The following is a 55910-nucleotide window of genomic DNA, read 5'->3' as shown; positions in this document are numbered from 1 at the left end:
AAGCGGAAACGCTGGCCACGCTTGAGGCCATACGCGGTGGCGGCTTCGACCTGGCCCCTTGGCACCGCGAGGATCGCGCCGCGGAAGGTCTCGGTGAAGTACGCGCCATAGATGAAGCCCAGGGTAATCACCCCGGCGCCGAATGGGTCGATCTCGATGTATTCCCATTCCATGAAGTCGGTAAAAGAGGTCAGCCAGGTCTGCAGGCTGTAGAAAATCAGCAGCATCAGCACCAGGTCCGGCACGCCGCGAATCAGCGTGGTGTAGAGCTGGGCGGGGATTCGCAGCAGTTTGACCGGAGACAGCTTGGCGCTGGCGCCCAGCAGGCCGAGCAAGATGCTCAATAATAGCGACAGGGCCGCCAGTTTGATGGTCATCCAGGTGCCTTGCATCAGCAGCGGGCCAAAGCCCTGCAGGCTGAAGGCGGAGAGCCCCAGATTTTGTAGGAGTTGTTCGAGCATGGAAGAGGCCTTTGGCAGTCAAAAAGCGCCCACCCGTAACCGGATGGGCGCCACGCATTATTTGCCGCTGTACAGATTCAGATCGCCAAAGTGTTTTTTCTGGATTTCGGCGTATTTGCCGTCGTCGTGTAACGCTTTGATACCTTTATCCAAAAGAGCCTTCAGCTCTTTGTTACCTTTGTTGATACCGATGGCCGTCTTGGCCGGCAGCAGTTCGCTGTCCACCGGTTTGCTGACTTCATAGTCGGCGCCCTTTGGCGATTTCATGAAGCCCAGCTCGGCTTGCAGCATGTCCTGGATTGCCGCATCAAGGCGGCCGGAGGTCAGGTCGGCATAGACCTGGTCCTGGTTGGCATAGGCCTGGGTCTTGACGCCGGCCTTGTCCAGCACGGCCTTGGCGTAGGCTTCCTGGATGGTGCCTTGCTCATAGCCGACGGTCTTGCCTTTGAGCGAAGCGACGTCCGCGCTCAGGCCCGAGCCTTTCTTGAACACATAAGCCGTTGGGCCGGAAAACAGTTCGCTGGAGAAGTCGATGACTTTCTCGCGGGCCGGGGTCACGGTCATGGACGAGATCACGCCGTCGAATTTCTTCGCCTTGAGGCCCGGGATCATGCCGTCGAAATCGCTTTCGACCCACTTGCATTTGACCTTCAGTTCCTCGCAGATCGCATTGCCCAGGTCGATATCGAAACCTACCAGGCTGCCATCGGCTGCCTTGGATTCAAATGGGGCATAGGACGGGTCGACACCAAAACGCAGTTCCTTGTATTCCTTGGCCGTGGCGGCGCCGGCGGCCATGCACAATGCCAGTGCAGAAAGGGTCAGCAGTGCTTTTTTCATTATCGAGTCCCTAAAACCATGATGAGCGCTTGTGGCGCATGAAGTTTTGTTACCGGTGCAGATAAGAACGGTAAGACGGCATAAAGGTAGCAATTTCCGAACCACAGTGCCGAACGAGCGTTTTAAAAAGCTTCGGCGACAGGCAGTGGAACGCGTTGGTGCGCGGATGAGATCGTACAACAAAAGGTGCACTGGGATGGTGCTTCGCAGGGTCGGCAAGGAGCATGTTCTGTGGCGAGGGGATTTATCCCCGCTGGGCTGCGCAGCAGCCCCCGAAAGCTGGATAGCAATATCAGGCTGATTGGGTACAACCCTTTAGGGCTGCTGCGCAGTCCAACGGGGATAAATCCCCTCGCCACAATTGATAGTGCAGCTACAGAGAGGTTATTTCAGCAGATCCTGGAGCGTTGCCAGAGTATCGGCTTCGTCAACGGTCTTGTCCTGGCGCCAGCGCAGCATCCGCGGAAACCGCACCGCGATCCCGCTCTTGTGGCGTTTGGACAAGGCAATGCCCTCGAAACCCAACTCGAAGACCAGAGTGGGCGTAACGCTGTTGACCGGGCCGAACTTCTCCACGGTGGTCTTGCGCACAATGCTGTCGACCCGGCGCATTTCTTCATCGGTCAGCCCCGAATAGGCTTTGGCGAACGGCACCAGACTGCGCTCGCGGCTGCCCGGTGGGTTGTCCCAAACGGCGAAGGTGTAGTCGCTGTACAGGCTGGCGCGTCGGCCGTGACCGCGCTGGGCGTAGATCAACACGGCGTCGACGCTGAACGGGTCGATTTTCCATTTCCACCACACGCCCATGTCCTTGGTCCGGCCGACGCCATACAGTGCGTTGCGCGCCTTGAGCATCATGCCCTCAACACCGAGGCTGCGGGACGCTTCGCGCTGGCGGGCGAGGTCGAGCCAGTCCTGGCCGGCGACGACTGGCGACGGCAGCAGCACCGGGCTTTGGGAATCCGCAATCAGGGCCTCCAACTGCTCACGGCGCTCGGCCTGGGGGCGGCTGCGCCAATCCTCTCCTTGCCATTCCAGCAGATCGTAGGCCATCACCACCACGGGCGCGTCTTCGAGGACTTTTTTGCTCAGGGTCTTGCGGCCGATGCGCTGTTGCAGCAGGGCGAACGGTTGTACGGCCGGTTGCAGCGGTGCATCGGCATCGAAGGTCTCCTCGGTCACCGGTTGCGAGGTTTTCCACACCACGATTTCGCCGTCGATCACTGTGCCGTCGGGCAGCACCGATGCCAGGGTGTGCAATTCAGGGAAGCGCTCGGTCACCAGCTCTTCGCCCCGGGACCAGACCCACAGATGGCCATCGCGCTTGATCACCTGGGAGCGGATGCCATCCCACTTCCATTCCACTTGCCAATCACTGGCCGGCCCCAGCAGCGCGTCGAACTGTTCGGCCGGGGCGGACAAGGCGTGGGCCAGGAAAAACGGGTACGGCTGACCGCCGCGTTGGGCATGTTCGTCCTTGGATTCGGCGGCGATCAGCTTGAGATAACCCTCGGCCGTCGGGCGATGGGACAGGTCGGTGTAACCCACCAGACGCTGGGCGACCCGTTTGCTGTCCAGCCCGGCCATCCCGGCGAGAGCCCGGGTCACCAGCAGCTTGGACACCCCGACACGGAAGCTGCCGGTGATGAGCTTGATGCAGAGCATCAGGCTCGAGCGGTCCAGTTGTGCCCACAAGCTCGGCAGTCGCAGCGCCAATACTTCAGGCGTCTCGCCGCGCAACGGCAGTAGCTTCTTTTCTATCCAAAGCGCCAGGCCTTCGGTAGAGGTATGGGGGGATTCCGGTAACACCAGGGAAATGGTTTCGGCCAGGTCACCCACGGCCTGATAACTTTCTTCGAATAGCCAGGGCGACAACCCGGAGACCTGTACGGCCAGGTCCCGGAGGATTTTCACCGGTACCAGTTGTCGTGGGCGGCCACCGGACAGGAAGTACACGGCCCATGCTGCATCCTGGGGCGGAGCCTGGGTGAAGTAGCGTTGCATGGCGGCCAGCTTGGCATTGCTGGAGGTGGTGGCGTCCAGATCGGCGTAGAGCTCGGCGAAGGCTTTCATGCTGCGCCCTCGCCGGTGGCAGGGGAGACGTCTTCTTCATCGTCGCCGTATTCAGTGCTGAAACCCTGTGCATCCAGGCCGAGTTCGCACAAATGCCGCACCAGCACGCTCACCGACCCGTGCGTGACCATCACCCGCTCGGCGCCGGTCTGTTCGATGGCCCAGAGCAGGCCGGGCCAGTCGGCGTGATCGGAAAGCACGAAGCCCCGATCCACGCCGCGCCGCCGTCGGGTGCCCCGCAGGCGCATCCAGCCGCTGGCGAAGGCATCGCTGTAGTCGCCGAAACGGCGCATCCAGCTGCTGCCACCGGCCGACGGCGGGGCGATGACCAGGGCCTGGCCCATGATCGGGTCGTTCTTCTGGATGTCACCGGCGTAAATCGTCGGCGGCAAATGAATCCCGGCCTCGCGGTAGACCCGGTTCAACGGCTCCACCGCCCCATGGGCGAGGATGGGGCCCAGGCTGGCGTCGATGCCATGGAGAATCCGCTGGGCCTTGCCGAAGGAATAGCAGAACAGCACGCTGGCCCGGTGGGCGGCGATGTTCGCGCGCCACCACTGATTGATTTCGTCGAATACCTGCGCCTGGGGCTGCCAGCGATAGATGGGCAGGCCGAACGTGGATTCGGTGATGAACGTATGACACTTCACTGGCTCGAACGGCGTGCAGGTGCCGTCGGGTTCGACTTTGTAGTCTCCGGATGCCACCCAGACCTCGCCTTCATGTTCCAACCGTACCTGGGCCGACCCCAGCACGTGCCCGGCGGGGTGAAAGCTCAAGGTCACGCCGTGATGTCGCAGGCGTTCGCCGTAGGACAGGGTGTGCAGATTGATGTCCTGGCCCAGTCGCGAACGCAGAATGCCTTCACCGGGAGCGGCTGCCAGGTAATGTTGATTGCCGCCGCGGGCATGGTCGCCGTGGGCGTGGGTGATGACCGAGCGCTCAACCGGACGCCAGGGGTCAATGTAGAAATCCCCGGGCGGGCAGTACAGGCCTTCGGGGCGGGCAATGACAAGATCCATGCAATCACCGGGGCGATGGGCTTGTCAGGTAGAGGCGATGGCGGGAAGAGAAGTTCTATCGGGTTTGGGTACGACAAGATCAGGAGACAAGATAGACAAATGTGGCGAGGGGATAAATCCCCTCGCCACAGGGAGGAGTATTGCAGTTACTTACCCGGCACCAGGGTCAGCCGAGCCTTGCCATACGCCCGGTCAAAGTTCTGCGGTTGCAGCGGCAGGTTCTGGTACTGCCCCTTGATCCACGAATCGATGCCGATGAGGTAGTTGGGACTGGCCGCGTTGCCCGACTGGCCAATACCGCCCTGGACCATCAACGGTTCGGGTTGGCCGAAGTCGACGATAAAGCGCATGTCCGGTGCCTGGGTGGCGTTGAAGTCCTGGCCCCAGGCGAATGCCGCGACGTTGAGCGAGGTGGCATCGCCGCCGGCCGAGAGCGGGCCGCGTACGACCTGGCCGCTGCCGTTCTTCCACGCGTAGCTGTGCAATTTGCCCCACTGCCAGGCCTTGTGGTCGCCGCCCAATTGGCTGTCACCGGCACTGATGGTCGCCGCCAGGCTGCGGGCGAGGATAACGGCCTTGTCTTCTTTCTGCGGTGTACGCACGTCGTCCCAGAACGGGCTGTCTTCGCGTCCCAGCAAGTGATCGGCCTGGGCCGAATAGGACCGTTGGCCGTTGGCAACCAGCGCTTTCCACGCCGGGCTGCTTTCCGGGCCCAGTTCGTCGAGGAAGATCTGCTTCATGCTTTCTTGCAGGAACAGTTCATAAATGGCCGCGTCGGCGGAGGTCGGGTTGAGCCGGCCATCGAACGCCATCAGGCGGGTATAGGCTTCGCGGGCCTTGGCCCGGTCAGCCACTGGCAGGGCTTCGATGGCCTGTTTGAGGGGCTGGGCCATGCCAGGGGCTTCAAAGACTTTCTTGAGTTTGGCCGCGAATGTCGTGACCTGGTCGTATTGCATGGCGGTCAGGCTGCGGATGTCGTGCTTGCTGGCGCCGGCCAGTTCGGCCAGGCGCTCGCCACGTTCCGGCGCGGCCCAGGAGTTGGACAACTGCATGCCATAGCCGTGGGGAATGACCCGCTGGTTGGCGTTACCCAGCCAGCCCTGGCTCGGATCCTGATCGTAGGGGTGCGCCATCGGATCGGCGTAGCCCTCCCAGTCGTAGCGACCGTCCCAGCCCGGCGATGGCAACAGGCCTTCGCCTTCGCGGCGGTTCGGATAGCGCCCGGTGACTTGCCAGCCGATGTGGTTGGCGTCGGCAAACACCAGGTTCACCGCCATGGCCCGGATTTCACGGCTGGCGTCGGAGGCTTTTTCGGCGTTCTGTGCCCGGGACAGGTCGAAGAACGCGTCCAGGGTTTTGTCGTCGGTGAAGCCCGGCGTCTGCAAGGCCAGGCCGAAGCCATTGGCCATGGCCGGCCCCTGGACGCTGTTGAGCAGTGGGCCATGACGGGTTTCGTACACGGCTTCGCGAATCGACCGCTGACCTTTGATGAAGTAGGTTTCGTTGCGCACCGTCGCTGGCTGCCATTTGCCGTTGACCTCGTAGGACAAGCCGTTGCCCTGGCGTCGGATTTTCTCCAGGAACAGGTCCTGGTTGTCCCCCTGCACGTTGGTCATGCTCCAGGCCACGTCACCGTTGTAGCCCGCCAGAATCAGGGGAATGCCAGCCACGGAGACCCCGGCGGCCTGATACTTGGGCGCGCGGATCTGCACCACACTCCACAGCGACGGCACGCTCAGCGGTCCATGACTGTCGCTCGCCAGCAGGCTCTTGCCGTTGCGGCTGCGTTGCGGCGCCATGGCCCAACTGTTCGAAGACGTGGCGCCCAGCAGGTTCAGTTCGGTCAACTGGCGGGTGGCGTTATTGATTTCGTTCAGGCCTGGGATCTGGCCGTTGAGCCGGACACCCTGGAACTTGTCGGCTTCGCCTTGGGGCAGGGGTTCGTCCGGGTAGGACGGGTTCAGCCAGGCCAGTTTGTCCTGGCTGACCGTCTGGGCCATGACCAGGGCCGCGATTTCTTCTGGCAGGTTGGCCGACTGGCTGAAGTTCAGCAGGCAGAACATCAGCGCCGAATCTTCCGGTTTCCAGTATTCGGGCTTGTAACCGGTGGCGGCCAGGTCCGACGGCAGTTTGTCGCGGTAGCGGAACAGGTAGGCGTTGACGCCGCGGGCATAGACTTCGAAGAAGCGCTTGAGCCGCGGCGAAGAGGCCTTGTACAACTCGTCGGCACTTTTCTTCAGATTGACCGCACGCATGTAGCGGTCGACGTCCAGCCGTTCGGCCCCGGACATTTCCGCCAGCCGACCCTGGGCCAGCAGGCGCATGGTCACCATCTGGGTGATGCGGTCGCTGGCGTGGACGTAGCCGAGGGCGAACAACGCATCATGGAAGCTGCTGCTTTCGATCAGCGGCATGCCCATGGCATTGCGCCGAACCGAGACGTTCTGCGCCAGCCCCTTGAGTGGTTGCACGCCGGAAGTCGGAGGGACAGTGTCCTGGGTATTCCAGGCCTGGCAACCGCTCAAGCCGAGCACGCTGGCCACGGCGGCGGCAACGCCGAACCGGGGAAAGAAGAAATTAGAGGCTGGCGAGGCCATGACAAAGCTCCTGCGGGAGGGGGGGCGGCAAATAAAGGCGCTACGTTAGTGAGCAGGAGAGGGCCGCGCAAGCGGGGGCGGGGGTTATTTGTTGATTTGGCGATGAAACTCCGTACTCGGCGGTACGCCTGGTTTTCTGTGGCGAGGGGATTTATCCCCGCTGGGGCGCACAGCGGCCCCAACCCCAGCAACTCGGTGTACCAGCCTGAGTCTGGAGGGGGCCGCTTCGCAGCCCAGCGGGGATAAATCCCCTCGCCACAGATAAATCCCCCTTGCCACAGGTTGCTCAGGGCTTCGGTGGATTGATCTTATCCACCAGCGCATAGGCCCTTACCGTGGCCGGGCGCTCCTTGATGCGATTGAACCAACGCTGCAGGTTCGGGAAATCCTCCAGCCGCTGGCTCTGCCATTGATGGGAGACCGTCCAGGGGTAGATCGCCATGTCGGCGATGCTGTACTCGCTACCTGCCACAAAATCGCGGTCCGCCAGGCGTCGATCCAGCACGCCATACAGGCGGGCGGTTTCATCGACGTAGCGCTTGATCGCGTAGGGAATCTTTTCCGGAGCGAACCGGCTGAAGTGATGGTTCTGCCCGGCCATCGGCCCCAGGCCGCCCATCTGCCAGAACAGCCATTGCAGGACTTCCTGCCGTCCGCGCAGGTCCTGTGGAATGAAGCGACCGGTTTTTTCCGCCAGGTACAGCAGGATCGCGCCCGACTCGAACAGCGAGATCGGTTCGCCACCGTCGGCGGGCTCCAGGTCGACAATGGCCGGGATGCGGTTGTTGGGGGCGATCTTCAGGAAGTCCGGCTTGAATTGCTCGCCCTGGCCGATGTTGACCGGATGTACCTTGTAGGGCAGGCCGGCCTCTTCGAGGAACAGCGAGATTTTATGGCCGTTGGGGGTGGTCCAGTAATACAAGTCGATCATGGAAGGCTCCAGATAAGACAGCGTGATGGATGGACAACAAACGACGGCAGGAAGTTGTCCTCTTTTGCCCGAAGGCTTGCCTGTGGAAGGAGGTGATGTTCCAGTGGGGGAAATTCAATGGTCGGGCAAGCGAAAAACGGAATGGAGCAGTAGACATGGCGCTAGCGAACAATGCAGCGTTGATCCTCATCGATCAACAGAAAGGCATCCTGCATCCCAGGCTCGGTCCTCGCAACAACCCCGAGGCAGAGCTGCGCATGCTCGAACTGCTGGCTTTCTGGCGAGATTCGGCGCGGACGGTGATCCATGTCCATCACCTGTCCCGCTCGCCGGATTCGGTGTTCTGGCCAGGGCAGCAGGGAGTGGAAGTCCAGGAGCGGTTCGAACCGCAGGAAGGGGAGTGGCTGATCCACAAGGACGTGCCGGACGCGTTCTGCGCCACTCACCTGGAGGCTGACTTGCGCCAGGCAGGGATCGGGCAACTGGTGATCGTCGGCGTGGCGACGAACAACTCGGTGGAGTCCACGGCGCGTACGGCAGGCAACCTGGGTTTCGAGACCTGGGTGGCCGAGGACGCCTGTTTCACCTTCGACAAGGCCGACTATTTCGGCCGGGCCCGTTCGGCCGATGAGGTGCACGCCATGTCCCTGGGCAACCTGCATGGCGAGTATGCGACGGTGGTCAGTGTGAAACGGATTCTGGAGGCGGGCTGACAAGGCTGTGTCGGTCTCATCGCGAGCAGGCTCGCTCCCACAGGGGATCTGCGGCGTTCACACATCTGACGCCTGTCCTGATTCCTGTAGGAGCGAGCCTGCTCGCGATGACGATTCAACCGGCGAAGACACGCTCCGCCGCAGCCATCAAGCCCCGTGGCACTTCTTGAATTTCTTGCCGTTGCCGCAGGGGCAAGGGTCGTTGCGGCCGACATCCTTCAAGGCGTTGCGCACCGGCTCCTGATGGGCGTGGCCGCAGTTCGGACCGTGGACGTGGCCGTGGTCATGATCGTGGTGATGGTCGTGATCGTGGTTGCAATCAGGGCCGTGAACGTGGGGTTGCTGGGTCATCGGGGTTACTCCGCAATAAAATCGGCGGCGATTATCACGCCATTGCGTTTCAGGTGCACGTAGTGGGCGATGAATAATCCGGTTTCCAGCTCACCTTCCAGACGATAGGGGATCTGCTGGCGGGGTTTCTCCAGCAGTTTCACCACTTCCCGCACCTGCGGCCACAGGTTGGTGCGGATCGGTATCTTGAAATAGCCACTTTGCCCGGGAGGGACGGTGAACCAGTGCTCATGCTCACCTTCGGTCAACAACAGGTCGCCCAGATGGATCCGGTAGGTCAGGCCGCGCACGGTCAGGTCGCTGTCGCCAGGGTTGTCGACTCGCAAATGCAGCATGAACCGCTGTTCCAGCAGCCGGGCTCGCACCACCTCGACCTTGACCAGGTGTACCTGCGGCTCGGATGCTTCGTCGGTTTGCCAGGACGCACAGCCACCGAGCCCCATAAACAGTAACAGGCAGGTGATGCGTAGCGTGTGTAATGAATGGGTCATGTCCGCGCCTCTGATTCCATTCTAGCCCGTTGATAAAGGGGCAAGCGTCGGACGTTTCCGAAATCAGCGAGCGAAGTAGCCTGCACAACATTTCTTGAATTTGTGCCCGCTGCCGCACGGGCAACTGTCGTTGCGTCCGGTCTTGACCGGCACGGTCGGGTCGATGAAGTACCAGCGCCCACCGTTCTGTACGAACGACGACTGTTCGCGGTGGCTGTGTTCTCCCTGGCCATCGTGCCAACGCGCGGTGAAGGTGACAAAGGCATGCTCCGGCTGCCCACCGAACACCTCGCTGCTTTCCACCTCGAGCCCCAGCCAGGTGCTTTTGCTGCTCCACTCAGTGATGGACAGGCGATCGAGACCCGCCTGCTGGGCGGGCAAGGTGGTGTCCACCAGGTAATCCACCAGCCCCAGCACATAGGCGCTGTAGCGCGAGCGCATCAGGGCTTCGGCGCAAGGAGCCGGGTGCCCGTCGTGGTAATGGCCGCAGCAGGCGTTCAACGGGTTGCCACTGCCGCAGGGACAAATGGTTGCGTGCAGGCTTGTGTTCACAGCTACCACCAGTATTTTCCGAAGTTTTCGGGGTTGGCCCAAAAACGTGAATTGAGCCAATCGGGGACTTGTTTGTATTCAAGCAGATCGTAGGTGAACAGGGTCAGCACCTGTTCTTCGCGCTGGAACCGCTCGCTGGCTTGCAGGGCCAGGGAAAAGAAGTCCGTTTCTTGCCAGCCACAGGCGTTGAGATCAGCCAACACGGCGATACGGCTGGCGTTGAGATTACGGATACCGCCCAGCAGGTTCAGACCGTCGCGCTTGGGCACATGTTCCAGGCAATCGAGTGCCAGGGCCAGGTCGAAGCGCTGTCCGGCCACCTCCACCGGCAGCGGGCCGGGAGCGACCTGGACCACTTCGGTGTCGGGATGTGCCTGCTGGAACGCCTCGAGTGCGGGAAAGCTGCTGGCACCGATCAACAGCAGTTTTCGCGGGGCGTAACGGTCAAGCACGGCGGCCAGTGCTTGCTGGGGCGTGCGCGATGAAATGGCAACGGTCATTGAGATTCCTCGATCAGAACCGCCACGATAGCCTGCCTGGACAACGTGGCCTAGAGCGGTTTGCATTAAAACGTGCCGAACGGCCGCAAACACTGGGCAAAATCCGCGATAGCGCGGTGCTGGCGCAGATCCGAACTCGGGTCTTTACTCCCCAGAATCGGTGCAAAGCCGATCCCTCAAGGAGAAACCTGATGAGCATAGTTCGGACAGCGTTACCCCTGGTTCTGCTAACCGGTGTGTTGACTGGTTGCGCAGGTTTGCAAAAAACCGACTGGCCGACCTGTGCGGCCGTCGGCGGCGTGGTTGGTGCGGGATTGGGCGCCACTGAAAGCACCTCCTGGGCCGGCTACGGTGCGCTGTTCGCCGGCAGCATGGCCGCAGCCTATTGCTGGGTGCACGGAGACGGTGATGAAGACGGCGATGGTGTGCCCGACAGCCGTGACAAGTGCCCGGGCACCCCGAAAGGCGTGCAAGTCGACGCAGACGGTTGCCCGCCGCCCGCCCCGGCGCCGATGGCCGAGGAGCCGGTTGTCGTCAAAGAGGAAACCATCGTGGTTCGCGATGTGCATTTCGAATTCAACAAGTCCACGTTGACGGCGGCCGACAAAGAGGTGCTGAGTGGCGTTGCGACCCGTCTGAAACAGGAGTCGTCTACTGCACAGCTTCGGGTGACCGGTCACACCGACAGCGTTGGTAGCAATGCCTACAACCAGCGACTGTCGGAGAAACGGGCCAATTCCGTGGTGCAATACCTGGTCGAAAGCGGCGTGCCTCGCGCCAGTTTCGTCTCGGTGGCCGGTGCCGGTGAGAGTCAGCCGGTAGCCGACAATAAAACTGCCGATGGACGCGCCATGAACCGTCGCACTGAAATCAAGATAAACCGCTGAACCTCCAGTGATGGAGGGCTTGCCGTGGCGGGGAAGTATGCTCGCCACGGCAAGCTTTGCAGCCCATACCTGGGCTCTTGTCACATAGATTAAATTTGCTCCGCCCTCTGGCTTAACCAGCGCGCAAGCCGTTACTGTGCGTGCAAAGAATAATGTTCACCGGGGGGCGTATGAAGGTGTTTTGGGGGCTGGGGCGCTTGTTGACCCTGTTGTTCTGGCTGGTGGTGCTGGTCAACCTGGTCGTGCCGTTCGTCCATCCGCTGCATGTGCTGGTCAACCTCGCCGGGGCGCTGTTACTGGCGGTCCATTTGCTTGAGCTGCTGCTGTTCAGGGCCAGTTTTCGTGGCTTGCCTTCTCCCGGTCGTGAACGCCTCAGAGTGCTGCTGTTCGGCATCTTCCATCTGCAAACCCTTCCGATCGCCGCAGAGGCCTCCCATGCGTAAATTGTGTCTGCTCGCTGCCCTTGTGTGCCCATGGGCTTGTGCTCAAGTACTCCAGGTAGAAACCCACTCGTTGATGCGTCTGCCCAATACCGCCAGTACCCTGACCCTGGAGCGGCTGGACGTGGCCGATTACGCCACGTTGCTGGTGCCGTCGAACGTCACTCAATTGTCCATCGGCCAATTGCACCTGGGGCGCGAGGCGCGGATCGCCATCGTGCCTTCGCAGCAGCCGCTGGCAATGAGCGTTACCCAGGCTGAACTGGCGGATGGCAGCCAGATCACTTCCCGCGGCGCGCCGGGCACCTATACGAAAGCTGCGCGGCCGGGACGCGATCTCAACCTGCGTTTCAATGCGTTGAATGCGCCGGTGCTGTCGGTGGATGCCCGTGGCGGCACGGGTGCGCCAGGTTATGTGGGCCTCGACGGCGCCAACGGGCAGGCCCCGGGTTGCACCTGGGGTTCGGCCGGGCGTGGTGCCGATGGCAGCAATGGCAGCGATGGCCAGCCGGGGGCGGCCGGTGCGCTGGTGCGTCTCGAACTGCCCCGTGATTACCCCGCCGAGCAGATCAAGGTCGTGGTCGATGGCGGAGCCGGTGGCGCGGCGGGTCCCGGTGGCAAGCCCGGCGTCGGCGGCAAGCCCAAGGGCTGTTTCGTCTACACCGCCGACGGCGGTAAAAGTGGCCACCCCGGAGCCGCTGGCCAGCCTGGGCCTGCCGGAGCGGCGGGCACAGTGACCGTGCAACGATTCTAAGTCCAGGAAATAAACCCTGTGGGAGCGAGCCTGCTCGCGATAGCAATCCATCAGTCACATCAGGGCTAACTGACCGGACGCTATCGCGAGCAGGCTCGCTCCCAGAGGGGCTGGACGCAGTCTTCAGAACATCGGCCGGGCCGCGGCAATCGCCACCACCAGCAATCCGATCAGCAGATTGATTCCCACCAGCTTGCGGATTCTCCCCAGGGTCGACGCAGCGGTCGGCCAGTCCTGCGCCGTCACGGCGCTACGCAATGCCGGCAACTGCAAGCTCTGGATACGGATGAACAGCGCCGTCATCACCACATACAGCCCCATCATGACCTGTACGTAACGCGGTGCCGTTTCGAAACCGGCGAAGCGCACATGGATCAGGCCGACGCCGCTGATCGGCAAAAGCACCACCGCCACCCAGACCCAGATGAAAAAACGTTGAAACACTTCTACCCACAGTTTCAGCCGGGCAGGGCCCTCAAGCGCCGCCATTGCGGCGGGGCGCAGGATCATCCAGGCGAAGAACATACCGCCGACCCAGACCAGGGCCGCCAGCAAATGCAGGGTGTAAATGAAAGCAAAGGGTGTCATTGAGTTACTCCGTTCTGCGCAGGATTCATTAGCGGGGTATGATAGCCGCCGATCCGAACCACTGAAAATTTATCCAGCGTTTTTAGCGCCCGACATTCATGATCAGCACCGAACTCAAAACCACGATCCAGGGCGCTTATTCGCGTTTTCTCGAAGCCAAGAGCCTCAAGCCGCGTTATGGCCAGCGCCTGATGATCGCCGAAGTGACGAAAGTCCTGGGGGACATCGCCACCGATGACGAAGGCCGGCGTGGCGGCGATCCCGCCGTCGTGGCGGTGGAGGCCGGTACCGGTACCGGCAAGACCGTTGCCTACAGCCTGGCGGCGATCCCGACGGCCAAGGCCGCCGGCAAGCGCCTGGTCATCGCCACGGCCACCATCGCCCTGCAGGAGCAGATCGTCTTCAAGGACCTGCCCGACCTGATGCGCAACAGCGGGTTGAACTTCAGCTTTGCACTGGCCAAGGGGCGGGGGCGCTACATGTGCCTGTCCAAGCTCGACATGTTGCTGCAGGAAGGCCAGGCACAGACGGCCACGGCCCAGTTGTTCGAGGAAGAAGGCTTCAAGATCGAAGTCGATGAGGCCAGCCAGAAGCTGTTTACCAGCATGATCGAGAAACTGGCCGGCAATAAGTGGGACGGCGACCGCGACAGCTGGCCCACCACCCTGGAAGATGCCGACTGGGCGCGTCTGACCACCGACCATAGCCAGTGCACCAACCGTCATTGCCCGAACTTCGGCCAGTGCGCCTTCTACAAGGCCCGCGAGGGCATGGGCAAGGTCGACGTCATCGTCACCAACCACGACATGGTATTGGCCGACCTGGCCCTGGGCGGTGGCGCGGTGCTGCCGGACCCGCGCGATACGATCTACGTATTCGACGAAGGCCACCACCTGCCGGACAAGGCCATCGGCCACTTCGCCCATTACACGCGGTTGCGTTCCACCGCCGACTGGCTGGAAACCACCGCCAAGAATCTCACCAAGCTGTTGGCCCAGCATCCACTGCCGGGCGACCTGGGCAAGTTCATCGAGCAAGTGCCGGAGCTGGCGCGGGAGATCAAGACGAACCAGCAGTTCATGTTCACCGCCTGCGAGCAGGTGGCCGACTTCAAGCCGGGTGAGGATGTCGAGGGTCGCGAGCGGCCACGCCATCGTTTCGTCGGCGGCATCATCCCCGAACACATGCGTGAAATGGGCATCGAGCTGAAGAAGGGCTTCGCCCGCCTGACCGATCTGTTCACGCGCCTGACCGACCTGCTCAAGGAAGGGATGGATGGCGAGGTCAATATCGGTATCGCCAGCAACCAGGCCGAGGAATGGTACCCGCTGTTCGGCAGCCTGTTGTCCCGCTCCCAGGGCAACTGGGAGCTGTGGACGGCCTTCACCACTGAAGACCCGGAGGACAACCCGCCGATGGCGCGCTGGTTGACCCTGGCCGAAAGCGGTTCGCTGTTCGATATCGAGGTCAATGCCAGCCCGATCCTGGCGGCGGACATGCTGCGTCGCAATCTGTGGAACGTGGCCTACGGGGCTTTGGTGACGTCCGCCACCCTGACCGCGCTGGGCACCTTCGATCGTTTTCGCATGCGTGCCGGCCTGCCGAAAACCGCCGTGACCGCCGTGGTCCCGAGTCCGTTCCATCACGCCGACGCCGGTGTGTTGCGGGTGCCGGATCTGAAGGCCGATCCACGGGACGCCGCCGCGCACACCGCTGCGATCGTCCGTGACCTGCCGGAACTGGTGGAGGGCTCGCGGGGCACCCTGGTGCTGTTTTCCTCGCGCAAACAGATGCAGGACGTGTTCGACGGCCTCGACCGTGACTGGCGCAAGCAGGTGTTCATCCAGGGCAACCTGTCGAAGCAGGAGACCCTGAACAAGCACAAGGCGCGGGTCGATGGCGGGGACTCCAGCGTGCTGTTCGGCCTGGCGAGCTTTGCCGAAGGGGTGGACCTGCCCGGTGCCTATTGCGAGCACGTGGTGATCGCCAAGATCCCGTTCTCGGTCCCGGACGACCCAGTGGAAGCGGCATTGGCCGAATGGATCGAAGCCCGCGGCGGCAATCCATTCATGGAGATCTCCGTGCCGGATGCCTCGCTGAAACTGGTCCAGGCCTGCGGCCGTCTGCTGCGTACCGAAGAAGACCGCGGCACCATCACTTTGCTCGATCGTCGACTGGTGACCCAACGCTACGGCAAGGCGATCCTCAATGCGTTGCCGCCGTTTCGGCGGGAAATTTCCTGATATCGACGGCACGGTCCCTGTGACGCGGGAGCAAGCTTTCTTGCCACAAGTCAGTGTTGGCTTGGCCAGCCGTCCCATGGTGGTTTCCAAAACCACCAATGGCTGAAACAATGCGGCCACTTGAGAAAGTCTTTGTTTCAAAGGAGTTGCGGGTGCAGATTCAAGGCCATTATGAGCTTCAGTTCGAGGCGGTACGCGAAGCGTTCGCCGCGCTGTTCGATGATCCCCAGGAGCGCGGCGCGGCGCTGTGCATCCAGGTCGGCGGCCGGACGGTGATCGATCTGTGGGCCGGTACGGCTGACAAGGACGGTCATGAAGCCTGGCACAGCGATACCATCGCCAATCTGTTTTCCTGCACCAAGACCTTCACTGCCGTCGCTGCCCTGCAACTGGTGGCCGAGGGCAAGTTGCAACTGGACGCCCCGGTCGCCCGGTACTGGCCCGAATTTGCGGCGGCGGGCAAGCAGTCCATAACTCTGCGCCAATTGCTCTGCCATCAGGCCGGATTACCGGCGTTGCGTGAGTTGCTGGCGCCTGAAGCCTTGTATGACTGGAACACGATGGTCAATGCCCTGGCTGCCGAAACCCCTTGGTGGACACCGGGCGATGGCCATGGTTATGCCGCGATCACCTACGGCTGGCTGGTCGGCGAGCTGTTGCGCAGGGCGGACGGTCGAGGCCCAGGAGAATCCATCGTGGCACGGGTGGCCAAACCGTTGGGCCTGGATTTCCACGTCGGTCTCGCGGACCAGGAGTTCCACCGCGTGGCTCATATCGCCCGCGGCAAAGGCAACGTCGGCGATGCGGCAGCACAACGCCTGCTCCAGGTGACGATGCGCGAACCCACCGCCATGACCACCCGAGCCTTCACCAATCCTCCTTCGGTCCTGACCAGCACCAACAAGCCCGAGTGGCGGCGCATGCAGCAACCGGCTGCCAACGGCCACGGTAATGCCCGCAGCATCGCCGGGTTCTACGCCGGTCTGCTGGATGGCAGTCTGCTGGAAGGTGAAATGCTCGATGAGCTGACCCGTCAGCACAGCATTGGCGAGGACAAGACGTTGCTGACCCAGACCCGGTTCGGCCTGGGCTGCATGTTGGACCAGCCGGATGTGCCGAACGCCACCTACGGCCTGGGCCCGCGGGCATTCGGTCATCCGGGGGCCGGTGGCTCCATCGGGTTTGCCGATCCGGAGCATGACGTGGCGTTTGGCTTCGTGACAAACACGCTGGGGCCTTACGTATTGATGGATCCGCGTGCGCAGAATCTGGCGCGGGTGCTTGCCACTTGTCTGTAAAACGTTCTTGGGAGGGGCGCCATCGGAACCTGGTGTTCTTTTCGGTTTCAAAGCGTCTGTTTATTTATGCGTCCCGCGCAGGGGCCTGTATTTTTCATTTACATCATTTTGTGGATATCCAATGTTATCGAATAAATCCCTTGCCCTGGCGCTGTGCTTCGCAATCACCGGTTGCGCGCAAACCCCACAAAATGATGCCAAGGGCGGCAGTGGCTGGTGGCCGTTCGGTTCTTCCGACCAGGCAGCGGTCAAAGAGGCGGTGCCAGCGGCTCCCCTGAAGCCTGCTGCCGTCGCGCCGCAGGCCAAGGCCGAGAGCGCCAGCCACTGGTGGTGGCCGTTCTCCTCCGATGATGCAGCCAACGACGCTGTGGCAAAAGACCAGGTCAAGGCTGAGGCCAAGCCTGTAGCGAAGGCCCCGACGCCTGTTGCCAAGGCCGAAACGCCAAGCGGTGGAAAGTGGTGGTGGCCGTTCGGCGGCAAGGAGCAGGAAGCCGCCAAGGCGGCACCGTTGCCCGATCCGAAAGTCACCCAGGCCTGGCTCGACGATTACGAGCCAAAGCTGCGCACCGCCATCGAGGGCAGCAAGTTCCAGCTGGAGCGTCGCGACAACGTCCTGGTGGTCACGGCCCCCGTGGACAGTTCCTTCAACCCGGATCGTCCGGCCATGCTGCTGCCGGTGACCCTTGGGCCGTTTACTCGCGTGGCGAAGGTCCTGGAAGCCGATCCGAAATCCGCCGTGCTGATTCTTGGTCACGGCGACACCTCGGGCGCTGCGCCAACGAACCTGAAACTCAGCCAGGAGCGTGCCCAGTCCGTGGCGGCGATTTTTCGTCTCAGTGGGCTGCAACGTGATCGCCTGATGATGCGAGGCATGGGCTCTGTAGAGCCGCGTGCGGCCAACGACAGCGTCGAAGGTCGCGCCTTGAACCGTCGCGTGGAGTTGCTGGTGACGCCGCAAAACACCTTGATGGCACTGGTCGGTAAATACAACTTGCCGGCCCCGGCACCGGTTACGCTGGTGGCCGCCCAGGATGTGAAGCCTGCTGTCCCAGCGCCTACGACCCAGAAAGCCGCGGCCACGGCCACTAAAAAGGCACCGGCCAAGAAAGCCGCCGTCAAGGCCCCAGCCAAAAAAGCCCCGGCCAAGAAGGCCATCCCGGCGAAGAAGCCTGAACCGGCCAAGGCCGCCACCGATGCGAAGAAGGTCGCGGCAGCCGATACCCCCAAGCAGTGATGGGCGAACCACAAGGAGTGCGCCATGACCCAAACGCTGGCTGATATGCGCCGCGACTACACCCGCGATGGCCTGACCGAGGCGCAAGCCCCGGCCGAGCCATTCGCGCTGTTCCACCAATGGTTCGCCGAAGCGGTGAAAACCGAGCAGGCCCCGGTGGAGGCAAACGCCATGACCCTGGCCACGGTAGATGCCGATGGCCGTCCTCACTGCCGGATCCTGTTGCTCAAGGGGTTGGATGCCCAGGGCTTTACGTTCTTCACCAATTACGACAGCGCCAAGGGCCAGCAACTGGTCGCGAATCCGTTCGCGGCCATGACGTTTTTCTGGCCGACCCTGGAGCGTCAGGTGCGTATCGAGGGCAAGGTGGTGAAGGTCACGGCGCAAGAATCGGACGCCTATTACCAGGTTCGGCCCCTGGGCAGTCGTCTCGGTGCCTGGGCCTCTCCCCAGAGCCGTGTGATTGCCGGTCGTGGTGAGCTGGAAGACTTGCTCAAGGCCACCGAACAACGCTTCAGCGATAGCCAGCCCCACTGTCCGGAGCATTGGGGTGGTTATCGCTTACTGCCCGAGCGCATCGAGTTCTGGCAAGGTCGCCCGAGTCGTCTTCATGATCGCCTCAATTATCGTCTGCAAGGGGCGGACTGGACTCGCGAGCGTCTGGCGCCTTAGCATCGGCATAACCTGTCGCAGCGGCTTGAAGCCATTGCGGCAGGTCCCGGCGCTTGATCCCTTGTTCTCGGGAGCGGGCCAGTTGTTGCAGCATGTAGGTTTTCTTCCGCTCGTCCTGCCCCGCCAACGACAGTGCCAGATCGCGGTCCATCCAGCGTTTGATCCGCACGTACAACCACCCGTGAAAGTACAGACCGGCGATGGTGGTTGCGACGATGATGAAATAATCCATGCAAAATCCTTGAGCCGATGACGCAGGTTTCGGAAATTGGCGCTACTGTTGGATGAATTTTTCGGGTGCGCCTGTATCCCACCTGAATGAAAACAATTTTATCCCGGCCAGGCCGTGACAGGCGTCAAGCTGCGGAGTTTAATAGTTCCCTGTCTTTTGGAGTTGATGCTATGCGTAAGTCTGTTTTGCTGGTTGCTTCTTTTTCCACGATGGCGATGTTGCTCACTGGCTGTCAGTCGAGCCTGACCGGTGACTCTTACTCCCGTGACGAAGCGCGTCGCGTGCAGACCATTCGCATGGGGACCATCGAATCCCTGCGTCCGGTCAAGATCGAAGGCACCAAGACCCCGATTGGCGGTGCCGCCGGTGCGGTGGTGGGTGGCGTGGGCGGTAGCGCCGTCGGTGGTGGTCGCGGCAGTATCGTCGCTGCCGTTATCGGTGCCGTGGCGGGTGGTCTGATCGGTTCCGCCACCGAAGAAGGCCTGACCCGCACCCAGGGCGTGGAAATCACCGTTCGCGAAGACGACGGCAGCATGCGCGCCTACGTGCAACAGGTTCAGGAAAACGAAGTGTTCCGTGTGGGTGAGCGGGTTCGTATTTCCACTGTGGGTGGGACGAGTCGCGTATCGCACTAAGCTGATTGGGTAAGCGTTTCTCTGGTTTCAATGTGCTCAAGAAAGCGGCGCTTCTTCCACTGGGAGAAGCGCCGTTTTTTTTGAGCGTACGCGTTCCCCTGTGGGAGCGAGCCTGCTCGCGATAGCGGTGGGACAGTTTGAATAGATGCTGGATGTGCCGACGCTATCGCGAGCAGCCTCGCTCCCACAGAGGGATAGCGTTTGCTTCAACAAGAAGGGATCGCGATACAGCGATCCCTTCTTGCGCGGGCGTATCAGGAGGACAGTGCGGAAGGCTTGCGGCTGGCCGCCGCTGCCACTGCGTAGCCCAGCAGTGCCGCGAGGATTGACCCCGTGAGGATGCCCATCCGGTCCATGCCGGCATACTCGCTGACGCCGGGCTCGAAGGCCAGGGAGCCGACGAACAGGCTCATGGTGAAACCGATCCCGCACAGGATCGCCACCCCCAGTATCTGACCCCAATTGGCGCCCAGGGGCATATTGGCGATGCCGATTTTCACGGCCAGCCAGGTCAGGCCGAACACGCCGACGGTCTTGCCCAGCAACAGGCCGATCGCGATGCCCATCGGCACGTGGTGGGTGAAGCTTTCGACGGTGACACCGCTCAGGGACAGGCCGGCATTGGCGAAGGCGAACAGCGGCAGGATGCCGTAGGCCACCCATGGATGCAGGGCATGTTCCAGGGTCAACAGCGGCGAGGTTTCGGCGTTTTTCGTGCGCAACGGAATGCAGAACGCCAGCGTGACCCCGGCCAGGGTGGCATGAACCCCGCTCTTGAGCACGCAGACCCAGAGAATCAGGCCGACGATCATGTAGGGGCCGAGCCTGACCACGCCCATCCGGTTCATCGCCACCAGTGCGGCGATGCAACCGGCCGCCAGCATCAGCGACAAGGTCGACAGGGCACCGGAGTAGAAAATGGCGATGATGATAATGGCGCCCAGGTCGTCGATGATCGCCAGGGTCATCAGGAACAGCTTGAGTGAAACCGGCACCCGTTTGCCCAGCAAGGCCAGCACCCCGAGGGCGAAGGCGATGTCGGTGGCCGTGGGGATGGCCCAGCCCGAAAGGGCCGCCGGATTGTCACGGTTGAGATACCAGTAGATCAGCGCGGGCACCACCATGCCGCCAATCGCCGCTGCTCCCGGCAGGACGATTTGCGAAGGCTTGGACAATTGTCCGTCGAGCACTTCACGTTTGACTTCCAGGCCAATGAGCAGGAAGAACATCGCCATCAGGCCATCGTTGATCCACAACAGTAGCGGCTTGGCGATTTTCAATGCGCCGACCTGGACCGCCACGGGGGTATCCAGCAGGCCGCCGTACAACCAGGAAAGGGGCGAATTGTTGATGATCAGGGCCAGCACCGCAGCGGCAATCAACAGCAGGCCACTGGCAGCCTCCAGCTGGAAAAAACGTGTCAGGGAATTACGTAGAGGCACGATCGCTCTCCATGGGTCAATCAAAAGTGGCTACACCCTAACCCGTACTGTTAGTTGTTAAAACAAAAGTTATATTCTTTTTTGTTATATGTCGTTACAAGACCGGCGAGGTGGTCGGGCAGTTGCAGGGCATATTGGACCTTAGCTGTACCTGTGCGTGATGTCGGTTTTTTCCTAAGCTTGTGACTGGTTTTTCCCATATCCAGTCCTGAGCGCCAGGCTTTCCCCGCCTATTCCTGCGAGAACACACATGAACGACCACCGTCAGTGGGCACGCGAAGCGATTCGCATCATTGAGGCTGATTTCCAGCGCAGTGCCGATACGCATCTGATACCGCTGCCGCTGCCGGGTTTTCCGGGCATCGAGTTGTACTTCAAGGATGAATCCAGCCATCCCACCGGCAGTCTCAAGCATCGCCTGGCTCGTTCGCTGTTTCTCTATGCGCTGTGTAATGGCTGGCTCAAGCCCGGCGCCCCGGTAATCGAGGCTTCCAGTGGCTCGACGGCCATTTCCGAAGCCTATTTCGCCAGATTGCTGGGCCTGCCGTTCATTGCGGTCATGCCGGCGACGACTTCCCGGGAAAAAATCGCGCAGATCGCTTTCTATGGTGGCCAGAGCCATCTGGTGGACGATCCTACGCAGATCTACGCCGAGTCCGAGCGGCTTGCCCGTGAGCATGACGGGCACTTCATCGACCAGTTCACCTACGCCGAGCGCGCCACGGACTGGCGGGCCAATAACAACATTGCCGAGTCGATCTTCCACCAGATGCGTTTCGAGCAGCATCCGGAGCCGAGCTGGCTGATTTCCAGTCCGGGGACCGGGGGGACCACCGCTACCCTGGGTCGCTATGTACGCTATCGGCAGCACTGTACCCGCGTACTGTGCGCCGACGCCGAGCGTTCGGTATTTTTCGACTACTACCGCAGCGGCGATGCCAGCCTGCGCCTGGAGTGTGGCTCGCGGATCGAAGGGATCGGCCGGCCACGGGTCGAGGCGTCGTTCCTGCCAAAAGTCATTGACGCGATGGTCAAGGTCCCGGACGCCTTGTCGCTGGCTGCCATGCATTATCTGGCCCAGCGATTGGGACGACGGGTCGGCGGATCCAGCGGCACCAACCTGATCGGTGCGCTGGTCGCGGCGAAGCGGATGGTGGAGGCCGGTGAGACAGGGTCGATCGTGGCGATCCTGTGTGACGGCGGAGAGCGTTATGCCACGACGTATTACGACCCGGTGTGGCTCAAGGCCCAGGGGTATGAGTTGGATGGGCTGATGAACGCCGTGGCGGCGAGTGCGGAGCGCGGCGAGGCGTTGCCGGAGACGGTGCTGCGGGTCAATATCTGAGACCTTCCGGACACTGGAAATCCCTGCGGGAGTGAGCCCTGTGGGAGCAAGGCTTGCCCGCGATGCATACGCTTCGGTTTATCTTGCTACCGAGGCGCTATTGTCGCGGGCAAGCCTTGCTCCCACAGAGCCTTGCTCCCACAGAGCCTTGCTCCCACAGAGCCTTGCTCCCACAGAGGCTTGCTCCTACAGAGCCTTGCTCCCACAGAGGCTTGCTCTTACAGATGCTCGTTCCCATAGGGGATGGCGGTGCGCACTTGAAAGGAGATCAGCCTTCCAGGCCGAGGATATCCCGCGCCACCGCTTCGGCAATGCGGATCCCGTCCACGCCCGCCGATAGAATCCCGCCCGCGTAACCGGCGCCTTCACCGGCCGGGAACAAGCCCTTCACGTTCAGGCTCTGCAGCGACTCGTTGCGGGTGATGCGCAGCGGTGACGAGGTACGGGTTTCGATCCCGGTCAACACGGCGTCGTGCAGCGAGTAGCCGCGAATCTGTTTCTCGAAGGCCGGCAGGGCTTCGCGGATGGCTTCGATGGCGAAGTCTGGCAGGGCAAGGGCCAGGTCACCCAGCGAAACCCCGGGCTTGTAGGAAGGTTCGACGCTGCCCAGTGCCGTGGACGGTTTGCCGGCGATGAAATCGCCCACCAGTTGGGCCGGGGCTTCGTAGTTGCTGCCGCCGAGCACGAAAGCGTGGGATTCCAGGCGTTCCTGCAGCTCGATCCCCGCCAGTGGGCCGCCCGGGTAATCGACTTCCGGGGTGATCCCTACGACGATGCCGGAGTTGGCGTTGCGTTCGTTGCGCGAATACTGGCTCATGCCGTTGGTCACGACGCGGTTCGGCTCGGACGTCGCCGCCACCACGGTGCCGCCCGGGCACATGCAGAAGCTGTACACCGAACGGCCGTTCTTGGCGTGGTGCACCAGTTTGTAGTCGGCGGCGCCGAGTTTCGGGTGACCGGCATATTTGCCCAGGCGCGCGCTGTCGATCAGCGATTGCGGGTGTTCGATACGGAAACCCACCGAGAATGGCTTGGCTTCCATGTACACACCCCGGCTGTGAAGCATGCGGAAGGTGTCCCGGGCGCTGTGGCCCAGGGCCAGGATCACGTGCCTGGAATGAATGCGTTCACCGCTGGCCAGTTCGACACCGACCAGTTGGCCGTCCTCGATCAATACGTCCGTGACCCGCTGTTGGAAGCGCACTTCGCCACCGAGGGCGCGAATCTGCTCGCGCATGGTTTCCACCACGCCTGTCAGGCGGAACGTTCCGATGTGCGGCTTGCTGACATAGAGGATTTCTTCCGGCGCCCCGGCGTTGACGAACTCATGCAGCACCTTGCGACCGAGGAACTTCGGATCCTTGATCTGGCTGTAGAGCTTGCCATCGGAAAACGTGCCCGCACCGCCTTCGCCGAATTGCACGTTGGATTCGGGGTTAAGCACACTTTTGCGCCACAGGCCCCAGGTGTCCTTGGTGCGCTGGCGCACTTCCGGGCCGCGTTCGAGGATGATCGGCTTGAAACCCATCTGCGCCAACAGCAGGGCGGCAAAGATGCCGCACGGGCCGAAACCGACCACGATCGGCCGCTCGCCCAGGTCTGCCGGTGCCTGGCCAACCATCTTGTAGCTGACATCCGGCGCTTCGTTGACGTTACGGTCGTCGGCGAACTTGCGCAGCAGGCCGGCTTCATCGCGTACCGTCAGGTCGAGGGTGTAGATGAAGCACAGTTCGGAAGACTTTTTCCGCGCGTCGTAGCTGCGCTTGAACAAGGTGAAGTCGAGCAGGTCATCGCTGGCGATGCCCAGGCGCTGCAGGATGGCAGCGCGCAGGTCTTCTTCGGGATGGTCGATCGGCAGCTTGAGTTCGGTGATTCGTAACATGACGGGATCCGGTTCGCGGGACGCACAACTGCGCCAGGGCGTTCTTCAAACCGGCGATTATATGCTGCAATCCCCTGTCACGGTGAATCAGTCGTTACGCGCACCGCCAAAGTAGGCGCAGCCGCGCTGAACCACGCCATTGACCCGCAACTCGGCACTCATGTGCTGGACGCTGCCGCTGGTGCTGTCGACGCAACGCTGTGGCGCGACCCACAGTTCGACTTTCTGGCCATTCGCTTCGGTACTCAGGTCGAAACGGCCGTCCCCCAGTTGCTCTTCAACGTAAGGCACCGCCAGCGCAGGCTGGCCGTCACGTTCGAGCACGAGGCCTTTGCCGCTGGCCTTGAGGCTCCACTCCGGACCGTGGCCGGCGGCGTGCAGGACCAGCCGCTTGAAGTCGACATCGTCGCAGGCCGTGCCCGAACGTTCCAGGCGATACAACTGCTCCAGGTCCAATTGGCTGTCGGCCCCCGCCGCGGCGCTGGAGACGATATGGCCGCGCACGTCAGCGAACAGCTTGCCGCGCTCATCGGCCAGGGCGGCAGCTTGTTGCAGCACGCTGGTGCCGCCGCTGTCGTTGACGATGTAGCGGCGTTGTTCCTGGCACGGCTGGAACACCAGCTTGCCGTCGGCCGCCGTGAGTTCGCCTTGCATGCGTGTCTGGCCGGCGTGGGACGCGCTCTCGCGCGGAGCGTCGAGCAGTTGGCAGCCGGCGAACAGGGGAAGGAGGGCAACACACAACAGGGAACGGGCGGCACGCATCATCGGGTCTCCAGACAGGTGCCGCCACGTTACTCAGACTGCTCCCGCATCACAAGCGGGAGCGTAGGCAAAGTGCTATTCAACCCACGTGAAAGGTCTGGCCAGTTTGTAGTCCTTCGACACTCTTGGCGTAGGCTAACGCCACATCGGCGGCCGGTACCGGTTTGTAGCCGCGGAAGTAAGGGGCGTATTTGTCCATGGACTCCAGCAGCACGTTCGGGCTCACCGAGTTGACTCGCAGCCCCCGTGGCAACTCAATGGCCGCCGCCCGCACGAAGCTGTCCAAGGCGCCGTTGACCAGCGCCGCCGAAGCGCCGCTCTTGATCGGGTCGTGGCTCAACACACCAGTGGTGAAGGTGAAGGATGCGCCGTCGTTGGCGAATTCCCGGCCGATCAGCAGCAGATTGACCTGGCCCATCAGCTTGTCCTTCAAGCCGAGGGCGAAACTTTCCTCGGTCATATCGCCCAGCGGCGCGAACGTGACGCTGCCGGCGGCGCAGATCAGCGCATCGAAGGGGCCGGTCTTCTCGAAGAGGGCGCGGATCGAGGCGCTGTCGCTGATGTCGACGTGCAGTTCACCGCTGTTGCGGCCGATTCGAATGATTTCGTGGCGTGGCGACAGTTCGTTGGCAATGGCCGAACCGATGGTGCCGTTGGCGCCGATCAACAGGATTTTCATGGACTGTTCCTCAGTGGGTTAACCGAGATTGCAGTTTAGAGTGGTTTTTTTCATTGATAAGCGTGCTAATAGGCAACCTTTGGTTTTCTATTGGAAACAATCCAGTGAGCGAGATGGACGACCTGGCGGCGTTCGCCGTGTTGATCGAGGCCGGCAGTTTTACCCTGGCGGCCCAGCAATTGGGGTGCAGCAAGGGCCAGTTGTCCAAGCGCATCAGCCTGCTGGAAAGCCGCTTCTCGGTGGTGTTGCTGCAGCGCACCACACGACGCCTGAGCCTTACCGCGGCCGGAGCGGCCCTGTTGCCCCAGGCCCAAGCACTGCTGGTTCAGGTGGAAAGGGCGCGTCAGGCTCTCGCCCGCTTGAAGGATGATATTTCCGGGCCGGTGCGTATGACGGTTCCGGTATCGTTGGGCGAAACCTTTTTTGAAGGGCTGCTGCTGGAGTTCGCCCACACGTACCCCAACGTGCAGATCGAACTGGAGCTCAGCAACGGTTATCGCGACCTGACCCGGGACGGTTTCGACCTGGCGATCCGCTCCGACGCCGCCATCGATGAGCGATTGATCGCCCGGCCGTTGCTGGCGTGGCACGAGATGACCTGCGCCAGCCCGGCTTATCTCGATCAGTATGGCGAACCACAAACCCCCCAGGACCTGGCTGAACATCGCTGCCTGCTCAACAGCCACTACAGTGGTCGGGAAGAGTGGCTGTACCACCAGCAACACGAGCTGATGCGGGTCCGGGTGTCGGGTCCGTTCGCCAGCAATCACTACAGCTTGCTGAAAAAAGCCGCCTTGGCGGGTGCCGGAATCGCTCGGCTACCGTCCTACCTGTTGAATGAAGAATTGGCGGATGGACGCCTGTGCTGGCTCCTACGGGATTTTCAGACCCGTCGTATGCCGATGTACCTGGTGCACCCCTATCAGGGCGGCCTGCCCAAGCGCACCCAGGTGCTGGCCGATTATCTGATTGACTGGTTCAAGCGCAGTGGTGAGGCGCTTGACCGACTCCAGCAATAGCGAGGCATCACCCCAGCCCTTGTGGGAGCGAGCCTGCTCGCGATAGCAATCTCAGCCTCAGCCTCAGCACAGTTGTTGACGGACCCACCGCTATCGCGAGCGGGCTCGCTCCCACACGGCAATCCGGTGGTCGATGGACAATATGCCGGGGCCGCGGGCCATCAGGTAAAGCAATAGCGCTGCCCAGGTGCCGTGGGTCGGGTAGGCGTCGGGATAGACGAATAGCTGAATGGTCAGGGTCATGCCCAGCAGCGCCAGCGCCGAAAACCGTGTGGCAAACCCCAGCAGGATCAGCACCGGAAAGAAATGCTCGGCGAACGCGGCGAGGTGCGCGGCGATTTCCGGTGACAGCAGCGGGATGGCGTATTCGCTCTTGAATAACGGGATGGTTGAGTCGGCCAGGTGCGGCCATCCGATCTGGAAGGTGCCATCGATCAGGTCGATGGCCAGGCCCTCGACCTTGGTCTGTCCGGATTTCCAGAACACCGCCGCGATGGAAAACCGCGCAATGAACGCGATCAGGCTGTGGGGGATTTTCTCCAGCAGGGTAATGGCGCGAGTGACGGGGCTGTTCATGGCGATACCTTGTCGTGATGCAAGCGGGTAATGGCGCCGTGACTGATCAGCAGTGCCAGGGTTTGTGCAATGTCGAACGTGGGGGCACAGGCCAGCGCCTGCCCGAGCGGCTGGCCGTTGTGCACGTTGCGGATAAAGGTGAAGGCGCCACGGTCGAGGGCAAACACTTCAACCTCGAGGCCGTTGCGCAGGACCAATGCGCATTGCCCCTGGTTCGGGTCGATCTCGGCGAGCGTCATGTCCGTCTGATGGGCGGCCCAGATCGCGACGACTGCGAACGCTGAATCGAGCAGGTGCACGGACGGATGCAAGGCGACGCACAGCCCGTCCAGGGACGGTGGGTCGGCCAGTGCTGCGGCGATCTGCTCATGGCCCAGAGGGTGTTCGTCAGCGGCGTGATAGGCGACGGTGCGCAACCTTTCCAAACGGGCGACATCCGCCAGGTATGGCAGGGAAAATGCCGGTTCGAAGTCCTCGATAAAGTCGGCCAGATCCGCGCCATAACGATTCATCAACGGGCTGCGGGGCGCTGAGGTCTGCACATGAACGGCGGCCATGGCTCGGAAAAACTCATCCCCTACCAACTGACGGACCACCGGATAGGCGTCCGCCAATGCATTGATCAGTGAGCCCTGGACGTTGTTGCGATACACGGCGAAGCGGCTCGCCGGGTCTGCACCATTGGCGCAACACAAGCCTTCCGGGCACGGTTGCCGGATGTCGAGCAGGGCGGTGGTGAACGCGGCTTGGCTGCTCATGCTGACCTCCCCGCGGACAGCAACAGCGCGTCGGCCTGATGGGCTTCGGCCAACAGGACATCGAAAGCCGGCACCTGGTTGTCACGCTCGATCAGGGTAGCCACCGGACCGACGCGCTCCAGGGCCTGTCGGTACAGCGCCCAGACCGCCAGGTCGATGGGGGCACCATGATCATCGATCAGCAAACGGTCGCCCAGGCTGTCGGAGTCTTCGGCAAACCCGGCCAGATGAATCTCGCCCACCGCCTGCAGCGGCAGGGCATCGAGATAGGCCAGTGGATCGCGTTGATGATTGATGCAGGAAACGTAGAGGTTGTTGACGTCCAGCAGCAGCCCGCAGCCCGTACGGCGAATGACTTCGCTGATGAAGTCAGTCTCGTCGAGGGTCGAGCGTTGGAACGCCAGGTAGGTGGCGGGGTTCTCCAGCAGCATCGGGCGTTTGAGAGTGTCCTGCACTTGTCCGATATGGGCGCAGACGCGGTTCAGCGTCGGCGCGTCGTAAGCCAGGGGCAGCAGGTCGTTGAGGAACACCGGGCCATGGCTCGACCAGGCCAGGTGTTCGGAAAAGGCTTGGGGTTGATAGCGCTCGATCAGTTCGGCGAGGCGCTGCAGGTGTGCCGCATCCAGCTTGCCCTCGGTACCGATGGACAGGCCGACGCCATGCAACGACAGCGGATACTGCTCGCGGATCAATCCCAGGAAATGGTGGAACGGACCACCGTCCACCATGTAGTTTTCGGCGTGGACTTCAAAGAAGCCGATGTCTGGCCTCGAACCGAGCACTTGCTGGAAGTGTCCGGTCTTGAGCCCCAGCCCGGCACGGCGCGGGAGCTCGACGCTGGCTGCCTGAGTGCCGATGAAAGCAGGTTCGTAAGACGTGGTCATGGTCGACACTCAGGCAGACGGTGGATCAGGACTTGGCTTTGTAGGCTTCGAGCTGACCGAAACCGGTAGGCGAGGTCTTGCTCATGGTGGTCGTGCAAGTGCCTTTCGGGACGAGCTTCCAGGCGTTGCTCTGATAGTCCATCTTGGCGGTACCGGCACAGGTGGTGCCGGCGCCGGCGGCGCAGTTGTTTTGCCCTTTCATGGCCACGCCAAAGCATTTTTCCATGTTGTCGTCAGCGGCGTGGACGGTCGATACGGCGGCGATGCTCAACGCGGAGCCGAGGGCCAGGACCAGGGCGGAGGCGGACAGGGTACGGGTGGTAGCGGACATGATGGTTCTCCAGTTCTTCTAGGGAAATGAACCGGCTTCAGCGCCGGTCTGCTGAACTAGAGAGGGGAGGTGGGGAAGTGTTACAGCGAGTTTCGAATTATTTTTGATCACCGCGAAATGTGTGTACTGAAAGGGATTAAAAGAAGCATCTCCATCTTTTGTGGCGAGGGGATTTATCCCCGCTGGGCTGCAAAGCAGCCCCAAACCAGGCAACTCGGTGAGTCAGGCAGATTGAGGCTGCTGTGATGGGGGCTGCTTCGCAGCCCAGCGGGGATGAATCCCCTTGCCACAAAGGTGTTCACATCTAGCTGGTGCAAAAAAAAAACGGCCCGAAGGCCGTTCTTGTTTACCGCAACTCCTTAACCGCCCAGGTACGCTTCGCGCACTTTCGGATCGGTCAGCAGTGCTTCACCAGTGCCCTGCATCACCACTCGACCGTTTTCCAACACATACGCCCGGTCGGCGATTTTCAGGGCCTGGTTGGCGTTCTGCTCAACCAGGAACACCGTCACGCCATCCTTGCGCAGCTGTTCGATGATGTCGAAGATCTGCTGGATGATGATCGGTGCCAGGCCCAGGGAAGGCTCGTCGAGCAGCAGCAACTTGGGCTTGCTCATCAGCGCGCGGCCGATGGCGAGCATCTGTTGTTCGCCGCCAGACATGGTGCCGCCGCGCTGGCTGAAGCGTTCTTTCAGGCGTGGGAAAAGGTGCAGGACCTTGTCCATCTGTTCCTGATAATCGCCCTTGTCGGTGAAGAATCCGCCCATGGCGAGGTTCTCTTCCACAGTCAGCCGGGCAAATACCCGACGACCTTCCGGCACGACTGCGATGCTCTTGCGCATGATCCGCGACGAGTCCTGGCCCACCAGTTCCTCACCCATATAGCGGATGCTGCCGCTGTGGGCCTGGGGCGAACCGCAGAGGGTCATCAGCAGGGTGGATTTGCCGGCACCGTTGGCGCCGATCAGCGTCACGATTTCGCCCTGGCGGACCTCCACGTTGACGCTGTGCAGGGCCTGGATCTTGCCGTAGAAGGTGGAAACGTTTTCGAACTGCAGCATTTACGCTTCCCCCAGGTAGGCTTTGATCACTTCAGGATTGTCCCGGATCTGTTCCGGCGTGCCGTTGGCCAGGGGAGTGCCCTGGTTGATCACCACGATGTGGTCGGAAATGCTCATGACCAGTTTCATGTCGTGTTCGATCAGCAGCACCGTGACGTTGTGTTCCTCGCGGAGCACGCCGATCAGGGCTTTCAGGTCTTCGGTTTCCCTCGGGTTCAGGCCGGCGGCCGGTTCGTCGAGCATGAGGATCCGCGGACGGGTCATCATGCAACGGGCGATTTCCAGGCGCCGCTGCTGACCATAGGCCAGGGTGCCAGCGGTACGGTTGGCGAACTCCTTGAGGTTGACCTTTTCCAGCCAGTACTCGGCGTACTCCATCGCTTCGCGTTCGCTCTTGCGGAACGACGGGGTCTTGAACAGGCCGGCGAAGAAGTTGGTGTTCAGGTGGCGATGTTGGGCAATCAAGAGGTTCTCGATGGCCGTCATGTCCTTGAACAACCGCACGTTCTGGAACGTACGCACCACGCCCTTGAGGGCAATCTTGTGCCCCGGCAGGCCTTGGATCGGATCTCCGTCCAGCAGGATGCTGCCGCCGGTTGGCTGGTAGAAACCGGTCAGGCAGTTGAACACCGTGGTCTTGCCCGCGCCGTTTGGCCCGATCAAGGCAACCACCTGTTTCTCTTTCACGGTCAGGGCCACGCCATTGACCGCCAGCAGGCCGCCGAAGCGCATGCTTAGGTTTTCAACCTTGAGGATCTCGCGGCTCATTTGCGCAGCTCCATGTGGGGGCGTTGCATAGGCAGCAGACCTTGAGGACGCCAGATCATCATCAGCACCATCAAGGCGCCGAACATCAACATGCGGTATTCACTGAATTCACGCATCATTTCGGGTAGCAGGATCATCACGATGGCGGCCAGGATCACACCCAACTGCGAGCCCATCCCGCCCAGCACCACGATGGCGAGGATGATCGCCGACTCGATGAAGGTGAAGGATTCCGGCGTCACCAGACCCTGGCGGGCGGCGAAGAAGCTACCGGCGAAACCGGCGAATGCGGCACCGAGGGTGAAGGCCGACAGCTTGATCACGGTCGGGTTGAGACCCAGGGCACGGCAGGCGATTTCGTCTTCGCGCAGCGCTTCCCACGCACGGCCGATGGGCATGCGCAGCAGGCGGTTGATGACGAACAACGCGGCCAGGGCCAGCAACAGCGCGACCAGGTAGAGGAACACCACTTTGCTCACCGGGTTGTAGGTCAGCCCGAAGAACTCGTGGAAGGTCTGCATGCCCTCGGCCGCGGATCGTTCGAAGCTCAGCCCGAAGAAGGTCGGCTTGGGGATGTTGCTGATGCCGTTGGGGCCACCGGTGAGGCCGGTGAGGTTACGCAGGAACAAACGGATGATTTCACCGAAGCCCAGGGTCACGATGGCCAGGTAGTCGCCCCGCAGACGCAGCACCGGGAAACCCAGCAGGAAGCCGAACGTGGCCGCCATCATCCCGGCGATCGGCAGGCAGATCCAGAAGCTCAGGCCGAAGTAGTGGGACAGCAGCGCGTAGCTGTAAGCGCCCACTGCGTAGAATCCCACATAACCCAGATCGAGCAGGCCGGCCAGGCCGACCACGATGTTCAGGCCCAGGCCCAGTAACACGTAGATCAGGATCAGGGTGGCGATATCCACCGCCCCACGGGAGCCGAAGAACGGCCAGACCAACGCCACCACGATCAGGCCGATGATGATCCGGCGCTGGGTGCGTGGCAGGGTCAGGAACTGGCTGACCTTGGGCGAAACCAGCGGGCCACGGTTGGAACGCAGCGCGGCACCGACCTGCTGGCTGAACAGCACCCGCAGGAACATCAGCACCGAGCACAGCGCAATCACGCTCAGGGTCAGCGGACCGGTGCCGTGCACTTCCAGGTTGACGCCGACGATGCTCAGCTTGAGGCCGAGCACCGGAAAGGCCACGGCCCAGACCAGCAGGGCGCTGAACAGCGCCTGTTTAAGATATTTGCTCATACTTTCTCAACCTCCGGGCGGCCCAGGATGCCGGTCGGCCGGAACAACAGAACCAGGACCAGGAGACCGAACGCAACCACGTCCTTGTACTGGTCACCGAAGATATCGGCGCCGAATGCTTCGGCCACCCCCAGCACCAGCCCGCCGAGCATCGCCCCCGGAATACTGCCGATGCCACCCAGCACCGCCGCGGTAAAGGCCTTCAGGCCGACCAGGAAACCGGCGTTGGGGTTGATCACGCCGTACTGCATGCTCAACAGCACGGCAGCGACGGCCGCCAGCGCGGCACCGATGACGAAGGTCAGGGCGATGATGTTGTTGGTGTTGATGCCCAGCAGGTTGGCCATCTTGATGTCCTCGGCACAGGCGCGACAGGCGCGCCCCAGGCGGGAACGGGAGATGAACAGGGTCAGGCCGAGCATGGCGATCAGGGTCACGACAAAGACCAGGATCTGCATGTAGGAAATCAGGACTTCTTCAGCACCGCCCGGGCCGAAGGAGAAACTCCCAGGGATCAGGTTGGGGATGGATTTGTCCTTGGAGTCCTGGGACAGCAGTACAGTGTTCTGCAGGAAAATCGACATGCCGATGGCGGAAATCAGTGGAATCAGACGGTTGCTGCTGCGCAAGGGGCGATAGGCAACGCGTTCGATACTGTAGCCATAGGCACTGGTCACGACGATCGACGCCAGGAAGGCGGCGGTCATCAACAACGGCAGTGAGTGGATACCCAGCATGGCCAGCCCGGCAAGGGCAATGAAAGCCACGTAGGAACCGATCATGTACACCTCGCCATGGGCGAAGTTAATCATTCCAATGATGCCGTAAACCATTGTGTAGCCAATGGCTATCAAGGCATAGGTGCTGCCAATGGTCAGGCCATTAACCAGCTGTTGGAAAAAGTGATAGATCTCAGGCATTACAGCGCTCCTAAAAACCCGATACGCATTTCACTGGTGGAGTCATGTTCCGGCCCTGTGCTGTGTTCTGTTGTCACATTTGCACGGAGCGTTTGCCAGCGAACCGCTGGTGACGGTTTTAAGATTTTCAGGTGAACCAGCGCCCGGATCGCGGGTGTCTGGCCCATAAACCTCGTAAAACAAAGCCCACTGCTTGCACAGTGGGCTCGTTGACCGTGAGTGTCCTGTATCACAAAAAAGAACGTATCTGTGAAACAGGACACTAGGCCGGGCTTACTGAGGGGAAACTTCGGTTTTCGGTTTGCCGAAGTGCCACTGGTAGACCACGAATTTGAAGTCTTTCAGGTCGCCCTTCTCGTTGAACGACAGTTCGCCGGTCGGGGTCTTGAAGCTGCCTTTGTGGAGGGCTTCAGCGACCTTGGTGGTGTCGTCGCTCTTGGCGGCCTTGATACCTTCGGCGATCAGCTCGACGGCGGAGTAGGCCGGGAACACGAACGGACCACTCGGATCCTTGCCGTCGGCCTTGATGGCCGCAACGATTGCCTGGTTCTCAGGATCGGCGTCGAAGGATTTCGGCAGGGTCACCAGCAGGCCTTCGGAAGCGTCCTGGGCAATTTGCGAGATGGAGTCGTTGCCGACACCTTCAGGCCCCATGAACTTGGCGTTCAGGCCTTTTTCCTTGGATTGACGCAGGATCAGGCCCAGCTCAGGGTGGTAGCCACCGTAGTAGACGAAGTCGACGTTGTTCTGCTTGAGCTTCTGGATGATCGAGGAGAAGTCCTTGTCACCGGCGTTCAGGCCTTCGAATACGGCGACTTTCACGCCTTTCTTCTCAAGGGTCTGCTTGACGGCGGTGGCGATACCTTCACCGTACTGCTGTTTGTCGTGCAGGACCGCAACGACTTTCGGCTTGACGTGATCGGCGATGTAGTTGCCGGCGGCAGGGCCCTGGGCGCTGTCCAGGCCGATGGTGCGGAAGACCAGCTTGTAGCCACGGGCGGTGATTTCCGGGCTGGTGGCCGCTGGGGTGATCATGATCACGCCTTCGTCTTCGTAGATGTCCGAAGCCGGTTGGGTGGAGCTGGAGCACAGGTGGCCGACGACGAACTTGACGCCATCGTTGACCACTTTGTTCGCCACGGCTACGGCCTGTTTAGGGTCGCAGGCATCATCGTATTCCTTGGCTTCGAGCATTTTGCCGTCGACGCCGCCCTTGGCGTTGATGTCCTTGATGGCTTGATTGGCGCCGACGAATTGCATGTCGCCGTACTGGGTCACCGGACCGGTCTTGGGACCAGCGATGCCGATCTTGATGGTGTCGGCGGCGAACGAATGGCTGGCAACCCCGGCCAGAACCATAGCGGCAAACAGTTTGGAAATCTGCTTAGTAGCCTTAGTCATAGTGCTCCACTCATGCTGTTGTAGTTTTTATAGTCCTGGCGCCGTAGCAGCAGAACCGGGTCAGATATCTTGGATATCCCCTCGGAAAATGCCCCCGGCAACTGTACCGGTACAGTGTAGAGCGCCGGTTGTTGGCAAGGGAAGCTGGCGCTTGGGGGCAAAATCAGAGGGTGTCGCTTTATTGAAAGAAAAAGACAGAATAGCGGCGGGTAATGTCCGAACAAATCGGCAGTCCCTGGCTTTGCTGTGCTTTTCAATCGTACTCCAATTGCTACCGGGTTTTTCTGCCAGACCACCGACGTTATCATTCGCGCCGATTTCTTTTCCGGACAGTCCCATGAATCAAGAACCTAGCACCCTCTATGCCAAACTGCTTGGAGAAACTGCATCCATTACTTGGAAAGAGCTGGAGCCGTTCTTTGCCAAGGGTGCCCTGTTATGGGTCGAGCCAGCACTGGATTTGATCGCCGCCGCCGAGGCTGTCGCTCAGGACGAAGGCGATAAAGTCGCCGCCTGGCTGGCCGCCGGGCAACTCGCCAAGCTGTCTGAAACGCGGGCGCTGGATTTTCTGGAGCGCGATCCGTTGCTCTGGGCGGTGGTGGTTTCGCCCTGGATAATGATCCAGGAAAGGGCGTCGAATTGATCGATGCACCAAAGTGGTTCGTGTTTTGATCGGATAAAAGTGTGTAGCTGAGTAGCGTGATGGCACCCTGCCGTGGTGAAACGCCACAGGGCAGGGTGACGTATACGTAACGGGAACAGTTCATGGGGCAGCCTTCGGGCTGCCTAATTGTTTCTGGATGTTGTTCCGGGGTGTTGTCCAGGCCGCCATCGCGAGCAGGCTCGCTCCCACGGAGGACCGATTTCTTCCAGGAAGATCGCGATTCAATGTGGGAGCGAGCCTGCTCGCGATAGATGCGCGGCGGTCTCGCGACAGCTTCAGTAAGTCTTGCCAGTATGGTTATTAAGCGAAATGACCTTGGTCTTGCCGATGCGATGACGGTAGATCTCGCGCAGGTACTTGATGGCCTTCTTCACACAATCACGGGACAGGCGGATGTCGTTGATCGAGACGAACTTGTCCTTGTCGTTGATCAGCTCGCGGTACTTCTTCTCGTACATCGGCTTGATCGCGTACCAGTTGGTGTCGAGGATCTTCGCCGGGTTCTCGAATTCGTTGAGCAGATCGTCGATCCGGTCCTCGTCGAAGTCTTCATTGATGATGAAGTCCAGGATCGAGTTGTCCAGGGTGTCGTCGAAGCGATACGGATTGCGAGCGAAGCAGCGCTTGATGAAGGCCACGATCAGGGTCAGGAAGTCATCCGACAGGCACGGACTCTTGGCGATCAGGGTGGTCAGCGAGAGGTTGGCCGACGCGCCGATCACCAGGGCGTAACGCTTGAGGGTGGTGTTGGGGAACAGGCTGTTGAGGTGGGTCTTGAGCCGGTTCAGGTCCATGTAGGACAGTTTGTAGTCCTTGGGCAGCGACACGATGGACACCACCGAGGAGCAGTTCTTGAAGAAGTGCAGGTCGTGCAGGGCGGCGGCGTCGTAGCCGGAATTCTTGTACTGCTCCAGCGAGGCCCGGTAGCGCTTGGATTCGATCGGCAACAGGCTGATGCCTTCGATGGCCTGGGTCACTTTGTTGAAGTGCGGCAGGTCGATAGAGCGGAAGAACAGATCGTCGATGTTCAGGCGTGGCGGTTCTTTGTCGAACACCTTGAACTTGTCGCCGCTCGGCGCCGGGGTTTCCGGGACGACGGACTCGGCGTAGGCAATCGCCACGGGACCGGCCAGGCTCATGAACAGGTCGTTGGCGTCCAGGCGGATGGTTTCGCCGATGTCGATGCCGGCACGACGGAAATAGTTCTGGTCGTAATCGGTGGTGACCGCCTGGGCCGTCAGGATGTTGAAGATCTGCTGGGAGATGTACTGGTTGGCGTGCTTCTCCATGGCATTGACGTCGATGTTCTGGATGTTGCCGTCATCGTTCTCTTCGGCGTAGCGCATGATGTCGTTGGAGATCAGCATCATCGCGTTCCAGGGGCGGATACGGCCCATGACGCTGGCTTCGCTGCTGTCTTCATTGGCAAAGTTGTACGAGAAATCCCATTCTTCCGACAGGTACTTGCACAACAGGCGTCCGGCGTTGATGTGCAGGGCTTCGGACATTTCGCTGCGGTGATCGGAAATGTTCGGCAGCACGCAGATGCCGCTGGTGAAGATCGGTTCGAAGACGAAGGAGTGACCACTTTTGCCGTCGTGCTCGTCCATCGGCTTGGTGTCGAACGTCTTGTTCATGTACGAGTGCTGCTGGGCCAGGCCGAACTCCGAGGCCATGCCCGAACCGGTACCGCCGCCGGCGCTGAAGATCGAGAAGTACAGGCGCGACTGGTTGGCCTTGATGCCGCAGCTGTCGATCAGGTACGAGTGGATCATCTTCCAGTCGGGGCTGGAGAAGCGCTGGGTGTCCTTGTTCAGGATGATCTTGGCCAGGTACTGGCCCAGGATCGGCGCGTTACCGGCGCCACCGGCATGGACTTCCGACAGGTCCATGATCTTCATCTTGCTGTAGTCGCGCAGGAAGCCGGTTTTTTCGCCCTTGCGTGAGAATCGGATACGCCCGGCGATGTCCTTGTCCAGGTCGCCGAGCATCACCAGTGGTTCCACCAGGAACACCGGTTTGGTCGCCTTGCCGGTGCCCAGGCGCAGGTTGTTGCGGATCCATTGCGCAGGACGGTAGGCCTTGTCGCTGTAGGCCTTGTCTTCGTTGTTGAATTCGTTGAGGTAGAACTTGCGGGCGTTGTAGACCAGCTCTGCCACATCCAGGGCGATGTTGGAGCCGCAGCGCCCCAGGCCGATCAGGCACACCGACGGGAATTCCTGCTGGTCACGTTCGCTTTCGTCGTCCACCAGATGGGGAGGGCGCGGGAATACGATGTCGCGCAGACCATCGAGGTTATCGAGGATGCGGTCGGTGTTGGTCTCGGTGAAATACAGATACTGCTGCGTCGCCAGGGGACGCGAGCTGCTCGATGACTTCGGGGGTTCAAGGCCGTTGGCGGCCGGGCCCAAGGTCAGATCGGATACCGCAGTGGCTGTTTTTTTTGAGGTCATTATGCGCCGTAGCCTGAACTGGTGGGTTGGACGACCGCTGTCATCGAACCATCGCGGATGAAAGAAGCTTCATGATGAATCGGCCACCGGCACATGATCTTTAATCGAGAGCCGGCAAATTGATGGCAATTGTTACAGTTTATTGATTGGCATCAATCAGCAGGTCGTGCCCCATGGTCGGGTATCAGCGCGGCGAATGATTGGAGACAGCCCCCGCACTGCTGTCTAGATTGCAGATTCCGGGCTCGGATGCCTCGCCCATAACAATAAAGAGACGGAATCATGCAGAACTCGACCCAAGCGGTGAATGCCTGGCGCATTCTGTTCCTGTTGTTTCTGGCCAACCTGTTCAATTTCTTCGATCGCACCATTCCGGCAATCATCATCGAGCCGATCCGCATGGAATGGAGCCTCAGCGACTTCCAGATCGGCATCATCGGCACCGCGTTCACCATCGTGTATGCCATTGCCGGCCTGCCGCTGGGGCGCATGGCCGATACCGGTTCGCGCAGCAAATTGATGGGCTGGGGGTTGGCGGCCTGGAGCGGGCTGACGGCCATCAATGGCCTGGTGGGCAGTTTCTGGGCGTTCCTGTTGGTGCGCATGGGCATCGGTATCGGCGAGGCCAGCTACGCGCCGGCGGCCAACTCGCTGATCGGCGATCTGTTCCCGGCCCATCGTCGGGCGCGGGCCATGGGGATCTTCATGCTGGGCCTGCCGATCGGGTTGCTGCTGGCGTTCTTTACCATCGGAGCGATGGTCAAGGCTTTCGACAGCTGGCGCGCGCCGTTCTTTATCGCAGCGGTGCCGGGGTTGGTGCTGGCGGTCTTCATGTTCTTTATCAAGGAACCCAAGCGCGGTGCGGCGGAAACCGTGCCGGTGTCCCAGGAAAAAATCGATCGGCCGATCCGTCGGGTGCTGGCGATTCCCACCTTCCTGTGGCTGGTGCTGGCGGGGCTGTGTTTCAACTTCGCCACTTATGCCTGCAACTCGTTCCTGGTGCCGATGCTGCAGCGTTACTTCCTGATGCCCCTGCACGAAGCCGCCGTGGCCACCGGGATCATGGTGGGCGTGACCGGGTTGTTCGGGCTGACCCTGGGCGGCTGGATCGCCGACAAGATTCATCAGCGCGTGGCCAATGGCCGTTTGCTGTTCGCTGCGTTCAGCCTGGTCATTTCCACGCTGACCACGGCCTGGGCGTTGCATGCCGGACGAATTGAAATCGGCGTGTTCGTTGCGGTGTTCAGCGTCGGTTGGCTATTCGCCTATACCTTTTATACCTGCGTATACACCGCGATCCAGGACGTCGTGGAGCCGCGTCTGCGGGCGACGGCGATGGCGTTGTTCTTTGCCGGGTTGTACCTGCTCGGCGGCGGCCTGGGGCCGGTGGTGGTCGGCGGCCTGTCGGACTACTTCGCCCGCGCAGCCATGGCGGCGGCCGGCGCCCCGCAGATGACCGAAGCGTTCAAGGCCATCGGTTTGCACGACGCGATGTACCTGATCCCGGTGGCGCTGTTCTTGACCATGGTGTTCCTGTTCCTGGCATCGCGCTGTTTCGCCAGCGATGCCAAGCGGATGAAGGATGGCATGAGCGCGCAGGTGGAGCCGGGGATTGTGGTGGCGACGGCTTGAGGTGATAGGACAATGTGAGGCTTTTGTGGCGAGGGGATTCATCCCCGCTGGACTGCAAAGCAGTCCCTCTTAAAACAATACCTTCCTTACTGGCAGATTATGATCTCAGCTTTTGGGGCTGCTTCGCAGCCCAGCGGGGATGAATCCCCTCGCCACAGGTTTTGCATGGCAGGGGGATTGTGTTTACCGAACCAGCTCCTCCCGCCCCCGCAACAGTCGGTTCGGCATTGCCACTGCCGCCGCCAGCCCCAGCAGCGACACCGCCGCGCTGATCATCAGCAGATGGCGGAACGTCGTCTGCAACTCCAGGCGCAGGGCGTCCCGTGTTTCGCCCGGAGCGGCGTTCAAGCCGTCCAGCAGGGCATTGCCGGAATGGCCTTCGCTGATCAGCGACGAACCGGCGAGCTGAGCGAAACCTGAATCCTGCAGCAAAGCCAGCAGCAACGCCGACATCAGTGCCACACCCACCGCACCGCCGAGGGAGCGGAACAGGTTGGTGGTACTGGTGGCGACGCCGATATCCCGTTGTTGCACCGAGTTCTGCGAACCCACCAGTGAGGTGGGGAACTGCATGCCGGAGGCGATCCCGCCCAGCAGCATGAACAGGCTGCTGAGCCAGAACGCGTCGGGCGCCGTGCAGGCCATGCCGAGGATGGCGAAAGGAAAGAGCAGGGCACCGCTGAGGATCATCGGTTTGTAGCGGCCGGTGATCGAGGTGCGACGTCCGGCGAAATACGCACCGATGGGCAAACCCATCGCCAGCGGCAGCAGATGCAACGCCGCGCTGTCGGCGCCGGCACCGGTCACGCTCTGAAAGCGCAATGGCACCAGTACCGTCAGGGAAATCGCCTGGAAGCTGGTGAAAAATACCGTGCACCAACACAACACCGCGCTGCGGTTGACGAACAGGTGCATCGGTAGCAAAGGCTCCCGGGCGCGGCGTTCGTGCCAGACGAATATGCCCAGCGTCACCACGGCGCACCCCAGCAGTCCCAGTACGCCACGGCTGTGCCAGGCCTGTCCCTGGCCGACCTGGGTAATACCCAGCAGCAAGGCGCTCAGGCCGATGATCAGCAACACCGTGCCCAGGTAGTCGATGATCGGCGTGCGGTGCGGCACCGACAGCCCGACCAGGGTGCGGCGGGCAATCAGCCAGGCACCCAAACCCAGCGGCAGGTTGATCCAGAACACCCAGCGCCACGACAGGTACTCGGTCATGTAGCCGCCCAATACCGGTCCGGCCACGCTGGCCACGGCATACATGCTGCTGAAGTAACCCTGATAGCGGCCACGCTCGCGGGGCGGCACGATGTCGCCGATGATCGCCTGGCTCACGGAGATCATCCCGCCGGCGCCGATGCCTTGGATGATTCGTGCCAGCACCAGCTGTTCCATGTTTTGCGCCAGGCCACAGAACAGCGAGGCCAGGGTGAACAGCCCCATGCCGAACAGCATCAGCGGTCGGCGACCGTAGAGATCGCCCAGCTTGCCGTAGATTGGCACCGCCACGGTCATGGCGACCATGTAGCCGGAAATGACCCAGGCCAACAGGCTGAGGTCCTTGAATTGGGCGGAGATGGCCGGCATCGAGACGGCGACGATGGTCTGGTCCAGCGCACCGAGGAAAATCGCCAGCATCAGGGCCACCAGTACGCTGCGGATGGCGGGCTGCTGGATGTTGGGCGTATTGAGCTGAGTCACGGTAGAACCTGCGGGCATCACGCCAAAGAGGCGAGTGGAGACGGAGCCCGCAGTGTAAGTCGGTAGCCGGCTATTCGATAGCCTCGTAAGGAAGTCCGACATAATTTTCCGCGATGGTTTTCCGTCCGGCTTCGGAGTCGACGAAATACTCCAGCTCGGCTTCGCTGATGCGCTGGTTGAAGGCGTCGTCGTCGAAGCGGTGCAGCATCGATGTCATCCACCAGGAGAAGCGCTCGGCTTTCCAGACCCGTCGCAGGCAGATGGCCGAATACTGTTGCAGCAGGTCCACCCGGCCTTCGCGATAGACCTTGAGCAGGATGTCGAACAGCGTGCTGACATCGCTGGCCGCCAGGTTCAGGCCCTTGGCACCGGTCGGCGGGACGATGTGCGCAGCGTCGCCCACCAGGAACATGCGGCCGTACTGCATCGGCTCGACCACGAAGCTGCGCAGCGGCGCGATGCTCTTTTCGATGGACGGGCCGGTCACCAGGGCTTCGGCCAGATCGGCGGGCAGGCGGGTCTTGAGTTCGGTCCAGAAGCGCTCGTCCGGCCAGTCGGCGACTTGTTCTTCGGCGGGCACTTGCAGGTAGTAACGGGTGCGGGTCTTGGAGCGCATGCTGCACAAGGCAAATCCACGCTCGTGGCGGGCGTAGACCAGTTCCTCGTTGACCGGCGGGGTATCGGCCAGGATGCCAAGCCAGCCGAAGGGGTAGACCCGCTCGAAGACCTTCAGTTTTTCCGCTGGAATGGATTGCCGCGCCACGCCATGGAAGCCGTCGCACCCGGCAATGTAGTCGCACTCCAGGCGCCAGGTTTCACCCTGGTGCTCGAATGTCACGAAAGGCTGGTCGGTCTGCATGCCGTGGGGCTGGGCCTTGTCGACCTGATAAAGCGTCCGGGCACCGGCCTTTTCGCGGGCGGCCATCAGGTCGCGGGTCACTTCGGTCTGACCGTAGACCATCACGTTTTTACCGCCGGTCAACCCTTTGAGATCAATGTGCACCCGACGGCCATTGAGGACCAGTTCGAAACCGTCATGCTCCAGCCCTTCGGCATCCATGCGCTGGCCGACGCCGGCCCGGCGCAGCAGTTCGGCCATGCCTTGCTCCAGCACACCGGCGCGGATGCGACCCAGGACATAGTCCGGGGCCTGGCGTTCGAGGATCAGGGTGTCAATTCCGGCATTGTGCAATAGCTGGCCGAGCAGCAATCCAGAGGGGCCGGCGCCGATAATGGCGACTTGGGTCTTGAGGGTTTTCATTGTTGTTATGACTCGCATGAAGCACGCGACCAGGGCCGGTGTGGATGGTTATGAACCGAGTCCTTGCATTTTTTCCTTGCGGGCCTGTCAATTGAAGGGGAAAACTGAGCCGATACCTGTACTTTCTGCCAATCGGTGCGATTATCGCCCGCTACCCGAGGCCGATCCTCGTTATGAAAAAAACTGAGCTGCCTTCGATTCCGGTGTTCAAGCTCTACGGCGAAAGCCAGGATTGGCCGACGCCGGATTTACTGCACTGTGAAACCATCTCCAAGCGCAGTCGCGAGCATCAGTGGGAAATCAAACCCCATCGGCATGCCGACCTCTGTCAGTTGCTGTTCGTTTTCAAGGGCCAGGCGGAGCTGGAAATCGAAGGCCAGCGTACCCGGCTCGACGAGCCGGCGGTGCAGATCCTGCCGCCGCTGTCGGTCCACGGCTTTCGCTTTTCCGAAGACGTGGAGGGTTACGTGGTGACCCTGGCGGCGCCGCTGGTGACCCACCTGCAAGGGCAGTTGGGCCATTCGGTAAACATTCTGGCTCAGGCCGAGAGTTACCCGGCCGGTGACAACGCCGACTACCTCAACAGCCTGTTCAGCGCTTTGCAGAGCGAGTACATGGGGCATCAACCGGCCCGGGAAATGCTCATGCATGCGCTGGTCAACGTGATCATGGTCTGGGTCAGTCGCCAGGTCATGCAGCGACGTACCCAGAGCCAGCGCCCGCAGCGGGCTCGTGAATACCTCAATGGGTTCATTCAATTGGTGGAGGAAACCTATCGGCAGCACGTCAAGGTGGAAGACCTGGCCCATCGCCTGGGCATTTCCGTGTCGCACCTCAACGGCACCTGCCGCGAGCTGGCGGGGCAGCCGGCGTTGCAGATCATGCATGAGCGTCAGTTGCTCGAGGCCAAGCGGATGCTGACCTACACCGGCATGACCATCTACGAGATTTCCGAGGTGCTCGGGTTCTCCGACCCGACCAACTTCACCCGCCTGTTCCGCCGTCGCGTCGGCATCTCGCCCAAGGCCTTCCGGGACCGGCTCAAGACCGATCAGCCGGACGACTGAGCACGCCTCAGCGCAAGGCGTTCAGGGTCGCGTTGTGCGGGATGCAGCGTTCGAAGTTGCAACTGGCGTAGTCACGAGGCAGTTGCCTGGCCTGCTCGACCCGGTAGGCCGCTGTGCCGTACAGCGCAAGCGTGGCGGCGCAGGTCACGAAAATGGCGAGGCGTCTTTTTGTTCTGATGTTCATGGCGATGACCTCTGAACGAATACCCTGGGGTACTGTTTTCAGCATAGGTCAGCCGGGGGGAGTTGCCAGTGGGGTGGAGGGTGCAATTACCCTGGCATTCAGGGCACTGATGTCCCCCTGTGAGAGCGAGCCTGCTCGCGATGGCCATACAGCCGTCACATCGATGTCGACAGGCAGGCCGCTATCGCGAGCAGGCTCGCTCCCACAGGGTAATGGGGCTGCCAGGTGGATTAGGTCAGGTGCTCGGGCCTCACTGGATCGCCCGGTTTCACATCCAGTTGCTTACGCACGTCCTCGAACATGTCGTCGTAATACGTGTGCATCGAGCCGATGCTGGCGCTCTTCGGCAGGCCGTACTTCTGCGCGATGTTTGTGGCGTACCGGGCAAAGTCGAAGGCCAGGTCCTTCGGCAGGAAAAAGGTCTCGTCCACGCTTTTGTCCTCGACCGTGCCGTGCAACCGGAATGACATGCCCGTGCCTTCCTGGGGATCCTGGGCAATTTCGTAGTCGATGCAGAGGTTGTAGCTGAAATCATCCTTGTTCAGCGCATGGCGCTCCATGTGCAGGTGACCGGGTTGGAACATGGCCATGAGAGACCCTCCTGGAAAGGCATAGAAGTAGGGCAGACCCCGGATCTGCCCTGGGAGTTTCCGGTTATCGATAAGCGATGCCTGTTGTCGTCGTGCTGATGCAGGTGCCGGCGGTGCCTTGGACGATAGCATCGATGTCCGAGAGTGACCCGATCACCGCGACCTTGCCGGTATTGCGCGCAAATTCGCAGGCGGCCTGCACCTTGGGCCCCATGGAGCCGGCGGCGAAATCGAGTTTTTCCAGATCGTCGGGGTGGGCCCGGGCGATGGCTTTGCAGGTCGGCTTGCCGAAGTCGATGAAGACCGCGTTGACATCGGTGGCGATCACCAGCAGATCGCTCTCCAATTGTTCGGCCAGCAGCGCCGAGCACAGGTCCTTGTCGATGACCGCCTCAACGCCTCGCAGCTTGCCGTCGGCGTCATAGATCGTCGGGATACCGCCACCGCCGGCGCAGATCACGATGCTGCCCTTTTCCAGCAGCCACTTGATCGGCCGGATTTCAAAGATGCGCTTGGGTCTGGGGCTGGCGACTACCCGGCGAAACCTGTCGCCGTCCGGGGCGATGCTCCAGCCTTTTTCGGCGGCCAGTGCCTGCGCCTCCTGCTGGCTGTAGACCGGGCCGATGGGCTTGGTGGGGTGTTGGAAGGCCGGGTCGTTGGCGTCCACTTCCACTTGGGTCAGCAACGTGGCGAAGGGCACGTCGGCGTCCAGCAGGTTGCCCAGTTCCTGCTCGATGATGTAACCGATCATGCCGTCGGTCTCGGCGCCCAGCACGTCCAGCGGATACGGAGTCACCGAAGTGTAGGCTGCCGCTTGCAACGACAGCAGGCCGACTTGCGGGCCGTTGCCGTGGGCGATCACTAATTGGTTGCCCGGATGGATCCTGGCGATCTGTTCGGTCGCTGTGCGGATGTTGCTGCGTTGGTTGTCGGCGGTCATGGGTTCACCCCGACGCAGGAGGGCGTTACCGCCCAGGGCAACGACGATGCGCATAGTGCTCTCCTTGAAAATGGAACATGGTTCCTGTGGGAGCGAGCCTGCTCGCGAATGCGGTGTATCAACCCATGAATGAGCTGGCTGATCGTCCGCCATCGCGAGCAGGCTCGCTCCCACAAAGGGACGGCCTTACAAGTCCGCCAGCGTCGACACCAGTACCGCCTTGATGGTATGCATGCGGTTTTCCGCCTGCTCGAAGGCGATGCACGCCGGTGACTCGAACACGTCGTCCGTGACTTCGATGCCGTTGGCCAGATGCGGATACTGCTCGGCGATCTGCTTACCGACCTTGGTGTCGCTGTTATGGAATGCCGGCAGGCAGTGCATGAAGCGAGTACGCGGGTTACCGGTGGCTTTCATCAGGTCGGCATTGACCTGGTAAGGCAACAGTTGCTCGATACGCTCGGCCCAGGCTTCGACCGGCTCACCCATGGAGACCCAGACGTCGGTGTGAATGAAGTCCACGCCCTTGACCGCCGCTTTCGGATCTTCGGTGAGGGTGATACGTGCGCCGCTTTCTTCGGCGTAATGATGGCAGCGCTGCACCAGATCGTCGTGGGGCCAGAGGGCCTTGGGCGCGCAGATACGCACGTCCATGCCCAACTTTGCGCCGATCAGCAGTAACGAGTTGCCCATGTTGTTTCGCGCATCGCCCAGGTACGCATAGCTGATCTCGTGGATCGGTTTGTCGGCGTGCTCGCGCATGGTCATTACGTCGGCAATCATCTGCGTCGGGTGGTATTCATCGGTCAGGCCGTTGAACACCGGTACGCCGGCGAACTTCGCCAGTTCCTCGACGGTTTCCTGCTTGAAGCCCCGGTATTCGATGGCGTCGTACATGCGCCCGAGCACGCGGGCGGTGTCCTTCATGCTTTCCTTGTGGCCGATCTGCGACGAGTTGGGGTCGATGTAGGTGACATTGGCACCCTGGTCGTAGGCCGCCACTTCGAAGGCACAACGGGTACGGGTCGAGGTTTTCTCGAAGATCAGCGCGATGTTGTTGCCCTTGAGGTGCTGCTGTTCGGTGCCGGTGTACTTGGCCCGCTTGAGGTCGCGGGACAGGTCCAGCAAATAGTGCAATTCACGGGGCGTGTGATGTTCGAGGCTGAGCAGGTTACGGTTGTGGGTGTTGAACGCCATGGTGCATCTCCTTGGGTATCGGCAGGCCCTGAACCGTGTCCGGTCAACCAGGGCCCGGGCTCGAAGGTCAGTAGTCGATCGGATCGCGAATGATCGGGCAGGTCATGCAATGGCCGCCGCCGCGACCCCGGCCCAGCTCGCTGGCGCTGATGGTGATGACTTCCACCCCGGCCTTGCGCAGCAGGGTGTTGGTGTAGGTGTTGCGGTCGTAGCCGATCACCACGCCCGGCTCCAGGGCCACCACATTGTTGCCGTCGTCCCATTGTTCGCGCTCGGCGGCGAAGCTGTTGCCGCCGGTTTCCACCACGCGCAGCGCCGGGAGCTTGAGGGCGGCGGCAACAGTGTCGATGAAGCTGCTTTCCTCGCGGCGAACGTCGATACCGCCGGGTTTGCTCTCGTCGGGGCGCAGGGAGAAGGCGACGATCTGGCTCACCACTTCCGGGAAAATGGTCACCAGGTCGCGGTCGCAGAAACTGAACACGGTGTCCAAGTGCATGGCGGCCCGGGACTTCGGCAAGCCGGCGACGATGACCCGTTCCACGGCCTGGTGCTTGAACAGGTTCAGTGCCAATTGGCCGATGGCCTGGCGGGATGAGCGTTCGCCCATGCCGATCAGCACGACACCGTTGCCGATGGGCATTACGTCGCCGCCTTCGAGTGTGGCACTGCCATGGTCCAGGTCCGGGTTGCCGTACCAGATCTGGAAGTCGGCCTGGGTGAACTCCGGGTGGAATTTATACAGGGCGGTGGTCAGCAGGGTTTCCTGGCGGCGTGCCGGCCAGTACATCGGGTTAAGGGTGACGCCGCCGTAGATCCAGCAGGTGGTGTCGCGGGTGAACTGGGTGTTGGGCAGCGGCGGCAGGATGAAGCTGGAATGCCCGAGGAAGTCGCGGAACATCTGGATGGTCTTGCCGCCGAAACTGTCGGGCAGGTCATCGGCCGAAACGCCACCAATCAGGAACTCGGCGATCCGGCGCGGTTCCAGGCTGCGCAGCCACGAACCGACCTCATTCACCAGGCCCAGGCCCACCGAGTCGGGGGTGACCTTGCGTTGCAGGATCCAGTCCAGGGCTTCGGGGACGGCGACGATGTCGGTCAACAGGTTGTGCATTTCCAGCACGTCGATGCCCCGCTCGCGCATCTTGGTGACGAAATCGAAATGGTCGCGTTTGGCCTGGTTGACCCATATCACGTCGTCGAACAGCAGTTCATCGCAGTTGTTCGGGGTCAGCCGCTGATGGGCCAGGCCTGGGGAACACACCATGACTTTACGCAATCTACCGGCTTCGGAATGAACGCCGTATTGCATTTTTTCCGTGGTCATTACACATCCTCCCGTTAAAACGTTGAGTGATCACAAGCTCAGGAAGCCGCTGTAGAGGCCATAGCCGGCTATCAGGGCGCCTGCGACTACTGCGGCGAAAATCAGCTTCTCGACAGCGGTGAACACCGGTCGGGCCACTTCGCGCCGGGCCTGGGCGAACAGCACCGCGCCGGGGGCGTAGAGCAGCGCAGAAAGCAGCAGGTATTTGATCCCGCCGGCATACAGCAACCACACCGCGTAGAGCAGGGCGATGGCGCTGATGGCCAAGTCCTTGCGGCGTTCGGCCGGGGCGTTCTGGTAGGTTTCGCCGCGCACCGCCAGCAGCAGCGCGTAGGCCGCCGACCACAGGTAGGGCACCAGGATCATCGACGTGGCGAGGTAGATCAGCGACAGGTAGGTACTGGCCGAGAACAGGGTAACGATCAGAAACAGTTGGACCATGGCGTTGGTCAGCCACAGGGCGTTGGCCGGCACGTGGTTGGCATTTTCGCGACGCAGGAACGCCGGCATGGTGTGGTCCCTGGCGGCGGCGAACAGGATCTCGGCGCACAGCAGCACCCAGGACAACAGGGCTCCGAGCAGCGAAATGATGAGGCCGACGCTGATCAGCACCGCGCCCCAGTGGCCCACGACGTGCTCCAGCACTGCGGCCATGGACGGGTTCTGCAGCTTCGCCAGTTCCGGCTGGGTCATGATCCCCAGGGACAGCACGTTTACCAGCACCAGGAACAGCAGCACGGTGATAAAGCCGATCACCGTGGCCTTGCCCACATCCGAACGCCGCTCGGCGCGGGCGGAAAAAATGCTCGCGCCCTCGATACCGATGAACACCCAGACGGTGACCAGCATCATGTTGCGCACCTGGTTCATCACGCTGCCCAACTGCGGGTTCTTCACGCCCCAGATATCGGCGGTGAAAATGTCGAGCCGGAAGGCGAACACGGCGATCAGCACGAACAACGCCAGCGGCACGACCTTGGCAACGGTGGTGACGAGGTTGATGAACGCAGCTTCCTTGATGCCGCGCAGCACCAGGAAATGCACGGCCCACAGCAGCAGCGACGCGCCGATCACCGCTGCAACCGTATTGCCCTCACCGAAGACCGGAAAAAAATAACCCAGGGTGCTGAACAGCAAGACGAAGTAGCCGACGTTGCCTAACCAGGCGCTGATCCAATAACCCCAGGCCGAGGAGAACCCCATGTAGTCACCGAATCCGGCTTTGGCGTAGACATACACACCACCATCCAGATCGGGTTTGCGATTGGCCAGGGTCTGGAACACAAAGGCGAGGGTCAGCATGCCCACCGCAGTAATCGCCCAGCCAATCAGCACGGCACCGACATCGGCACTGGCGGCCATGTTCTGGGGCAAGGAAAAGATTCCCCCGCCGATCATCGAACCCACTACCAGCGCGACCAACGCACCCAAGCGAAGTTTTCCGGGGGTATCAGACATTCCATGACTCCGAAGCAACCGAGGGGAGTCACAGCGTATGTCGATTTACCATTTCAATAGCTGATCCAGGTCAGAAGGCGGAGTCGTTCACCATTGCGCTCGATGGGCGCCGAGTGTCGTTGCCGCGCGTGTCCATTGCCAGGGCGTGCCGGTGATTTTCAGCGGCACCTGCAACCGGCGAGCCGGCCCCCACGGTGTCTGCTCGATCAGCACCCCCAGATCCTGCTCGTCCTCGGGGCGTAGCGCGGCCTGAATCCCCGCGCCACCCTCGATCAGCAGTCGGGCGGTACGCGCCAGGGACAGGCGTGCCGAGCCACCTTGCCCGTTTGCCAGGCGCCGGGCCAGCAATACCACGGCGCTGGCCGCCATCAGGTAGCCGGTGCCGTGGTCCAGCGCCTGAACAGGCAGCGGTGTCGGTTTGTCGGTCTGTTTCCAGGCCATGCCGGCCTCGGCGATACCACTGCTCATTTGCACCAGGCTGTCGAAGCCGCGCCGTTGCTGCCACGGGCCGCTCCAACCGTAGGCGTTGAGGCTGACATCGATCAGGCCAGGGGCGATCTTGTGGCGTTGCGCGGCGCCGTAACCCAGGCGTTCGAGGGCGTCGGCCCGGTAGCCGTGCAGGAGGATGTCGGCGTCCTTGAGCAGTGCTTCGAACGTGGTGCGGTCGTCGGGCTGGTGCAGGTCGAGGCGGGCACAGCGTTTGCCCAGGGTGACTTCCGGGACCACGCCGGGTTCGTCCCAGGTCGGTGGATCGATCCGCAAGACGTCGGCCCCGAGGCCCGCGAGGAAGCGGCTGGCAACGGGACCGGCCAGTACGCGGGTCAGGTCCAGTACCTTGAGGCCGGCCAGTGGCTGTGCCACGGAACCGAGCCAGGGTTTGCAGTGTTCCCCGGCGGTTCCAGTGAAGTGCACCAGCGGCTCGGCATTCACTGCGATACCTTGGGGATGGGCCTGCCACGCCTGCCAGGAGCGCATCTCGGCGGCGCAGCCACCGGCGTCGACGACGGCCTGTTCCAGTTCGGTCTTGTTCCAGTGGATCACTTTGCTCGCCATGTCGGCACGATCAACACAGTTACCGAGGACCTTTTCCGCCGCCCGGCGATGATGCGGCGCATTGGTGTGCAGGCGAATCCAGCCGTCGGCCGTGGCGTAGTCGCCGGCCACCGGGTCCCACATCGGCGGCACGCTCCAGCCAATGGGGCGCAGGGATGTGGAGAACCAGAACGAAGCCAGGCGCCGGTCGACTTCGAGGGGCGGCAGGCGGCCGGTCTGTTGGCCAATGAGTTCTGCGGTCGCCTGGCCGGCCACGGCAATGCTGGCACTGGCCAGTTCCGTGACGGCGAACGCCGAAGGCAGGGCGCCGTCATGGCTGAAGGGGATCGGAGTCGTGGGCAAGCCGAGGGCGGCTTGCATGGACGCGAGTAGATCTGTCATCGAAGACCCTCCGGGTGTGAGAGGCCGAGCATAGATCAAAAAGGTTTATTCAGGCGTTCGCGCTGTTGCCGGTTCCCTTGCCTCGGGACGGGACCAGATCCACAGGTTGCCTGCGCCCATGCCCATCATGGTCAGGTAAACCGGCCAGCCATGATTGAGCGTCGCCAGCATCAGTACGGCACAGAACAGCATGCCGAGGGTTGCGCCGATCTTGGCCCGACGCGGGATTACCTTGCCGTTGCGCCAGTTGTACAGCATCGGCCCGAACAGCCGATGGCTCTCCAGCCAGGCACTCAGGCGCGGCGAACTGCGAGTCGCGGCCCAGGCGGCCAGCAGGATGAACTCGGTCGTCGGCAGGCCGGGCACGACGATGGCGACCAGACCGATGGTCAGGCTGGTGTAGGCGAGCAGGCCGAAGAGCAATCGGGCGGTTTTGGAGGGTGGATTCATCGTCACCTTTCAAACATGCACATATCTCCGTGGGAGCGAGCCTGTGGGAGCAAAGCTTGCTCGCGATGAACGAAACACGGTCAATGGATTGAGGCGTCTTCATCGCGAGCAAGCTTTGCTCCCACACAGTGCTCGCTCCCACAAGGGAAGGGGTGATCCAGATGTCAGTGTTCAGGCTAGCTCAGCGGCGTAGGCCTGTTCCAGCAACACCGTAAATCGGTTGAAGGCATCCAGCGCGCCTTTGTCCGCTTCGGCTTCCTGCTGTTCGGTGAGGACCACTGTGTCGAGGATACGGGTGAAGGTCTTCCAGCCTTCGGCGCGGCCGCCCGCCGGTTCGGCCAGGTGGCGGGCACCGAAGGCTTCGCTCAGCCCCAGGCCTATTGCCCGCTTGATCAGGAATGCCGCGCCCAGTTTCGAGCCTTCCGAGACGAACAACCAGCCCAGGGCCTCGGCCATGGTTGGGTTGTCCAGCGCACCGGCCACCGGGGCCGGGACATCGGTATCCAGGTCCGCCAGGTCGGCCTTGGCCGCTTCGGCCCGGCAGCGGGCCGGCAGGTCGGGGATCAGGGCGGACAGCTGCGCGTCGTTGTACAGCGCCACCAGTTCCGACTGGAACAGGTACTGGGCGACAACGAAACGGGCAAAGCTGGCCGGGCTGTCGAACGGGGCGTGGGCCTTGACCAGGGCGTCGAGCTTGCCGTGGGGCTCGTGGGTGATCTGGTTGAGGCGTTGGAAGCGTGAGGTGAAGCGTTGGGGGCTCATGAAAATTCCTTGAGTGAAAGTAGGTCGCTGTTGTGGCGAGGGGCACCACTGTGGGAGCAAGGCTTGCCCGCGATGCAGACGATGCGGTCCTTCAGAAATCGAGGCGCCCGTATCGCGAGCAAGCTTTGCTCCCACCTATGAACTGTTTGCTGTGGTCAGCGGATCAGATATCCCAGATCAGGTTGACCGCGAAGTTGCGTCCCGGCGCTGTCAGGCGATCGAGGTTGGCGGGGCTCAGCACGGCCGCTTCGCCGACGCTGTCGTAGCCACGCACGTCATCCCACAGCCAATACTTTTTGTCGGTGAGGTTGTAGAGGCCACCGCTGACGGTAATGTCCTGGGTCACCTTGTAGAAACCGGTCAGGTCGAGGATCCCGAACCCGGGTGTCTTGAACTGGCTGCTGACGCCATCCGGCGAGTTGAAGTTGCTGTCGTCGACGCGGTTTTTCTTCCTGACCAGGGTCCAGGTGAGCAAGCTGCCGTAGTCGTCTTGTTCGTAACCCAGGCCGAACACGCCGGTCAGCGGGTTGACGCTGTTGATCGGCTGGCCAGTGTCGTCGTTGCGCCCGTAGGCGTAGGCCACCGAACCCTGGGTGTAGAGGCCCCGGGGCGCACCCAATACGTCCAGCTCCAGACGACCCTTGAGCTCGGCGCCCTTGATGGTGGCGTGCTTGATGTTGTTGCTCTGGAAGGTCAATTGATCGGCGCCGGGGGTGATGGCGTCTTCGTTGATGAAGTCGCGGTACTTGTTGTAGAACACCGCCACGTCGAACGAACCGGAGTCGAAACGGCCACGCAAGCCGGTCTCGTAGCTTTTGCTTTTTTCCGGTTCCAGGTTGGGGTTGGGTTCCACGCTGTAGCCGACGTCGGGGTTATCGAAACGGCCGTACAGGGCCTTGGCGGTCGGGGTGCGGAAACCTTCGGCGTACTGGCCGTACCCGGTGTACTGGTCGGTAAAGGCGTAGGTCAGGCCGAACTTGGGTGAGACGCGATGCCAGGTCTTGTTGCTGTCGCTGACCTGGCCACCGCCGGTCGGGTCGACGGTGTCGAGAAACGCCTGGGTGAGGTGCGGCTTGAGCTGGGTGTAGTCGTAGCGCAGGCCCGGGGTGAAGGTCCACTTGTCCCAACTGATCTGGTCCTGGGCGAACAGGCTGTAGGTGTTGATGGTCGGGTCCGGGAAGTCGCTGGCTTTTGCCAGTACGTCTCGGGTGCTGATGGCACCGACGGCGGAACACCCCACGCCGACCGCCAGGCACACCCCATTGCCACTGCGCGAGCCGGTGACTTTCTGTTGCTTGATCGTGGTGCCGTAGGTCAGTGCGTGATTGGTGTCGGCGAGGCTGAAGGCCTTGTCCAGTTGTGCGTCGAAGACCCATTGCTTGTCTTCGTAGAGGGTTTCGCGGGTGCGCAGGACCCGACGGGTGATCGGGAAGTAGAATTCGGCGGTGCTCTCGTCGGTCTTGGCGATCTGGTGATTCAGGCTCCACTTGATGTTGTCGGCCAGCAGGCTGTCGAGGGCGAAGCTGTGCTCCAGGCCGAAACGCTCACGGGTGACGGTGTCGTTGCCGGTGCGCCACTGATACATGCCGCCCGGCAGGATGCTGGTGGGAATGGCCGGCTGGCCGTTGGAGAAGGGGCCTCCGTAGGCACTTTTCAGATCGGTGTCGCGATCATCCTTGTACTTCTCGTAGACCAGGCCCAGGCGGGCGTCATCGCTGTAGTGCCAACCGAGTTTGGCCAATACATTGCTGGCGCGCACGTCCTCAGGGTTGGCTGCGGTGCGGTCCAGTCCGGTGCCGTTGTGGCTGCCGTAGGATTCGGTTTCATGGCCGTCGCGCTGGCTGTAGTGCAGCAGGCCGTCGAATGCCCCGCTGCGGCCGGCGACGGTGGCGGATTTGAGCCAGCTTTCGTCGGCGGAGCTGTAGCCGGTCTTCAACCGGGCACCGACGTCCTGGCCGGGCTTGATGATGTCATCCGGATCCAGGGTGAAATAGCTGACAGCGCCGCCAATGGCGTTGCTGCCATAGAGCACCGACGCCGGACCGCGGAGGATTTCCACGCGTTTGATGATTTCCGGGTCGACGTAGTTGCGCTGGGTCTTGGCGTAGGGACCGTTGAAGAAACCGTCGGGAATTGCCACGCCGTCGACCTGGGTCAGGATCCGGTTGCCGTCGATACCGCGGATGTTGTAGCCGCTGATGCCGCCGCGCTGGCCCGCGCCACCCACCGACACGCCGGGCTCGTAGCGCACCAGATCCTTGAGGGTGTTGACGTTGTTGCGGTCCAGTGCCTGGCGATCATGGACGCTGACGGTGCTCGGTACGCCACTGATGTCCTGCTCCTGGCGGGTGGCGCTGATGGTCATCTGTTGCAGGTTCACCACGTTGCCGGCGCTGCGTTTCTCCAGGACGATGCTGTTGTTGCCCAGCTTGCGGTAGCTCAGGTTGGTCCCCGTCAGCAGGCGCTCCAGGGCTTTCTCCGGTGGCAACGAGCCGTTGACGCCGGGCGACGCGACACCTTCGGCCAGCTCGGCCGGCAGACCCACTTGCCAGCCCGTGACGGCTGTAAACGCATTCAGGGCCGAAACCAGTGGCTGTTGGGCGATGGCGAAGGTGTAGTCGCCGATGTTGCGCGCAGGTGGTTGTGTCGCGGCGGCCAGGGCGGCGGGCGCGATGCCGGCCATGAGGATGGCGGCGGTCAGCAACGACAGCGTTCGGGAAGGGGCGAGGAACCTGCAGGTAAGGCGAGAGGACATCGATAGCGCTCCGTGTCGCATCTGTTATAGGTGCAGATTGGCATCGATAGATGCGAATCAATTGCATTGGCTATAACGAGACGAATCAGCGAAGGCTATCGAGTAAAAATAATTCTCATTTAGTTCAGGATCACCAGTGCCGGGAATTCCTGAAGCTGCGAAGACGTGATGTGAGCCAGGGAGCGAACCACGTCCAGCGGCTGGTCGAGGCGGTAATTACCCGTCACCGCGACTTGGGCCAACTGCTCGTTGCGGTTGATGATCCAGCCCGGATAGTAGCGCCGCAGTTCGGCCAGGACCTGGCTCAGCGGCCGGTTCTCGAACACCAGCCGACCCTGGACCCAGGCCAGGTCGGTGCTGGCGTCGAGCGGGGCCGGGCGGTCGAAGCCGTTGGGGCCGATGCGGATGCTTTCCCCGGCCGAGAGCCGGACATGGGTGTCGTTGCGGTTGGCCCGCAGGTCCACATCGCCGCGCTGGACCTGGACCTGGGCCACACCGTCGAGGTAGCGCACCGCGAACGTGGTGTTGCTGACACTGGCGGTGACCGGCCCTGCGTCGATCTCCAGTGGCAGGCTGCGAGTGTCGGGCACCTCGAAAAATGCCTCGCCCTTGTACAGCCGGGCCACATGGCGCTGTTCGTTGAACGTGCTGGAAAACGCCGAATCGGTGTTGAGCAGGACCTTGGAGCCGTCTTCCAACTGCAGGCGCTGGCGCTCACCGACCACCGTCAGGTGATCGGCCTGGAAACGCAGGGGCAGGTCGCTGAAATTGAACAGGCCCAGGAACAGCACGGCAGCGGTGGCCAGGGGTTTCCAGTGGGCGCGCAAGCGTGACAATGCGCCCACCCTGGGTGCGGCCTGGAGCCGCCGGGCACTCTCCTTCACGTGCGGGCCATTCCAGAGGGTCTGGGCCCTGAGAAACGCTTCGCCGTGGCGAGGGTCGGCCGCCAGCCAGACCTGGAATTGCCGGGCCTGCTCCTGGCTGGGGTTGTCCAGCAGGATCAGCCAGTCCAGCGCCTGCTCCATGGCATGGGCGGTGTCCTGGGCTGATGCAGACTCGGGGGCGTGGTGATTATCCGTCACGGTGGTTCCTCGCAGTGTCTTTGCACGGCTGTTTCAAATCCGGAAACCTAGACTAGCAGGATCGGCCAACGCAATCGGCGCCGCCCTGTAGAGGTGTACTGGCGGACATCAGCCGATGTCCAAGCGTTCTGCCACGCCGATACAGATCGCCATGATCAGTTTCAGTTCCTTTTGCACGGTACTCAGGGACACGCCCAGCTCTGCGGCGATGTCCTGATAACCATGCCCATGCAAGCGGCTGAGAATGAAAATCTGTTGTTGGCGCGGGCTCAGCGCTTGCAGGCTGATGTTGAGGCGCTCGAGCATCTGTTCGGCATGGGCGGCGTCCTCGGCGCTGCTCTGGGGCGCGACCACGTTGTGGGGG

General features: G+C 61.7%; 54 protein-coding genes (1 of these 54 running past the window's edge). 14 read left to right on the top strand and 40 right to left on the bottom strand.

Going from position 1 to position 55910, the window contains the following annotated elements:
• The 6 genes from ACODTO_RS21375 to ACODTO_RS21350 form a co-directional block, all read right to left on the bottom strand.
• A protein-coding gene (locus ACODTO_RS21375) for an ABC transporter permease (protein ID WP_041022874.1) crosses the window boundary here: on the bottom strand, positions 1-461 show its 5' portion. It extends 268 nt beyond the left edge of the window; 461 of the gene's 729 nt are visible here — the first part of the coding sequence; its start codon is at positions 459-461; its stop codon lies off the left edge, out of view.
• Between the two features lie 57 nt (positions 462-518).
• Positions 519-1301, bottom strand: a complete 783-nt coding sequence (locus ACODTO_RS21370) for a transporter substrate-binding domain-containing protein (protein WP_139647485.1) — start codon at positions 1299-1301, stop codon at positions 519-521.
• 384 nt (positions 1302-1685) lie between these two features.
• Positions 1686-3374: an ATP-dependent DNA ligase gene (locus ACODTO_RS21365; protein WP_489107013.1), complete on the bottom strand. Its 1689-nt coding sequence runs from the start codon at positions 3372-3374 to the stop codon at positions 1686-1688.
• The gene (locus tag ACODTO_RS21360; RefSeq protein WP_139647489.1) at positions 3371-4396 is read right to left on the bottom strand and encodes a ligase-associated DNA damage response exonuclease; all 1026 of its coding nucleotides are present in this window, start codon (positions 4394-4396) and stop codon (positions 3371-3373) included. The genes ACODTO_RS21365 and ACODTO_RS21360 overlap by 4 nt, the downstream gene beginning before the upstream one ends.
• 146 nt (positions 4397-4542) lie before the next feature.
• Positions 4543-6993 carry a penicillin acylase family protein gene (locus ACODTO_RS21355; RefSeq protein WP_489107012.1) on the bottom strand — a complete coding sequence of 817 codons (2451 nt, stop codon included), beginning with the start codon at positions 6991-6993 and terminating at the stop codon, positions 4543-4545.
• Between the two features lie 286 nt (positions 6994-7279).
• Positions 7280-7924: a glutathione binding-like protein gene (locus tag ACODTO_RS21350; protein WP_139647493.1), complete on the bottom strand. Its 645-nt coding sequence runs from the start codon at positions 7922-7924 to the stop codon at positions 7280-7282.
• 155 nt (positions 7925-8079) lie between these two features.
• On the opposite strand from ACODTO_RS21350, the gene ACODTO_RS21345 reads away from it, so the two are divergent.
• Positions 8080-8637, top strand: coding sequence for a cysteine hydrolase family protein (locus ACODTO_RS21345; RefSeq protein ID WP_489107011.1), 558 nt, complete (start codon positions 8080-8082; stop codon positions 8635-8637).
• A gap of 147 nt (positions 8638-8784) precedes the next feature.
• On the opposite strand, the gene ACODTO_RS21340 is transcribed toward ACODTO_RS21345, so the two are convergent.
• From ACODTO_RS21340 to ACODTO_RS21325, 4 genes are all read right to left on the bottom strand, one after another.
• Entirely contained in the window at positions 8785-8988 is a 204-nt protein-coding gene (locus ACODTO_RS21340; RefSeq protein ID WP_003198420.1) for an SEC-C metal-binding domain-containing protein, read from the bottom strand.
• Between the two features lie 5 nt (positions 8989-8993).
• Positions 8994-9479, bottom strand: coding sequence for an LEA/WHy family protein (locus ACODTO_RS21335; protein ID WP_489107010.1), 486 nt, complete (start codon positions 9477-9479; stop codon positions 8994-8996).
• A gap of 63 nt (positions 9480-9542) precedes the next feature.
• A complete protein-coding gene (locus ACODTO_RS21330; RefSeq protein WP_139647683.1) occupies positions 9543-10019 on the bottom strand; it encodes a YchJ family protein in 477 nt (158 codons plus the stop codon).
• Between the two features lie 14 nt (positions 10020-10033).
• Positions 10034-10531: a DUF6231 family protein gene (locus ACODTO_RS21325; RefSeq protein ID WP_175386019.1), complete on the bottom strand. Its 498-nt coding sequence runs from the start codon at positions 10529-10531 to the stop codon at positions 10034-10036.
• A 191-nt stretch (positions 10532-10722) separates the two neighbouring features.
• On the opposite strand from ACODTO_RS21325, the gene ACODTO_RS21320 reads away from it, so the two are divergent.
• The 3 genes from ACODTO_RS21320 to ACODTO_RS21310 all read left to right on the top strand — a co-directional run bounded on the left by ACODTO_RS21320 (position 10723) and on the right by ACODTO_RS21310 (position 12612).
• A complete protein-coding gene (locus ACODTO_RS21320) occupies positions 10723-11418 on the top strand; it encodes a PA1041 family peptidoglycan-binding anchor lipoprotein (protein WP_047701917.1) in 696 nt (231 codons plus the stop codon).
• Between the two features lie 170 nt (positions 11419-11588).
• Positions 11589-11861 (top strand): DUF1145 domain-containing protein, encoded by a 273-nt coding sequence (locus ACODTO_RS21315; protein ID WP_175364221.1) that lies wholly within the window; start codon positions 11589-11591, stop codon positions 11859-11861.
• Complete coding sequence (locus tag ACODTO_RS21310) at positions 11854-12612, top strand: collagen-like protein (RefSeq protein ID WP_139647505.1); 759 nt, start codon at positions 11854-11856, stop codon at positions 12610-12612. Before ACODTO_RS21315 ends, ACODTO_RS21310 begins: the two co-directional genes overlap by 8 nt.
• A gap of 123 nt (positions 12613-12735) precedes the next feature.
• Here the strand turns inward: ACODTO_RS21310 and ACODTO_RS21305 are convergent, their stop codons facing one another.
• Positions 12736-13200, bottom strand: coding sequence for a CopD family protein (locus ACODTO_RS21305; protein ID WP_489107009.1), 465 nt, complete (start codon positions 13198-13200; stop codon positions 12736-12738).
• A 98-nt stretch (positions 13201-13298) separates the two neighbouring features.
• Here ACODTO_RS21305 and dinG point away from each other — a divergent pair, with 98 nt between their 5' ends.
• From dinG to pdxH, 4 genes are all read left to right on the top strand, one after another.
• A complete protein-coding gene (dinG, locus tag ACODTO_RS21300) occupies positions 13299-15443 on the top strand; it encodes an ATP-dependent DNA helicase DinG (protein WP_139647509.1) in 2145 nt (714 codons plus the stop codon).
• Between the two features lie 152 nt (positions 15444-15595).
• Entirely contained in the window at positions 15596-16741 is a 1146-nt protein-coding gene (locus ACODTO_RS21295; protein WP_139647511.1) for a serine hydrolase domain-containing protein, read from the top strand.
• A 121-nt stretch (positions 16742-16862) separates the two neighbouring features.
• The gene (locus ACODTO_RS21290) at positions 16863-17975 is read left to right on the top strand and encodes an OmpA family protein (protein WP_139647512.1); all 1113 of its coding nucleotides are present in this window, start codon (positions 16863-16865) and stop codon (positions 17973-17975) included.
• A gap of 24 nt (positions 17976-17999) precedes the next feature.
• Positions 18000-18647: a pyridoxamine 5'-phosphate oxidase gene (pdxH, locus tag ACODTO_RS21285; protein WP_139647514.1), complete on the top strand. Its 648-nt coding sequence runs from the start codon at positions 18000-18002 to the stop codon at positions 18645-18647.
• Here the strand turns inward: pdxH and ACODTO_RS21280 are convergent.
• Positions 18595-18879 carry a hypothetical protein gene (locus ACODTO_RS21280; RefSeq protein WP_489107008.1) on the bottom strand — a complete coding sequence of 95 codons (285 nt, stop codon included), beginning with the start codon at positions 18877-18879 and terminating at the stop codon, positions 18595-18597. The genes pdxH and ACODTO_RS21280 overlap by 53 nt on opposite strands.
• 170 nt (positions 18880-19049) lie before the next feature.
• Here ACODTO_RS21280 and ACODTO_RS21275 point away from each other — a divergent pair, with 170 nt between their 5' ends.
• Positions 19050-19514: an outer membrane lipoprotein gene (locus ACODTO_RS21275; protein WP_041021792.1), complete on the top strand. Its 465-nt coding sequence runs from the start codon at positions 19050-19052 to the stop codon at positions 19512-19514.
• Positions 19515-19768: 254 nt separating this feature from the next.
• On the opposite strand, the gene nhaA is transcribed toward ACODTO_RS21275, so the two are convergent.
• Positions 19769-20956 (bottom strand): Na+/H+ antiporter NhaA, encoded by a 1188-nt coding sequence (nhaA, locus tag ACODTO_RS21270; RefSeq protein WP_489107007.1) that lies wholly within the window; start codon positions 20954-20956, stop codon positions 19769-19771.
• Positions 20957-21206: 250 nt separating this feature from the next.
• Here nhaA and ACODTO_RS21265 point away from each other — a divergent pair, with 250 nt between their 5' ends.
• A complete protein-coding gene (locus ACODTO_RS21265; protein WP_139647520.1) occupies positions 21207-22301 on the top strand; it encodes a PLP-dependent cysteine synthase family protein in 1095 nt (364 codons plus the stop codon).
• A 268-nt stretch (positions 22302-22569) separates the two neighbouring features.
• Here ACODTO_RS21265 and ACODTO_RS21260 read toward each other — a convergent pair whose 3' ends face one another.
• The 3 genes from ACODTO_RS21260 to ACODTO_RS21250 all read right to left on the bottom strand — a co-directional run bounded on the left by ACODTO_RS21260 (position 22570) and on the right by ACODTO_RS21250 (position 25624).
• On the bottom strand, positions 22570-24183 hold the full coding sequence (locus tag ACODTO_RS21260; RefSeq protein ID WP_175363969.1) for an NAD(P)/FAD-dependent oxidoreductase: 1614 nt from the start codon (positions 24181-24183) through the stop codon (positions 22570-22572).
• 87 nt (positions 24184-24270) lie between these two features.
• Positions 24271-24945, bottom strand: a complete 675-nt coding sequence (locus tag ACODTO_RS21255; RefSeq protein WP_139647685.1) for a COG3650 family protein — start codon at positions 24943-24945, stop codon at positions 24271-24273.
• A gap of 79 nt (positions 24946-25024) precedes the next feature.
• Complete coding sequence (locus tag ACODTO_RS21250; protein WP_139647524.1) at positions 25025-25624, bottom strand: short chain dehydrogenase; 600 nt, start codon at positions 25622-25624, stop codon at positions 25025-25027.
• Positions 25625-25728: 104 nt separating this feature from the next.
• On the opposite strand from ACODTO_RS21250, the gene ACODTO_RS21245 reads away from it, so the two are divergent.
• The gene (locus ACODTO_RS21245) at positions 25729-26643 is read left to right on the top strand and encodes a LysR family transcriptional regulator (RefSeq protein ID WP_175386017.1); all 915 of its coding nucleotides are present in this window, start codon (positions 25729-25731) and stop codon (positions 26641-26643) included.
• A 90-nt stretch (positions 26644-26733) separates the two neighbouring features.
• Here the strand turns inward: ACODTO_RS21245 and ACODTO_RS21240 are convergent, their stop codons facing one another.
• From ACODTO_RS21240 to ACODTO_RS21200, 9 genes are all read right to left on the bottom strand, one after another.
• Positions 26734-27219, bottom strand: coding sequence for a DoxX family protein (locus ACODTO_RS21240; protein WP_175386016.1), 486 nt, complete (start codon positions 27217-27219; stop codon positions 26734-26736).
• Positions 27216-27977 carry an HvfC/BufC N-terminal domain-containing protein gene (locus ACODTO_RS21235; protein ID WP_175386015.1) on the bottom strand — a complete coding sequence of 254 codons (762 nt, stop codon included), beginning with the start codon at positions 27975-27977 and terminating at the stop codon, positions 27216-27218. The genes ACODTO_RS21240 and ACODTO_RS21235 overlap by 4 nt, the downstream gene beginning before the upstream one ends.
• Positions 27974-28861, bottom strand: a complete 888-nt coding sequence (gene bufB, locus ACODTO_RS21230) for an MNIO family bufferin maturase (protein ID WP_139647532.1) — start codon at positions 28859-28861, stop codon at positions 27974-27976. The genes ACODTO_RS21235 and bufB overlap by 4 nt, the downstream gene beginning before the upstream one ends.
• Positions 28862-28886: 25 nt before the next feature.
• Positions 28887-29192, bottom strand: coding sequence for a BufA1 family periplasmic bufferin-type metallophore (locus ACODTO_RS21225; protein WP_139647534.1), 306 nt, complete (start codon positions 29190-29192; stop codon positions 28887-28889).
• Positions 29193-29551: 359 nt separating this feature from the next.
• Entirely contained in the window at positions 29552-30253 is a 702-nt protein-coding gene (locus ACODTO_RS21220) for an ABC transporter ATP-binding protein (protein WP_041023136.1), read from the bottom strand.
• Positions 30254-31021 carry a high-affinity branched-chain amino acid ABC transporter ATP-binding protein LivG gene (livG, locus tag ACODTO_RS21215; protein WP_175386014.1) on the bottom strand — a complete coding sequence of 256 codons (768 nt, stop codon included), beginning with the start codon at positions 31019-31021 and terminating at the stop codon, positions 30254-30256.
• Positions 31018-32271: a high-affinity branched-chain amino acid ABC transporter permease LivM gene (locus ACODTO_RS21210; RefSeq protein WP_139647536.1), complete on the bottom strand. Its 1254-nt coding sequence runs from the start codon at positions 32269-32271 to the stop codon at positions 31018-31020. The genes livG and ACODTO_RS21210 overlap by 4 nt, the downstream gene beginning before the upstream one ends.
• Positions 32268-33191, bottom strand: coding sequence for a high-affinity branched-chain amino acid ABC transporter permease LivH (gene livH, locus ACODTO_RS21205; RefSeq protein ID WP_041023133.1), 924 nt, complete (start codon positions 33189-33191; stop codon positions 32268-32270). Before livH ends, ACODTO_RS21210 begins: the two co-directional genes overlap by 4 nt.
• A gap of 273 nt (positions 33192-33464) precedes the next feature.
• Complete coding sequence (locus tag ACODTO_RS21200; RefSeq protein WP_139647538.1) at positions 33465-34592, bottom strand: branched-chain amino acid ABC transporter substrate-binding protein; 1128 nt, start codon at positions 34590-34592, stop codon at positions 33465-33467.
• Between the two features lie 337 nt (positions 34593-34929).
• Between ACODTO_RS21200 and ACODTO_RS21195 the strand changes: the two genes are divergently transcribed.
• On the top strand, positions 34930-35235 hold the full coding sequence (locus ACODTO_RS21195) for a DUF2288 domain-containing protein (protein ID WP_024776370.1): 306 nt from the start codon (positions 34930-34932) through the stop codon (positions 35233-35235).
• 296 nt (positions 35236-35531) lie between these two features.
• Here the strand turns inward: ACODTO_RS21195 and ACODTO_RS21190 are convergent, their stop codons facing one another.
• Positions 35532-37709 (bottom strand): hypothetical protein, encoded by a 2178-nt coding sequence (locus tag ACODTO_RS21190; protein WP_139647540.1) that lies wholly within the window; start codon positions 37707-37709, stop codon positions 35532-35534.
• Positions 37710-37991: 282 nt separating this feature from the next.
• On the opposite strand from ACODTO_RS21190, the gene ACODTO_RS21185 reads away from it, so the two are divergent.
• On the top strand, positions 37992-39341 hold the full coding sequence (locus ACODTO_RS21185) for a spinster family MFS transporter (RefSeq protein WP_139647541.1): 1350 nt from the start codon (positions 37992-37994) through the stop codon (positions 39339-39341).
• A gap of 183 nt (positions 39342-39524) precedes the next feature.
• On the opposite strand, the gene ACODTO_RS21180 is transcribed toward ACODTO_RS21185, so the two are convergent.
• Both ACODTO_RS21180 and pobA read right to left on the bottom strand, forming a co-directional pair.
• Positions 39525-41042 (bottom strand): MDR family MFS transporter, encoded by a 1518-nt coding sequence (locus ACODTO_RS21180; RefSeq protein WP_175386013.1) that lies wholly within the window; start codon positions 41040-41042, stop codon positions 39525-39527.
• A gap of 70 nt (positions 41043-41112) precedes the next feature.
• Complete coding sequence (pobA, locus tag ACODTO_RS21175; RefSeq protein ID WP_489107006.1) at positions 41113-42303, bottom strand: 4-hydroxybenzoate 3-monooxygenase; 1191 nt, start codon at positions 42301-42303, stop codon at positions 41113-41115.
• Between the two features lie 173 nt (positions 42304-42476).
• Between pobA and ACODTO_RS21170 the strand changes: the two genes are divergently transcribed.
• Positions 42477-43370, top strand: a complete 894-nt coding sequence (locus ACODTO_RS21170; protein ID WP_139647547.1) for a helix-turn-helix domain-containing protein — start codon at positions 42477-42479, stop codon at positions 43368-43370.
• 7 nt (positions 43371-43377) lie between these two features.
• Here the strand turns inward: ACODTO_RS21170 and ACODTO_RS21165 are convergent, their stop codons facing one another.
• The 12 genes from ACODTO_RS21165 to ACODTO_RS21110 all read right to left on the bottom strand — a co-directional run.
• Positions 43378-43554 (bottom strand): hypothetical protein, encoded by a 177-nt coding sequence (locus ACODTO_RS21165; RefSeq protein ID WP_167355727.1) that lies wholly within the window; start codon positions 43552-43554, stop codon positions 43378-43380.
• A gap of 230 nt (positions 43555-43784) precedes the next feature.
• A complete protein-coding gene (locus tag ACODTO_RS21160; protein WP_139647549.1) occupies positions 43785-44144 on the bottom strand; it encodes a DUF5064 family protein in 360 nt (119 codons plus the stop codon).
• A 64-nt stretch (positions 44145-44208) separates the two neighbouring features.
• Entirely contained in the window at positions 44209-45138 is a 930-nt protein-coding gene (arcC, locus tag ACODTO_RS21155) for a carbamate kinase (RefSeq protein WP_175386011.1), read from the bottom strand.
• A gap of 132 nt (positions 45139-45270) precedes the next feature.
• Positions 45271-46281, bottom strand: a complete 1011-nt coding sequence (locus ACODTO_RS21150) for an ornithine carbamoyltransferase (RefSeq protein ID WP_175386010.1) — start codon at positions 46279-46281, stop codon at positions 45271-45273.
• Between the two features lie 67 nt (positions 46282-46348).
• Complete coding sequence (gene arcA, locus ACODTO_RS21145; protein ID WP_139647558.1) at positions 46349-47605, bottom strand: arginine deiminase; 1257 nt, start codon at positions 47603-47605, stop codon at positions 46349-46351.
• Positions 47606-47635: 30 nt separating this feature from the next.
• A complete protein-coding gene (gene arcD, locus ACODTO_RS21140) occupies positions 47636-49063 on the bottom strand; it encodes an arginine-ornithine antiporter (protein WP_139647561.1) in 1428 nt (475 codons plus the stop codon).
• A gap of 87 nt (positions 49064-49150) precedes the next feature.
• Positions 49151-50497, bottom strand: coding sequence for a CoA transferase (locus ACODTO_RS21135; RefSeq protein WP_489107005.1), 1347 nt, complete (start codon positions 50495-50497; stop codon positions 49151-49153).
• Between the two features lie 45 nt (positions 50498-50542).
• Positions 50543-50947, bottom strand: a complete 405-nt coding sequence (locus ACODTO_RS21130) for a YbaN family protein (protein WP_139647566.1) — start codon at positions 50945-50947, stop codon at positions 50543-50545.
• 171 nt (positions 50948-51118) lie between these two features.
• The gene (locus tag ACODTO_RS21125) at positions 51119-51709 is read right to left on the bottom strand and encodes a biliverdin-producing heme oxygenase (RefSeq protein ID WP_489107004.1); all 591 of its coding nucleotides are present in this window, start codon (positions 51707-51709) and stop codon (positions 51119-51121) included.
• Positions 51710-51872: 163 nt separating this feature from the next.
• A complete protein-coding gene (locus tag ACODTO_RS21120; protein WP_489107003.1) occupies positions 51873-54464 on the bottom strand; it encodes a TonB-dependent receptor in 2592 nt (863 codons plus the stop codon).
• A 119-nt stretch (positions 54465-54583) separates the two neighbouring features.
• A complete protein-coding gene (locus ACODTO_RS21115; protein ID WP_217505853.1) occupies positions 54584-55489 on the bottom strand; it encodes a FecR family protein in 906 nt (301 codons plus the stop codon).
• A gap of 165 nt (positions 55490-55654) precedes the next feature.
• On the bottom strand, positions 55655-55910 hold a 256-nt coding region (locus tag ACODTO_RS21110; protein ID WP_489107002.1), incomplete at its 5' end, for an RNA polymerase sigma factor.

This window comes from Pseudomonas sp. FG13 (genome assembly GCF_057809755.1).
This window is presented reverse-complemented; position numbering and strand designations above follow the sequence as displayed.

Coding starts and splice junctions, on each gene's coding strand:
- ACODTO_RS21370 (WP_139647485.1), bottom strand. CDS start 1,301: ATGAAAAAAGCACTGCTGACCCTTTCTGCACTGGCATTGTGCATGGCC.
- ACODTO_RS21365 (WP_489107013.1), bottom strand. CDS start 3,374: ATGAAAGCCTTCGCCGAGCTCTACGCCGATCTGGACGCCACCACCTCC.
- ACODTO_RS21360 (WP_139647489.1), bottom strand. CDS start 4,396: ATGGATCTTGTCATTGCCCGCCCCGAAGGCCTGTACTGCCCGCCCGGG.
- ACODTO_RS21355 (WP_489107012.1), bottom strand. CDS start 6,993: ATGGCCTCGCCAGCCTCTAATTTCTTCTTTCCCCGGTTCGGCGTTGCC.
- ACODTO_RS21350 (WP_139647493.1), bottom strand. CDS start 7,924: ATGATCGACTTGTATTACTGGACCACCCCCAACGGCCATAAAATCTCG.
- ACODTO_RS21345 (WP_489107011.1), top strand. CDS start 8,080: ATGGCGCTAGCGAACAATGCAGCGTTGATCCTCATCGATCAACAGAAA.
- ACODTO_RS21340 (WP_003198420.1), bottom strand. CDS start 8,988: ATGACCCAGCAACCCCACGTTCACGGCCCTGATTGCAACCACGATCAC.
- ACODTO_RS21335 (WP_489107010.1), bottom strand. CDS start 9,479: ATGACCCATTCATTACACACGCTACGCATCACCTGCCTGTTACTGTTT.
- ACODTO_RS21325 (WP_175386019.1), bottom strand. CDS start 10,531: ATGACCGTTGCCATTTCATCGCGCACGCCCCAGCAAGCACTGGCCGCC.
- ACODTO_RS21320 (WP_047701917.1), top strand. CDS start 10,723: ATGAGCATAGTTCGGACAGCGTTACCCCTGGTTCTGCTAACCGGTGTG.
- ACODTO_RS21315 (WP_175364221.1), top strand. CDS start 11,589: ATGAAGGTGTTTTGGGGGCTGGGGCGCTTGTTGACCCTGTTGTTCTGG.
- ACODTO_RS21310 (WP_139647505.1), top strand. CDS start 11,854: ATGCGTAAATTGTGTCTGCTCGCTGCCCTTGTGTGCCCATGGGCTTGT.
- ACODTO_RS21305 (WP_489107009.1), bottom strand. CDS start 13,200: ATGACACCCTTTGCTTTCATTTACACCCTGCATTTGCTGGCGGCCCTG.
- dinG (WP_139647509.1), top strand. CDS start 13,299: ATGATCAGCACCGAACTCAAAACCACGATCCAGGGCGCTTATTCGCGT.
- ACODTO_RS21290 (WP_139647512.1), top strand. CDS start 16,863: ATGTTATCGAATAAATCCCTTGCCCTGGCGCTGTGCTTCGCAATCACC.
- pdxH (WP_139647514.1), top strand. CDS start 18,000: ATGACCCAAACGCTGGCTGATATGCGCCGCGACTACACCCGCGATGGC.
- ACODTO_RS21280 (WP_489107008.1), bottom strand. CDS start 18,879: ATGGATTATTTCATCATCGTCGCAACCACCATCGCCGGTCTGTACTTT.
- ACODTO_RS21275 (WP_041021792.1), top strand. CDS start 19,050: ATGCGTAAGTCTGTTTTGCTGGTTGCTTCTTTTTCCACGATGGCGATG.
- ACODTO_RS21265 (WP_139647520.1), top strand. CDS start 21,207: ATGAACGACCACCGTCAGTGGGCACGCGAAGCGATTCGCATCATTGAG.
- ACODTO_RS21260 (WP_175363969.1), bottom strand. CDS start 24,183: ATGTTACGAATCACCGAACTCAAGCTGCCGATCGACCATCCCGAAGAA.
- ACODTO_RS21255 (WP_139647685.1), bottom strand. CDS start 24,945: ATGCGTGCCGCCCGTTCCCTGTTGTGTGTTGCCCTCCTTCCCCTGTTC.
- ACODTO_RS21250 (WP_139647524.1), bottom strand. CDS start 25,624: ATGAAAATCCTGTTGATCGGCGCCAACGGCACCATCGGTTCGGCCATT.
- ACODTO_RS21240 (WP_175386016.1), bottom strand. CDS start 27,219: ATGAACAGCCCCGTCACTCGCGCCATTACCCTGCTGGAGAAAATCCCC.
- ACODTO_RS21235 (WP_175386015.1), bottom strand. CDS start 27,977: ATGAGCAGCCAAGCCGCGTTCACCACCGCCCTGCTCGACATCCGGCAA.
- bufB (WP_139647532.1), bottom strand. CDS start 28,861: ATGACCACGTCTTACGAACCTGCTTTCATCGGCACTCAGGCAGCCAGC.
- ACODTO_RS21225 (WP_139647534.1), bottom strand. CDS start 29,192: ATGTCCGCTACCACCCGTACCCTGTCCGCCTCCGCCCTGGTCCTGGCC.
- ACODTO_RS21220 (WP_041023136.1), bottom strand. CDS start 30,253: ATGCTGCAGTTCGAAAACGTTTCCACCTTCTACGGCAAGATCCAGGCC.
- livG (WP_175386014.1), bottom strand. CDS start 31,021: ATGAGCCGCGAGATCCTCAAGGTTGAAAACCTAAGCATGCGCTTCGGC.
- ACODTO_RS21210 (WP_139647536.1), bottom strand. CDS start 32,271: ATGAGCAAATATCTTAAACAGGCGCTGTTCAGCGCCCTGCTGGTCTGG.
- livH (WP_041023133.1), bottom strand. CDS start 33,191: ATGCCTGAGATCTATCACTTTTTCCAACAGCTGGTTAATGGCCTGACC.
- ACODTO_RS21200 (WP_139647538.1), bottom strand. CDS start 34,592: ATGACTAAGGCTACTAAGCAGATTTCCAAACTGTTTGCCGCTATGGTT.
- ACODTO_RS21195 (WP_024776370.1), top strand. CDS start 34,930: ATGAATCAAGAACCTAGCACCCTCTATGCCAAACTGCTTGGAGAAACT.
- ACODTO_RS21190 (WP_139647540.1), bottom strand. CDS start 37,709: ATGACCTCAAAAAAAACAGCCACTGCGGTATCCGATCTGACCTTGGGC.
- ACODTO_RS21185 (WP_139647541.1), top strand. CDS start 37,992: ATGCAGAACTCGACCCAAGCGGTGAATGCCTGGCGCATTCTGTTCCTG.
- pobA (WP_489107006.1), bottom strand. CDS start 42,303: ATGAAAACCCTCAAGACCCAAGTCGCCATTATCGGCGCCGGCCCCTCT.
- ACODTO_RS21170 (WP_139647547.1), top strand. CDS start 42,477: ATGAAAAAAACTGAGCTGCCTTCGATTCCGGTGTTCAAGCTCTACGGC.
- ACODTO_RS21165 (WP_167355727.1), bottom strand. CDS start 43,554: ATGAACATCAGAACAAAAAGACGCCTCGCCATTTTCGTGACCTGCGCC.
- ACODTO_RS21160 (WP_139647549.1), bottom strand. CDS start 44,144: ATGGCCATGTTCCAACCCGGTCACCTGCACATGGAGCGCCATGCGCTG.
- arcC (WP_175386011.1), bottom strand. CDS start 45,138: ATGCGCATCGTCGTTGCCCTGGGCGGTAACGCCCTCCTGCGTCGGGGT.
- ACODTO_RS21150 (WP_175386010.1), bottom strand. CDS start 46,281: ATGGCGTTCAACACCCACAACCGTAACCTGCTCAGCCTCGAACATCAC.
- arcA (WP_139647558.1), bottom strand. CDS start 47,605: ATGACCACGGAAAAAATGCAATACGGCGTTCATTCCGAAGCCGGTAGA.
- arcD (WP_139647561.1), bottom strand. CDS start 49,063: ATGTCTGATACCCCCGGAAAACTTCGCTTGGGTGCGTTGGTCGCGCTG.
- ACODTO_RS21135 (WP_489107005.1), bottom strand. CDS start 50,497: ATGACAGATCTACTCGCGTCCATGCAAGCCGCCCTCGGCTTGCCCACG.
- ACODTO_RS21130 (WP_139647566.1), bottom strand. CDS start 50,947: ATGAATCCACCCTCCAAAACCGCCCGATTGCTCTTCGGCCTGCTCGCC.
- ACODTO_RS21125 (WP_489107004.1), bottom strand. CDS start 51,709: ATGAGCCCCCAACGCTTCACCTCACGCTTCCAACGCCTCAACCAGATC.
- ACODTO_RS21120 (WP_489107003.1), bottom strand. CDS start 54,464: ATGTCCTCTCGCCTTACCTGCAGGTTCCTCGCCCCTTCCCGAACGCTG.
- ACODTO_RS21115 (WP_217505853.1), bottom strand. CDS start 55,489: ATGGAGCAGGCGCTGGACTGGCTGATCCTGCTGGACAACCCCAGCCAG.